This window comes from Pseudomonas tolaasii NCPPB 2192, assembly GCF_002813445.1.
In the GTDB taxonomy this organism is placed as follows: domain Bacteria; phylum Pseudomonadota; class Gammaproteobacteria; order Pseudomonadales; family Pseudomonadaceae; genus Aquipseudomonas; species Aquipseudomonas tolaasii.
This window is the reverse complement of the sequence record NZ_PHHD01000001.1, coordinates 6,122,338-6,180,008: the sequence shown is the minus strand read 5'-3', so window position 1 is coordinate 6,180,008 and position 57,671 is coordinate 6,122,338. Positions and strand designations below refer to the sequence as shown.

44 protein-coding genes and 8 pseudogenes (2 of these 52 only partly in view) are annotated in these 57,671 nt (G+C 56.0%); 35 read left to right on the top strand and 17 right to left on the bottom strand.

Annotated features, from left to right (window positions below; all coding sequences use genetic code 11):
* From ATI14_RS28125 to ATI14_RS28110, 4 genes are all read right to left on the bottom strand, one after another.
* A protein-coding gene (locus ATI14_RS28125; protein WP_016970274.1) for an efflux RND transporter permease subunit crosses the window boundary here: on the bottom strand, positions 1 to 1,317 show its 5' end (the start). 1,863 nt of this gene lie to the left of the window's left edge; the window shows 1,317 of its 3,180 coding nt (coding positions 1-1,317); it begins with the start codon at positions 1,315 to 1,317; its stop codon lies off the left edge, out of view.
* Positions 1,318 to 1,335: 18 nt separating this feature from the next.
* Entirely contained in the window at positions 1,336 to 2,490 is a 1,155-nt protein-coding gene (locus tag ATI14_RS28120; RefSeq protein WP_080519966.1) for an efflux RND transporter periplasmic adaptor subunit, read from the bottom strand.
* Positions 2,491 to 2,534: 44 nt separating this feature from the next.
* Positions 2,535 to 2,768 (bottom strand): hypothetical protein, encoded by a 234-nt coding sequence (locus ATI14_RS28115; protein WP_016970276.1) that lies wholly within the window; start codon positions 2,766 to 2,768, stop codon positions 2,535 to 2,537.
* A 134-nt stretch (positions 2,769 to 2,902) separates the two neighbouring features.
* Positions 2,903 to 3,343, bottom strand: a complete 441-nt coding sequence (locus ATI14_RS28110; protein ID WP_016970277.1) for a carboxymuconolactone decarboxylase family protein — start codon at positions 3,341 to 3,343, stop codon at positions 2,903 to 2,905.
* Positions 3,344 to 3,450: 107 nt separating this feature from the next.
* On the opposite strand from ATI14_RS28110, the gene ATI14_RS28105 reads away from it, so the two are divergent.
* Positions 3,451 to 4,371 carry a LysR substrate-binding domain-containing protein gene (locus ATI14_RS28105; RefSeq protein WP_016970278.1) on the top strand — a complete coding sequence of 307 codons (921 nt, stop codon included), beginning with the start codon at positions 3,451 to 3,453 and terminating at the stop codon, positions 4,369 to 4,371.
* Between the two features lie 8 nt (positions 4,372 to 4,379).
* On the opposite strand, the gene pdxR is transcribed toward ATI14_RS28105, so the two are convergent.
* On the bottom strand, positions 4,380 to 5,786 hold the full coding sequence (gene pdxR / locus ATI14_RS28100; protein WP_025999953.1) for a MocR-like pyridoxine biosynthesis transcription factor PdxR: 1,407 nt from the start codon (positions 5,784 to 5,786) through the stop codon (positions 4,380 to 4,382).
* 123 nt (positions 5,787 to 5,909) lie between these two features.
* Between pdxR and ATI14_RS28095 the strand changes: the two genes are divergently transcribed.
* Genes ATI14_RS28095 through ATI14_RS28085 form a run of 3 tightly spaced genes read left to right on the top strand, consistent with a single transcriptional unit; the run spans position 5,910 to position 7,724 of the window.
* The gene (locus ATI14_RS28095; protein ID WP_016970280.1) at positions 5,910 to 6,341 is read left to right on the top strand and encodes a cupin domain-containing protein; all 432 of its coding nucleotides are present in this window, start codon (positions 5,910 to 5,912) and stop codon (positions 6,339 to 6,341) included.
* 4 nt (positions 6,342 to 6,345) lie between these two features.
* Positions 6,346 to 6,804 carry a carboxymuconolactone decarboxylase family protein gene (locus tag ATI14_RS28090; protein ID WP_016970281.1) on the top strand — a complete coding sequence of 153 codons (459 nt, stop codon included), beginning with the start codon at positions 6,346 to 6,348 and terminating at the stop codon, positions 6,802 to 6,804.
* A gap of 11 nt (positions 6,805 to 6,815) precedes the next feature.
* Entirely contained in the window at positions 6,816 to 7,724 is a 909-nt protein-coding gene (locus ATI14_RS28085; RefSeq protein ID WP_016970282.1) for an NAD-dependent epimerase/dehydratase family protein, read from the top strand.
* A 207-nt stretch (positions 7,725 to 7,931) separates the two neighbouring features.
* On the opposite strand, the gene ATI14_RS28080 is transcribed toward ATI14_RS28085, so the two are convergent.
* Positions 7,932 to 9,304, bottom strand: a protein-coding gene (locus tag ATI14_RS28080) for an IS3 family transposase (protein WP_418330370.1) whose coding sequence is annotated in 2 segments (ribosomal slippage) — positions 7,932 to 8,812 and positions 8,812 to 9,304 — 1,374 coding nt in all. Because the reading frame shifts where the segments join, the coding sequence is not laid out codon by codon here.
* 49 nt (positions 9,305 to 9,353) lie between these two features.
* Between ATI14_RS28080 and tnpA the strand changes: the two genes are divergently transcribed.
* The 3 genes and pseudogenes from tnpA to tnpC all read left to right on the top strand — a co-directional run bounded on the left by tnpA (position 9,354) and on the right by tnpC (position 11,605).
* Positions 9,354 to 9,713 (top strand): IS66-like element accessory protein TnpA, encoded by a 360-nt coding sequence (tnpA, locus tag ATI14_RS28075; RefSeq protein WP_157786651.1) that lies wholly within the window; start codon positions 9,354 to 9,356, stop codon positions 9,711 to 9,713.
* Positions 9,710 to 10,045, top strand: coding sequence for an IS66 family insertion sequence element accessory protein TnpB (gene tnpB, locus ATI14_RS28070; RefSeq protein ID WP_016970285.1), 336 nt, complete (start codon positions 9,710 to 9,712; stop codon positions 10,043 to 10,045). The genes tnpA and tnpB (ATI14_RS28070) overlap by 4 nt, the downstream gene beginning before the upstream one ends.
* Positions 10,046 to 10,094: 49 nt before the next feature.
* A pseudogene (gene tnpC, locus ATI14_RS28065) lies at positions 10,095 to 11,605 on the top strand (IS66 family transposase).
* An 88-nt stretch (positions 11,606 to 11,693) separates the two neighbouring features.
* Here the strand turns inward: tnpC and ATI14_RS28060 are convergent.
* From ATI14_RS28060 to ATI14_RS28040, 5 genes are all read right to left on the bottom strand, one after another.
* The gene (locus tag ATI14_RS28060; RefSeq protein ID WP_130886735.1) at positions 11,694 to 12,005 is read right to left on the bottom strand and encodes a DUF1360 domain-containing protein; all 312 of its coding nucleotides are present in this window, start codon (positions 12,003 to 12,005) and stop codon (positions 11,694 to 11,696) included.
* Positions 12,006 to 12,757: 752 nt separating this feature from the next.
* Positions 12,758 to 14,182 carry an efflux transporter outer membrane subunit gene (locus tag ATI14_RS28055; RefSeq protein ID WP_016970291.1) on the bottom strand — a complete coding sequence of 475 codons (1,425 nt, stop codon included), beginning with the start codon at positions 14,180 to 14,182 and terminating at the stop codon, positions 12,758 to 12,760.
* Entirely contained in the window at positions 14,175 to 17,354 is a 3,180-nt protein-coding gene (locus tag ATI14_RS28050; protein WP_016978935.1) for an efflux RND transporter permease subunit, read from the bottom strand. The genes ATI14_RS28055 and ATI14_RS28050 overlap by 8 nt, the downstream gene beginning before the upstream one ends.
* A gap of 18 nt (positions 17,355 to 17,372) precedes the next feature.
* Positions 17,373 to 18,527 (bottom strand): efflux RND transporter periplasmic adaptor subunit, encoded by a 1,155-nt coding sequence (locus ATI14_RS28045; protein WP_016968923.1) that lies wholly within the window; start codon positions 18,525 to 18,527, stop codon positions 17,373 to 17,375.
* Between the two features lie 37 nt (positions 18,528 to 18,564).
* Positions 18,565 to 18,849 (bottom strand): hypothetical protein, encoded by a 285-nt coding sequence (locus tag ATI14_RS28040; protein WP_100831524.1) that lies wholly within the window; start codon positions 18,847 to 18,849, stop codon positions 18,565 to 18,567.
* Positions 18,850 to 20,779: 1,930 nt separating this feature from the next.
* On the opposite strand from ATI14_RS28040, the gene tnpB (ATI14_RS31305) reads away from it, so the two are divergent.
* The 4 genes and pseudogenes from tnpB (ATI14_RS31305) to ATI14_RS28020 form a co-directional block, all read left to right on the top strand.
* Positions 20,780 to 21,169, top strand: coding sequence for an IS66 family insertion sequence element accessory protein TnpB (tnpB, locus tag ATI14_RS31305; protein WP_231124391.1), 390 nt, complete (start codon positions 20,780 to 20,782; stop codon positions 21,167 to 21,169).
* A 159-nt stretch (positions 21,170 to 21,328) separates the two neighbouring features.
* Complete coding sequence (locus tag ATI14_RS31785; protein WP_016968919.1) at positions 21,329 to 21,571, top strand: hypothetical protein; 243 nt, start codon at positions 21,329 to 21,331, stop codon at positions 21,569 to 21,571.
* Positions 21,572 to 21,663: 92 nt separating this feature from the next.
* Positions 21,664 to 22,107: pseudogene (locus ATI14_RS31780) on the top strand (IS66 family transposase); the annotation flags it as partial.
* A gap of 421 nt (positions 22,108 to 22,528) precedes the next feature.
* Positions 22,529 to 23,633, top strand: a pseudogene (locus ATI14_RS28020) (IS3 family transposase); the annotation flags it as partial.
* A gap of 146 nt (positions 23,634 to 23,779) precedes the next feature.
* On the opposite strand, the gene ATI14_RS28015 reads toward ATI14_RS28020, so the two are convergent.
* Positions 23,780 to 24,010, bottom strand: a complete 231-nt coding sequence (locus ATI14_RS28015; RefSeq protein ID WP_016968915.1) for a hypothetical protein — start codon at positions 24,008 to 24,010, stop codon at positions 23,780 to 23,782.
* A 969-nt stretch (positions 24,011 to 24,979) separates the two neighbouring features.
* On the opposite strand from ATI14_RS28015, the gene ATI14_RS28010 reads away from it, so the two are divergent.
* On the top strand, positions 24,980 to 25,240 hold the full coding sequence (locus ATI14_RS28010) for a hypothetical protein (protein ID WP_016968914.1): 261 nt from the start codon (positions 24,980 to 24,982) through the stop codon (positions 25,238 to 25,240).
* A 242-nt stretch (positions 25,241 to 25,482) separates the two neighbouring features.
* On the opposite strand, the gene ATI14_RS28005 is transcribed toward ATI14_RS28010, so the two are convergent.
* Both ATI14_RS28005 and ATI14_RS31775 read right to left on the bottom strand, forming a co-directional pair.
* Positions 25,483 to 26,802 (bottom strand): MFS transporter, encoded by a 1,320-nt coding sequence (locus ATI14_RS28005; protein WP_080519970.1) that lies wholly within the window; start codon positions 26,800 to 26,802, stop codon positions 25,483 to 25,485.
* A gap of 154 nt (positions 26,803 to 26,956) precedes the next feature.
* A pseudogene (locus tag ATI14_RS31775) lies at positions 26,957 to 27,198 on the bottom strand (glucose-6-phosphate dehydrogenase); the annotation flags it as partial.
* 205 nt (positions 27,199 to 27,403) lie between these two features.
* Between ATI14_RS31775 and ATI14_RS31770 the strand changes: the two are divergent.
* The 8 genes and pseudogenes from ATI14_RS31770 to ATI14_RS27970 all read left to right on the top strand — a co-directional run.
* Positions 27,404 to 27,667: pseudogene (locus tag ATI14_RS31770) on the top strand (transposase); the annotation flags it as partial.
* A gap of 580 nt (positions 27,668 to 28,247) precedes the next feature.
* Entirely contained in the window at positions 28,248 to 29,153 is a 906-nt protein-coding gene (locus tag ATI14_RS27995) for an AraC family transcriptional regulator (RefSeq protein WP_016968896.1), read from the top strand.
* Positions 29,154 to 29,362: 209 nt separating this feature from the next.
* Positions 29,363 to 29,976 (top strand): annotated as a pseudogene (locus tag ATI14_RS27990) (extracellular solute-binding protein); the annotation flags it as partial.
* A gap of 73 nt (positions 29,977 to 30,049) precedes the next feature.
* A pseudogene (locus ATI14_RS31535) lies at positions 30,050 to 30,187 on the top strand (sugar ABC transporter permease); the annotation flags it as partial.
* Positions 30,182 to 30,559, top strand: a pseudogene (locus tag ATI14_RS27985) (ABC transporter permease family protein); the annotation flags it as partial. The pseudogenes ATI14_RS31535 and ATI14_RS27985, both read left to right, overlap by 6 nt.
* A gap of 148 nt (positions 30,560 to 30,707) precedes the next feature.
* The gene (locus ATI14_RS27980; protein WP_016968897.1) at positions 30,708 to 31,808 is read left to right on the top strand and encodes an ABC transporter ATP-binding protein; all 1,101 of its coding nucleotides are present in this window, start codon (positions 30,708 to 30,710) and stop codon (positions 31,806 to 31,808) included.
* 15 nt (positions 31,809 to 31,823) lie between these two features.
* Positions 31,824 to 33,326, top strand: a complete 1,503-nt coding sequence (locus ATI14_RS27975) for a mannitol dehydrogenase family protein (protein WP_016968898.1) — start codon at positions 31,824 to 31,826, stop codon at positions 33,324 to 33,326.
* A 44-nt stretch (positions 33,327 to 33,370) separates the two neighbouring features.
* Positions 33,371 to 34,279 (top strand): carbohydrate kinase family protein, encoded by a 909-nt coding sequence (locus tag ATI14_RS27970; protein WP_016968899.1) that lies wholly within the window; start codon positions 33,371 to 33,373, stop codon positions 34,277 to 34,279.
* A 272-nt stretch (positions 34,280 to 34,551) separates the two neighbouring features.
* Here ATI14_RS27970 and ATI14_RS27965 read toward each other — a convergent pair whose 3' ends face one another.
* Positions 34,552 to 34,713 carry a hypothetical protein gene (locus tag ATI14_RS27965; protein ID WP_231124392.1) on the bottom strand — a complete coding sequence of 54 codons (162 nt, stop codon included), beginning with the start codon at positions 34,711 to 34,713 and terminating at the stop codon, positions 34,552 to 34,554.
* A gap of 274 nt (positions 34,714 to 34,987) precedes the next feature.
* Here ATI14_RS27965 and ATI14_RS27955 point away from each other — a divergent pair, with 274 nt between their 5' ends.
* From ATI14_RS27955 to ATI14_RS27900, 12 genes are all read left to right on the top strand, one after another.
* Positions 34,988 to 36,472, top strand: a complete 1,485-nt coding sequence (locus ATI14_RS27955; RefSeq protein WP_031319371.1) for a sigma-54 interaction domain-containing protein — start codon at positions 34,988 to 34,990, stop codon at positions 36,470 to 36,472.
* Between the two features lie 165 nt (positions 36,473 to 36,637).
* A complete protein-coding gene (locus ATI14_RS27950; RefSeq protein WP_016968903.1) occupies positions 36,638 to 37,309 on the top strand; it encodes a vWA domain-containing protein in 672 nt (223 codons plus the stop codon).
* Positions 37,309 to 38,010 (top strand): PP2C family serine/threonine-protein phosphatase, encoded by a 702-nt coding sequence (locus ATI14_RS27945; RefSeq protein ID WP_080519971.1) that lies wholly within the window; start codon positions 37,309 to 37,311, stop codon positions 38,008 to 38,010. Before ATI14_RS27950 ends, ATI14_RS27945 begins: the two co-directional genes overlap by 1 nt.
* Positions 38,007 to 39,401: a protein kinase domain-containing protein gene (locus tag ATI14_RS27940; RefSeq protein WP_080519972.1), complete on the top strand. Its 1,395-nt coding sequence runs from the start codon at positions 38,007 to 38,009 to the stop codon at positions 39,399 to 39,401. Before ATI14_RS27945 ends, ATI14_RS27940 begins: the two co-directional genes overlap by 4 nt.
* A gap of 6 nt (positions 39,402 to 39,407) precedes the next feature.
* Positions 39,408 to 42,815, top strand: a complete 3,408-nt coding sequence (locus ATI14_RS27935; RefSeq protein ID WP_016970312.1) for a DEAD/DEAH box helicase — start codon at positions 39,408 to 39,410, stop codon at positions 42,813 to 42,815.
* Complete coding sequence (locus ATI14_RS27930; protein ID WP_080519973.1) at positions 42,799 to 44,292, top strand: hypothetical protein; 1,494 nt, start codon at positions 42,799 to 42,801, stop codon at positions 44,290 to 44,292. Before ATI14_RS27935 ends, ATI14_RS27930 begins: the two co-directional genes overlap by 17 nt.
* Positions 44,292 to 46,748, top strand: coding sequence for an AAA family ATPase (locus ATI14_RS27925; protein WP_130886736.1), 2,457 nt, complete (start codon positions 44,292 to 44,294; stop codon positions 46,746 to 46,748). The genes ATI14_RS27930 and ATI14_RS27925 overlap by 1 nt, the downstream gene beginning before the upstream one ends.
* On the top strand, positions 46,745 to 48,571 hold the full coding sequence (locus ATI14_RS27920) for a hypothetical protein (protein WP_080519974.1): 1,827 nt from the start codon (positions 46,745 to 46,747) through the stop codon (positions 48,569 to 48,571). Before ATI14_RS27925 ends, ATI14_RS27920 begins: the two co-directional genes overlap by 4 nt.
* 38 nt (positions 48,572 to 48,609) lie before the next feature.
* On the top strand, positions 48,610 to 49,638 hold the full coding sequence (locus ATI14_RS27915; RefSeq protein WP_016970317.1) for a radical SAM family protein: 1,029 nt from the start codon (positions 48,610 to 48,612) through the stop codon (positions 49,636 to 49,638).
* Positions 49,635 to 50,492, top strand: a complete 858-nt coding sequence (locus ATI14_RS27910; RefSeq protein ID WP_016970318.1) for a histidinol-phosphatase — start codon at positions 49,635 to 49,637, stop codon at positions 50,490 to 50,492. The genes ATI14_RS27915 and ATI14_RS27910 overlap by 4 nt, the downstream gene beginning before the upstream one ends.
* Positions 50,493 to 50,494: 2 nt before the next feature.
* On the top strand, positions 50,495 to 51,625 hold the full coding sequence (locus ATI14_RS27905; RefSeq protein ID WP_370590140.1) for a hypothetical protein: 1,131 nt from the start codon (positions 50,495 to 50,497) through the stop codon (positions 51,623 to 51,625).
* Between the two features lie 62 nt (positions 51,626 to 51,687).
* Positions 51,688 to 52,425 (top strand): glycosyltransferase family 32 protein, encoded by a 738-nt coding sequence (locus ATI14_RS27900; protein WP_051032790.1) that lies wholly within the window; start codon positions 51,688 to 51,690, stop codon positions 52,423 to 52,425.
* Between the two features lie 6 nt (positions 52,426 to 52,431).
* Here ATI14_RS27900 and ATI14_RS27895 read toward each other — a convergent pair whose 3' ends face one another.
* A complete protein-coding gene (locus ATI14_RS27895) occupies positions 52,432 to 53,910 on the bottom strand; it encodes a glycosyltransferase family 9 protein (RefSeq protein WP_080519975.1) in 1,479 nt (492 codons plus the stop codon).
* A gap of 595 nt (positions 53,911 to 54,505) precedes the next feature.
* Between ATI14_RS27895 and ATI14_RS27885 the strand changes: the two genes are divergently transcribed.
* Positions 54,506 to 54,922 (top strand): hypothetical protein, encoded by a 417-nt coding sequence (locus ATI14_RS27885; protein WP_231124393.1) that lies wholly within the window; start codon positions 54,506 to 54,508, stop codon positions 54,920 to 54,922.
* 50 nt (positions 54,923 to 54,972) lie between these two features.
* Positions 54,973 to 55,818 carry a GNAT family N-acetyltransferase gene (locus ATI14_RS27880; protein ID WP_231124394.1) on the top strand — a complete coding sequence of 282 codons (846 nt, stop codon included), beginning with the start codon at positions 54,973 to 54,975 and terminating at the stop codon, positions 55,816 to 55,818.
* Here the strand turns inward: ATI14_RS27880 and ATI14_RS27875 are convergent.
* Positions 55,754 to 56,904, bottom strand: a protein-coding gene (locus ATI14_RS27875) for an IS3 family transposase (RefSeq protein ID WP_095008900.1) whose coding sequence is annotated in 2 segments (ribosomal slippage) — positions 55,754 to 56,670 and positions 56,670 to 56,904 — 1,152 coding nt in all. Because the reading frame shifts where the segments join, the coding sequence is not laid out codon by codon here. The two genes, ATI14_RS27880 and ATI14_RS27875, sit on opposite strands and share 65 nt — an antisense overlap.
* A 541-nt stretch (positions 56,905 to 57,445) precedes the next feature.
* On the opposite strand from ATI14_RS27875, the gene ATI14_RS27865 reads away from it, so the two are divergent.
* Positions 57,446 to 57,671, top strand: partial view of a hypothetical protein gene (locus ATI14_RS27865; RefSeq protein WP_016970324.1) — the 5' end (the start) only. 932 nt of this gene lie beyond the right edge of the window; 226 of the gene's 1,158 nt are visible here — the first part of the coding sequence; the start codon lies at positions 57,446 to 57,448; the stop codon falls past the right edge of the window.

Here is a 57,671-nt window from a genome sequence, read left to right as displayed (position 1 = left end):
CTCCCGCATAGCTTGGTGCGCGGCTTGTAGCGGCGTCTGGCCAAGCTCGATATTTCGCTCAACGTTTTCGACTACCACGATTGCGTCGTCGACGACGATGCCAATCGCCAAAACCATGCCAAACAGTGTGAGTGTGTTAATTGAGTAGCCGAACAGGTACAAGAAGGCGAAGGTGCCAACGATCGACACAGGCACAGCGATCAATGGAATGATCGAGGCTCGCCACGTTTGCAGGAAGATTACTACTACCAAAACGATCAGGATCATGGCCTCGAACAGCGTGTGCTGTACCGCGCTAATCGAGTCGCGTACGAACAAAGTTGGGTCCCAAACACTCACGTATTTGACCCCCTCTGGGAAGTCTTTCGACAACGCGTCAAGTTTCGAGTAGACCTTGTTGGCGACGTCAATTGCGTTAGCCCCAGGTGTCAAGAATATTCCGACTGCAACCTCTTCATTTTTCCCCCGGAATACTCGCATCGTGTAATCGCCAGAATCCACTTGAATACGTGCGACATCGGAGAGCCGAGAAATCTGGCCATCACGTCCTGATTTCAGGACGATATCGGAAAACTCCTGCTCCGTTTTCAGCCTGCCCTGGACGTTGATGGAAATCAGAAAATCCGTATTTTGTGGAGAAGGTTCAGCACCGAGTTGCCCCGCTGAGACCTGGACGTTCTGCTGGCGAATGGCATTGATCGCGTCTTGAGCAGTGATGCCGCGTGTTGCGAGCTTATTTGGATCAAGCCAGATCCGCATTGCATAATCACCGGAGCCATAAAGCACAACATCGCCAATCCCCGGGATACGAGCCAGCTCATCCTTCACATGTAGGCGGAGATAATTTCGCAGATACAGAGCGTCGTATTTCTCACTGCTGGAATACATGTCCACGTACATTAGCGGTGTCGGAGATTGTTTCTGCGTAGTTATACCGTATTGGCGCACCGATTCGGGCAGACGTGAAAGAGCCTGGCTTACCCTGTTCTGGACGCGCACAGCGGCCGTGTCAGGGTCCACCTTTGAATTGAAGGTGACGACAACCTGCAGCGTGCCATCGGAACTGGCAACCGATTTCAGATACACCATGTCCTCCACACCATTGATGGCTTCCTCCAGCGGCACCGCCACCGATTCCGCGATCTCTTTGGGGTTAGCACCTGGATATGTCGCCTTGACCACCACGGTCGGCGGAACAACTTCTGGGTATTCGCCAACCGGCAACAGCGGGATTGCTATCAACCCAGCTGCGAAAATAACGATCGACAGGACAATCGCGAAGATTGGCCTGTCAATAAAGAATTTTGAGAAATCCATGGGGCTGGCCTTTGCAGTTTATTTCGAGCTTTCGTTGGCACTAGAAACTTTTATGCCGATATTTTCGGGACCAAGTAAATTGGGAGAGACAGGTGTTCCGGTTGCATAAATCTGTTGAAGGCCGGAAACCACCACTCGATCAGTCTTTTCTAGACCGGAGGTGATAACACGCTTATGCCCAACTAGCTTTCCAAGCTCGACATAGCGCTTCTCGGCTTTATTGTCGTCGCTCAATGTATAGACGTATTTCTTATCTTGATCACTCAAGATCGCTCGCTCGGGCACCAACGCCATCTCTTCAGAGCCGCCAACGGAAAGCTCGACTTTGGCGTAAAGGCCAGGTGTCAACATTCTGTCTGGATTTTTCAAAGTCGCTCGGGCTCGGATAGTACCGGTGGCGGAATCAACTTGATTATCGACAAACGTGAGGTCGCCTTCATACGGGTAGTTCTCATCGCTTGTCAGACCAATGCGCACGCTGGTTGCCTGAGACGCTTTAAGCCGCTTCTGGTAACTCAGGAAGCTCTGCTCATCTGGATCAAAATAAACATAGACAGGGTCTTGAGAAACTACAGACGTTAAAACTGACTGGTCGGCGACCGCCAAATTCCCTACTGTCAGCTGTGCTCGGCTCGTGCGCCCGTTAATAGGCGAACGGACCTCGGTGAACTCAAGATCCAAGGTTGCAGTTGTTACTGCGGCTTCAGCAGCATGCACTTCTGCGACGCCTTGCTCATAGGCTGCAAGCTTCTGCTCAGCTTCTTCCGTGGAAATGGCATTAGTTTTGACGAGCTGTTGAGCTCGATGATTCTGCTGCTTCGCAAAAGCGAGGGAGGCGCGGGACTGCTCCAATCGAGCTTGGGCACTGGCCAATGCGGCTCGATATGGTCGCTGGTCAACGATGAAAAGAAGGTCCCCTTTTTTTACTTCGCTTCCTTCTTGGTACGCGACCTTAGTGATATAACCACTGACGTGAGGGAGGATCGAAACCGTCTCCACAGCTCCAACACGGCCATTAAATTTATCCCATGGTTTTACTTGCTGGACGGTTACACTGACCACATCAACAGCCGGAGAGGCTGCTAGTAGTTTTGATTCAGCTTCTTTATTACAACCACTGATAAGCAGAAAAGTGGCAGCTAAGCTAGTAGCTGCGACTGAGGAGGCACGCACGGAGTTTTCCTTTTTACATCGATAGGGTGATCAAAAATTTAAAATTACTCAGCAGAGCTTCCTTCACGCTGGCTGCTTGCGCTGCTAGCATTCTTGGTCAATTCTTTAGAAACTTTCAGTTCACGCTTTTCGCGATCCGCCCGAACTTTCGCGTGTTGAGCGAAAGTGGCTTTTTTTTGCTCTTTGAAGCGCTCTGCGGCTTCTGCACCGTCTGATGCGTGTGCAAACACTGGCAGCGCCAAGACAATAACAGCGAATGTTTTAGCAATAATTTGCATAATAACTCAATAAAAATTTTGCTCACAGAAGTACGCAAAATCAAAAAAATTATGTTATAGAAAGTGTTTGATAGCTATTGGCAGGAAGGAAAGTTATCGTGAACTACCAAACACCCTAAATTTTGGAGAGGGTATTACTTCGGCTGCATGGCGAAGCCGACGCCGAAACGGTTCCAAGCGTTGATAGCTGCAATCACAAACGTCAACTCTGACAACTCCTGCTCGTTGAAGTGAGCGGCCACCTCATCGTAAATCTCGTCGGGCGCATGCTTTTCCGCGACAAGGGTGAGTGTTTCGGTCCACAGCAGTGCAGCGCGCTCGCGGGCATCGAAGAAAGGAGTCTCTTTCCAGGCACTCACTGCCATCAGGCGGCGTGTGGTTTCACCTGCTTTCGAAGCATCGGCAGTGTGCATATCGATGCAGTAGGCGCAGCTGTTGATCTGCGAAGCGCGAATCCGAACCAATTCTCGCAACGACGCTGGCAGTATAGATTGGGAGACCGCCTTTTCCAGACCCATCATGGCTTTCATTGCCTGAGGGGCAGCTTCATAGTAATTGATACGTTTGTTGCTCATAATATACTCCAGTTATCCGCCACATCGATGGCATAGGGAAAGTTTAGTAAAACCATGATCTCGGATAAACTAGGTAAAATCGTTTTATTTGTACGGATGGACAGACAATGGCGCTAGATCGACTGGCAGCGATGCGAGCGTTCTGCCGCATAATAGAGGTTGGAAGCTTCAGTGGAGCAGCAGACTCCTTGTCCCTTGCCAAGACGACCATTTCGGGTCAGGTGCTGGCCCTGGAAACTCTGCTTGGTGTCAAGCTCTTGCACCGCACCACCCGAAAGGTATCCTCGACACCAGAGGGTGCTGCCTACTACGTAAGAGCGCGAGCGGTGATAGACGATGTAGACGAACTGGAGGCGTCGACATCACAGAGCCGATATGTCGTGAGGGGCCGAGTGCGTGTCGAGATGGCGTCTCCCGTTGGGATCTTCTTCTTAATCCCTGCACTCTCGAATTTCGCTTCAGAGTTTCCCGAGATTCGCCTCGATATAGGCTGTAGCGAACGTGTCGTCGATTTGGTCCAAGAAGGCGTAGACTGCGCCATCCGAGCTGGAATGATTATGGACCAGGATCTCGTATCTCGCGCGATTGGGCAGATGAGATTCTGTTTTTGCGCCTCTCCAACATACTTAGCTGGCGTTGGTCCTATCCAGAGTCCGGCAGAGTTGCCACATCACAAGCACTTGGGCTTCAAGTTTCCGGCGACAGATAAGCGTTTTATCCCAACTCTTACGCGGGGAGACGAAAGCTTCACCCTAGATCACCAACCATCCATGTATTTCAACAATGGCAGCGCAACAGCCGCCGCAGCCGTCGCGGGACTGGGTATCGCATTTCTTCCCACCGCTGAGGCCGTCCCTCACTTCAATACTGGGGCCCTGGTAAGAGTGCTGGCTGACTGGCATATGACTAGCATGCCTATATCGATAGTGTACCCTTACACCCGGCATCTCTCTGCTAGAGTTCGTGCGTTTACCGATTGGGTGACCACGCTTATGGCCAACGACCCATTATGGTCGCTATCGGAATGAACGTGAGCTCAAGTGTGGCGACGAATGAGTTCACTGAGTCGATCGCAAGACACTTTTAAGTGTCGGTTCGAGCTGGTTGTAATGCCGAGCATTAAAGCTGCCTCAGCACGCTCTGGACATGAGTACCAAGGGCTAAGGGCTCCTGGAGACATCCCAAAGATTGATGCCTCCCGAGCGATTTTAAGATCTGGAGACCCTGTTGGCAGTTTCAGTAGCACAGCTAAGCCTGCGGTGGAGATCTCAGCACGTACGTCGCTGTTGGCAATTGTTTTCAGCAGCTCATCTCTTTGGGTGCAGTAAAGCCTTTTGGCCCGACGCAGATGTCGGAGGTAATGGCCTTGGTGGATGAATTTCGCCGTGGCGAGCTGGACGGCGGGTCCTGGTGCTGGGCTAAGACATGTAGCAATTTCACTCAATCTCGGAGCCAAAGTTGGAGGCGCTACCACGAATCCCAAGCGAATCGTTGGGCTCAACGTTTTGCTGAAGGAGCCGATGTGAATGACACGGCCATCGCGGTCCAGCGAAGCGAGCGCAGAAGCGGCTCGGCTCTCCAGCTGCAGCTCGCTTAGGTAGTCATCTTCAATGATCCAACCACCAGATTCTGTTGCCCACCTCAGCAGACTCAGGCGTCTAGCTAATGAAAGCGTCATACCCAAAGGAGCCTGCTGGCCAGGGGTCAATAGCGCCAATGCGACATCACTTTCGAGCTTCCTCGCCTGTTCGACATCTAGGCCTTCCGAATCTACTGGGATGGCAATGGGCTTAAGACCGGCAAGCTCTAAACCTTTTCGAGAAAATGGGAAACATGGGTCCTCAATCCAGGCGCTACGGCCTCTTAGATCCAGCGCTTGTAATGCCAAACCTAGCCCCCCGGCAAAGCCGTTGGTAATGATGATCTGAGATGGAAGACACTCGATGCCTCGAGCAATGGCAAGGTATGCCGCGATCACCCGTCGTAATTCGAACTCACCGCGTGGATCCGGGTACAGGGCCGAACCGCGACGCTCTGAGTGCATTGCATGGGACCGAATTTGACTGAACAGCTTCGCAGGTACGGTTTCATGAGCCGGAACACCTAACTGGAAGATGGCCGGACCTGCCGTAAACTCCTTGTAGAGTTCCATGAACCCTGTATCAGGCGGCTGTATAGTTTCCTTCAAAAGAATAGCCGGGCGATCAGAAACCCTCGTTCCAGCGCTTCTGGATGCAACCACCAACTGTGCATCCATTAGCATTTCATACGCAGCGCGCACTGTGCCTCGCGACACCCCAAGCTGCGCTGCTAGGTCAACCCAAGAGGGAAGCCGTGCACCTGGAGACAATACTCCTGACTCAATGGCTTTTGTGATTGATCGCTGGATTTGCTCGGTCAGTGGTGTGCGTATGGTTCGGTCGAGCTGAAAATTTAGAGTCATGCGTTCCGTTCCGTTAGACCTGGGAGGTCGGCGTGGTACAAAAAAATAATGCTTTTTTGGGGCTTTTTCATACACCAGCTAGTGTGAATACTGAGCTTCCACCCAGTCCATGAGGACGCAATAATGAAGCATTTCAATCTCACAGTTGCTCTTTTCAGTGGCGTTTTGCTCATAAGCGCGATGTCGGCTCAAGCGCATGGCCAGAGTGAAGTGGTGAAGCCAAACTTTGAGCACGCCATACCGAATATTCCAGGAAAATCGTTGGTCGCAGTTGAGGTTGAATACGCCCCAGGAGCTGCCTCGCCATCCCATGTTCATGCGAAATCCGCTTTCATCTACGCCTACGTAGTGTCGGGGTCGATCGAGTCGCAGGTGAATGACGGACCTAAACAGATCTTTAAAGCAGGCGAAAGCTGGTTTGAAAATCCAGGCTCCCGTCATCCTGTGAGCCGGAACGCAAGCAAGACCGAACCGGCCAAACTACTTGCGGTATTCGTCGTTGACTCCAATGACAAAGCGCTCACAACCCCCGTTAAAAACCAGGGTGAGGAGTAACCTCATGACTAGGCGGCTCGACTACAACCAACTCGCCCCTGCAGGAGTGAAAGCGCTGGGCAGTGTCTACGGCTACGTCATGCAAAGTGGCTTGGATGAGGTACTTGTTGATCTGGTCTATCTGCGCGTTTCGCAAATCAACAACTGCGCTTACTGCTTGGATATGCATACCCGCGACCTGATCAAAAAAAGCGTTAAGGTCGAAAAAATAGCGTTAGTCCAAGCGTGGACTGAGGCAGGTAATCTTTTCGACACCCGTGAGCAAGCAGCTCTAGCGTGGGCTGAGCAGGTCACTAAGGTCGCAGATACGGGGGTTTCTGACTCTGCATATGTTGCAGTAAGGAAAGTGTTTGAGGAGCGTGAGCTGGTGGATCTCACAATCGCTGTCAGCTTGATGAATTCCTACAACAGAATGGCTATTAGCTTCCGGAACATACCGCAAGCCTTGCTGGACCATCACTGAGGATACGAACTATGAAAATCTTGATCGCTGGAGCAACTGGCGCTGTAGGTGTCCCACTGACTCGGCTGCTTTGCGCAGCTGGTCATGAAGTTACTGGCATCACCCGAGCAGGTGCTGGGGTAGATATTCTTCGAGGGATCGGCGCAAAACCCGTCGTCGTTGATGTATTTAACACGGAATCAGTGCGTGACGCTATCCGGGACGCCAAGCCTGACGTAGTCATTGACCAATTGACTCTCCTCCCTGCAGATCCTGCCGAACTCATTAAGTACATGCCGAATGACACTCGGCTGCATCAAATAGGTGGGAAGAATTTGCTCTCTGCAGCTGAAGAGTTTGGGGTTAAGCGTTACATCATGCAATCGCGCGGGTTCTATCTCCAAGCGGCAGAAGGCGAGTTAGCTGCTGAAGACGCCAAGTTGTGCATTGATGCACCTGGCGTCGTTGGAGAAAGTGCAAGAACCTTTCAGGCATATGAAGACGAGATTTTGGCAAGCCAAGCTCTGACCGGGGTAGTGCTGCGGTACGGATTCTTCTACGGACCTGGTACTTGGTACCACCCGACAGGCGCTATTGCAGAGCAAGCGAGGAAGGGTGAGTCGGTGATCATCGGCCGAGGGAACGGAGTGTGGTCATTTGTTCACCTGGATGATGCAATCGAAGCGACCGTGGCAGCGCTACACAGTGAGTGCGGAGTATACAATATCGTCGATGATAACCCACTCCCAGTTAGTGAGTGGCTACCGGCGTTCAGTAAGTGGGTGGGAGCGCCATTACCTGGCTCCATAACAGCAGAACAAGCCTTGCGCACCGTTGGCTCAGAAGCTTTATTCTACAATGAAGCAATTCGTGGTGCCTCAAATTTGCGCGCTAAAGAGCTGCTGGATTTCAAGCCTAGACGTTTGCTGTGGCTCCAGTAACTCCCGAAATTTCATATGTCAATGCAGTTAATTAATGCAGATAAGTCATGCGATTGATTTCAATCCACACGTTTGTATAAGGTAAATGGTCTATTTAGTACGCTGCCGCGTAAGCGCCCGGCCAACTCACCTTCCTGGCCCCGACGCCAAAGGCGATGGTGTCCACCTAAAAATGAACTGACCCCACAAAGCTGGACGATTACATGCCTATACCTGAACGGCCTGAGTTCTATATGCAACAGGGCTCAGGCCGTTTAGCTTCAGCTTGATACGCGAGTGATTGTAATACTGGATGTACTCGTCGATGCCTGTCTGAAGCTCATCCAGATCGCTAAATCTATTTAGATAAAAAAACTCTGACTTCAGCGTACCGAAGAAACTCTCCATGGCCGCATTGTCGTAGCAGTTACCTTTTCTCGACATGCTTGGCGTGATTGAGCGTTCCTTAAGAGCCTTTAGATAAATTGGCATTCGATACTGCCAGCCCTGGTCTGAATGCAAAACCGGTTTTTCATGCGGCTGAAGCCGCTTGAATGCACCTTTGAGCATCTTCCCGATCATGTCGAACAGCGGCTTTCTGGCAATCTCGTAGGAAATGATTTCGCCGTTGTACAGATCCAAAACGGGAGACAGATAAAGCTTCTGACCTCCAACTTTGAACTCAGTAACGTCGGTCACCCACTTTTGATTGGGGGACGGCGCTTCAAACTCTCGCTTCAAAAGATTAGGCGCTGCCTTGCCTACCTCGCCTTTGTAAGCTCGGTATTTTTTCACACGCACTAAGCTCTTGAGCTGAAGTTGTGCCATCAGTCGCTGAACCGTCTTGTGATTGACGAGATGGCCGGCGCTTCGTACCGCAGCCGTTATCCGACGATAGCCATACCGGCCCTTGTGCTCATCGAACGTAGAACGAATCTTGTCTTTCAGCTCGGCGTACTTATCAGCCGCTTGCAGCGCCTTTTGCTGATAGTAAAAGGTGCTGCGTGCCAAACCGGCAAACGTCAGCAGACTTTCTAGAGAGTGCAGCGGCCTCAGTCCTATTACGATTTGCGCTTTTTCTGCTGCGCTACTCGTTTCTTCTCCTGGACCAAGGCATCGAGCTTTTTTAGGTAGTCGTTTTCCATCCGCAACTGCTTCACTTCAGCAAGCAATTCATCGCGTGAGCGCGACTCGTCATCAGGTGAGTTGGGTTGAACAGGAGGAATGGAGGTTGGCATTTTTTTCGGACGTCCGGCTCTATCAGGCTGCTTGGTAAGGGCATCAAAACCGCCCTCATCATAGCGGCGCTCCCAGAGACCGATGATGTCGAATTTACGGATATCGAACAAGGCCGCCGTCTGTCGATAGGACAGCTGCTCCTCACGCATACGCTTCAAAACAGACAGTTTGAAGTTGTTGCTGTAGCGCTGCAGCCTTTTCTGTTTCAGCCCAGCAGCGCCATGTACCTGATAGGCCGCAACCCATTGGCGAAGGGATGAAAAGTCCACATTGTGACGGTGTGCAACATCCCTCAAACCCGCGCCACCGGAACAATAATCCTGCACTGCTGCGAGTTTTGCTTGCTCTGTGTACTTACCCATGACGCCCCCAAAGGTTGTGTCCAGCCTTTGGGGGTCAGTTCAAAAATACGTGGACACCATCGCCCTTAATTCAAGGAACACCACGCGTCAGCGCACCCCTTATCCCAGACCCTTCAAGGCCCAATTTGTCCAGGAATGCCTGGGCCCCGATGTATCCATTGCCAGCGTGGCACTGCGGCACGGCATCAACGCTAATCTAGTTCGCAAGTGGATACCTATCTATCGTGACCAGCAGGCTTGCGCCTTGCCTGCATTTGTATCGTTGAAACTTGAGACCGCTGCGGCGACGCCTGCTCGGCAGGATGTAGCCCGCATCGATATTTCTTCCGGGCAGCGAACATTCACTGTGAACTGGCCGACCTCCGACCCGGACGGCTGCGCCCGCTTCATCAGCAGCCTCTCCCGATGATGCGCATCGACGCCATCTGGCTCGCCACCGAACCCATGAACATGCGCGCCGGCACGGACACAGCCCTTGCCCGCGTGGTCGCCGTATTCGGGGCTGCGAAGCCACACTGCGTTTATCTGTTCGCCAATCGCCGCGCCAATCGGATGAAGGTACTTGTGCACGACGGCGTGGGTATCTGGCTGGCCGCACGCCGCCTGAACCAGGGCAAGTTCCATTGGCCTGGCGCGCATCGAGGTCATGAAGTTGAACTCTACACCGAACAACTGCAAACGTTGGTGCTTGGTTTGCCGTGGCAACGGGTCGGTACAAGCGGCGTAATTACCTTGATTTAGTCCTGCCTTTCAGCGGTGGCGGATGAGTTGCTTTGGTAAAATCCACAGCATGACCTCCTCGCCCAATCTCGACCAGATGACGCCCGATCAACTGCGCGCACTCGCTATGCAGTTGCTGTCGAAGGTCGATACCATGGGCAGAAAGATCCAACGCGACGAGACGATCATCGAGCAGCTCTCTCACAAGATCGCCACCCTCAAACGCCACAAGTTCGCCAAGCGCAGTGAGTAGATCAGCCCGGCGCAAGGCAGCTTGCTGGATGACGTGCTCAACACCGACCTTGAAGCCATCGGCGCCGAGTTGAAAGCCCTTCGTCCTGCCCCGGCACCGGACGATTCACGCCAACAGCCCAAGCGCGCGCCGTTGCCACCGCAGTTCCCACGTACCGTTATCCATCACGAGCCGGAGAACACCGAGTGTACCTGCGGCTGCCAGCTTCAACGCATCGGCGAAGACGTCAGCGAGAAACTGGATTACACGCTAGGCGTGTTCACCGTCGAGCAGCACGTGCGTGGCAAGTGGGTCTCCCGTCAGTGCGAAACACTGACTCAAGCGCCGGTGCCGGCACAGGTGATCGACAAAGGCATCCCCACTGCCGGCTTGTTGGCCCACGTGATGGTGGCCAAGTTCGCCGACTACCTTCCGTTGTACCGGCTGGAAAAGATCTTCGGCCGTGCCGGCCTGGCAATCCCGCGCTCGACGCTGGCTCGGTGGGTCGGCCAAACCGCCGCACAACTGCAACCGCTGGTAGATGCATTGCGCGAAGCAGTGCTGGCCCAGCAAGTCGTCCATGCCGATGAAACACCGGTGCAGATGTTGGCACCGGGCGAAAAGAAAACGCACCGGGCGTATGTCTGGGCCTACTGCACCACCCCGTGCTCGGCACTGAAAGCGGTGGTCTACGACTTCAGCCCCAGCCGCGCTGGTGAGCATGCGCGTAACTTCCTTGGCACGTAGAACGGCAAACTGGTCTGCGATGACTTCACGGGTTACAAGGCAGCTTCGAGCTGGGCATCACCGAAATCGGCTGCATGGCCCACGCCCGCCGCAAGTTCTTCGACCTGCATGTGGCGAACAAAAGCCAACTGGCAGAGCAGGCACTGCACTCGATTGGCGGTTTGTACGAGGTTGAGCGGCAAGCCAAGGAAATGGGCGATGAAGATCGCAGGCGATTACGCTAGGAAATGGCAGCGCCCATCGCAAAGAAACTGCATGAATGGATGCTGGCTCAACGCGAGCTTGTGCCTGAAGGATCGGCTACAGCTAAGGCTTTGGATTACAGCCTGAAATGCTGGGTAGCGCTGACGCGCTACCTGAATCATGGTGCTGGGCCTATTGACAACAACGCCGTGGAGAACCAAATCAGGCCGTGGGCGCTCGGTAGGTCGAACTGGCTCTTCGCTGGATCGCTGCGCAGCGGTAAGCGAGCTGAGGCGATCATGAGCCTGATACAGTCGGCGCGCATAAACGGGCATGATCCGTATGCATATCTCAAGGATGTGCTGATGCGGTTGCCGACGCAGAAAGCCAGTGAGATTGAGCAACTATTGCCGCATTAACGGATGCCAATTCAATGAGCTAGGCATGCTCACTGCTCACTGCTCACGTGCGCAGCTCTGTCGGCAGGTGCAATGCGTGGGCCAGGAATCAGGGTTGCTGCTGGCTTTTATCTGTAGCCAACAGCGCCATAAGCTCTTTTTCTTCGATCTTCGATCCCATCGCAAGAAGGAAGACTTTGAACACAATCCCGCTAACAAAGCAGGGGACAGTAACGGTGAAGAACCACGACACCGCTAGGTCTGCGACCAGAAAGCCGCTCTTGATGAGTGCGGGTTGATAGAGCAAGGTTAGGCCTAACACGACCCAGTGTTTCATGCAGTAAAAGCACTGAAACAGATACCCGACTGATTGTCCGGTTTCAATGGTTTGACTGACTGCTTTTGTGTTGAATTCTGGCACGAGTTAGATGCAGGCCGAGCAGGCTATTGCGCATCACCTCATTCTCTCTGACCAGTGCCTTGAGCGATAGTTAACTGGCCTGAAGGCCTGGGTGTTGGGATAGCCGCAGTTGCCGCACATGACAGCGAACTGCAGGTTGGAGAGAGCCGCGCAGCGGCTTGACACTGCTGACGAATGCCTGTCCCAGTCAGGCAGCTAGGTATCCGATCCTGGGACATTGCGTGCAGATTCGGGCACCGGCTCGTCCCAGAACGCCACCAGCTTTGATTTAAACACTTTGAGTATGGCGTCGCCGTAGTGATTGATCGTCGTGGCCAGGGCGCTGAGGTCCACCGCTGGCAGGGGTGTGTCCCGCAACGTTCCCTGCACGCGTCTGATCAGCCTTGAGCAGGATGAGTTGCGAGCTTCGGGAAAACGATGCAACTGAAGATCGGACAGGTGGGTCTAGCGTTAGCCTTGCAGCGTATCCGGTTTTCTCGGCCAGAGGCTTTTAGTGGGCGTGTTCTGGCCCTTGAGCAGCAATGCGGCTGCTTGGATGTCGCGCGCCGCAGTACCAGTTCCTGTGACACCTACACGATGGGTGGGGCGCGGCGAACAGGAATCCGGCCTGTATTTGCTTAGTGCTGAAGGGGGCCCAAGGGGGCTGGCAGGGTGCTCATAAGGCCACGATCCTGGTTCGAGGAAAGTGGCCAGTGGGCTATAACGGCAACTGCTGCGTTCGGTAGTTGGGTATCGCACGCAGAGCCGGTGGGTCAGTGCTGGCTTGGCAGGTACTGCGGCCAGCCGCCGGCTAGGGCGACGAACAGGTCCACGGCGCTGGAAGTGCTGCGAGCCTGGCTATCGGCTTGCGAGAGCTGGGCGTCGTACATCGAACGCTGTACATCCAGCAACTCGAACAACTCGATGGCACCGGCTTGGTAGCGGGCGTTGGAGAGAGTCGCGGCGGTTTTCCAATCGTTCGCCGCGCTTAGGCGCCGGGCATTTTCCTCCTTGTTTCTGGCAAACCGCGCCTGGGCATTGTCGACATCCTCCAGCGCCCCCAGCACGGTCTTCTGGTAGCTGGCCAGTTGGGCGGCGGCCTCTGCATCGGCGGCGGCGATACGGCTCCTGACCCGGCCGACATCGAGGAACGACCAGTCGATGCCCAGCAACGCTAGGTTCGACTCGCTGCCAGCGGCATATAGGCCACCACCGTGGAACGCGTAAGTGCCTAGGGCCGCCCCAAGGCTGACGCGGGGGAAAAGGTCGGCGGTGGCCACGCCGACCCGCGCGGTGGCGGCGTGCAACCGGTGCTCGGCGGCGGCGACATCCGGTCGGCGCCGGATGATCTCAGCAGGGGTGCCGGGCTCGATATCCTCCGGGATCGCTGGCATGTCGCTGTCTTGCTGCAACTGCGCATCCGGCGCTGTCGGTGTCAGCCCGGCAAGTACCGCCAGGCGGTGGCGATCCACCGCAATCCGCGCCTGCAACTGCGGGATGCGCGACAGCGTGGTCTCCAGTTGTGCCTGGGTCCGGGACAGGTCGTAGGTCGAGCTGCGCCCGGCATCCAGCCGGCCCTGCACGATAGCCAGCGTCTGCCGCTGGCTGTCGGCATTGGCCCTAGAGAGTCTGAGCATTTTCTGCGCGGCCCGTAGGTCGATATAGCTGTTGGCCACGTCGCTGACCACAGTGACCTGCATGGCTTGCAGTTCGTTGGCCCGGGCCGCGACCTCGGAGCGTTGTGATTCCACCGAGCGGCGTACCCGCCCTAGCAGGTCCAGTTCCCAGGTTAGCGAACTTTTGTTGCCATAGAGATCATGGCTGCGGGCCGCGTCATTGGCCTCGTCTTTGCTGACTCGCTGATGACCGGCCTGGGCCGACATGGTGACCGTGGGAATCTCGTCGAATCGGACCTCGCGCAGCAACGCATTGGCCGCATCGTAGTGGGCCAGGGCCGTGCGCAGGTCGGGGTTGGCCGCTAGTGCGGCCTTTACCAACCCCGAGAGCTGCGGGTCGGCAAAGCGCTGCCAGAATGCATCGTCGGCTGCGGTGGTCGGTGCCTGCACTTTAGTCGAATTGTCCTCGTGGGCAAAGGCATTGGGTAGCTCCGGAAGCTTGGGCCGGTGAAAGTTGGGTCCCACCGTGCAGCTCTGCAGCAGGACCAGCAGCAGCGGCAGGACGCTATGCTTCTTAGCCATGGCTCGGTTCCTCCTCGGGATATGGCGTCAGGTTGGAAGGATGGTCGGGCAGGGTGGCGCCAAGCTTGCGCAGCACCACGTAGAATACCGGCGTCAGGAACAGGCCGAATAGTGTCACCCCGAGCATGCCGCAGAACACCGTGACACCGGTGACATGGCGTACCTCGCTGCCGGCACCGCTGCTGACCAGCAGGGGGACGGCGCCGGCGATGAAGGCCACCGAGGTCATTACGATCGGTCGCAGGCGCAGGTTACAGGCCTGCAGCGCTGCGGCAACGGTGTTCTGACCCTGCATCTCCAGTTCGCGGGCGAACTCGACGATCAGGATGGCGTTCTTGCAGGCTAAGCCCATTAGCACCAACAGACCCACCTGTACGAAGACGTTGTTGTCACCGCCCACCAGCCAGACGCCGCTGAGAGCCGCGAACATACAGACCGGTACGATCAGGATCACCGCGAGCGGTAACGTCCAGCTCTCATAGAGAGCGGCCAATACCAAGAAGGCCAGCAGCACCGCAATTGGGAAAACGATCACTGCTGTGTTGCGCTGGTTCACCTGCTGGTAGCTCAGGTCGGTCCACTCCAGTTCAATGCCTTTGGGCAGCGTAAGCGCGGCGATCTCCTGCAGCTTCTCGATGACTTCACCGGAGGATAATACGTGGGGGTCGGCGTCACCGATCAGGTCCGCTGCGGGAAAGCCGTTGTAACGCATCACTGGATCGGGGCCAAATGTTGGTACGATATCGACAACGGCGCTGATCGGTACCATCTCCCCGTGCACATTGCGCACCCGCAAGTTACCGATGTCGGCTGGGGTCTGGCGGAAGCGGCTGTCAGCCTGTGCCACTACCCGATACACGCGACCGAGTATGTTGAAGTCGTTGACGTAGACCGAGCCCAGATAGGTTTGCAGGGTCTCGAAGATTGCGGTCAACTCCACCCCCTGAGCCTGCGCCTTGGTGCGGTCCAGCTTTACTTCAAGTTGCGGAATGTTCGACTGATAGGAACTTACTGGAAAGGTCATTCCCGGCGTCCTGCTCACCTCTGCTTGGAATGCCTCCAGTGCTTTCTGTAGGGCCGCATAACCAAGTCCGCCGCGGTCTATCAGAAACAACGAATAGCCCGAGCCGTTGCCGAGGCCCTCGATCGGTGGCGGCAACAGTGCATAGGCACTGCCGTCCTTGATCTGAGCGAACTTTCGGTTGAGTTCGGCATTGATGTCCTCCGCAGTACGCTTACGCTCCGAGAACGGCTTGAGCAATATATAGGAAGACACTAGGTTGGGCGTTGTGGTGCTTTGTATCGCATTCATGCCAACGCTGGATTTGGTAAAGTCTACCCCGTCGACGGTCGAGGCTATTTCCGCCATTTCACGGGCGACCGCTTCAGAGCGGGCCAGCGAAGCCCCTGGAGGGAGCGTGGCGCCAGCGAATAGGTAAAGCTTGTCCTGGTTCGGGATGAAGCCGCTGGGGATTGCGTTGAACAGCGCACCGGTTGCGAGCAGCAATACAGCATAGATCGCGAACACCAGTCCGCGCCGTGGCAGGATTCGAGCAATGCAGCCCTCATAGCGGTGCGAACTGCGGTTGAAGAAACGGTTGAACGGGTGCAGCAGCCAGCCCAGGGCAACGTTCATCCAGCGCGTCAGGCGGTCCGGTGGTACGTCATGGCCACGTAGCAGCTTGGCTGCGAGTGCCGGCGACAAGGTCAACGAATTGATCGTAGAGATCACCGTCGAAATTGCGATGGTCACGGCGAACTGCTTGTAAAACTGACCGGTGACGCCGCTCATGAACGCCATCGGAACGAACACCGCACACAACACCAGCCCGATGGCTAGGATCGGTCCCGAAACTTCGCGCATAGCCTGGTGGGCCGCCTTTAGTGGCTTGAAGCCCAATTCAATGTTACGTTCGACGTTCTCTACTACCACGATGGCATCGTCAACTACGATGCCGACCGCCAGCACCAACCCGAACAGCGTCAGCGTGTTGATCGAATATCCCAGCAGATAAAGGAACGCGAATGTACCTACGATCGACACCGGTACCGCAATTAGTGGGATTATCGATGCCCGCCAGGTCTGCAGGAACAGTACCACCACCAGCACGATCAGCATCATTGCTTCGAGCAGGGTATGCTGCACGGAGTTGATCGACTCGCGCACAAACACCGTGGGGTCCCAGACGCTCTTGTACTGCACACCTTCGGGAAAGTCCTTGGACAGGCTATCGAGTTTGGTGTACACCGCACTGGCCACTTCGAGGGCATTGGCACCTGGGGTGAGGAAGATGCCTACCGCTACTTCCTGTTCCTTGCCGCGGAACACGCGCATCGTGTAATCGCCCGAATCCAGCTGCACTCGTGCCACATCCGAGAGCCGGGTAACCTGGCCGTCGCTGCCGGTCTTGATTATGACGTCGCCGAATTCCTTCTCGGTCTTGAGGCGTCCCTGGACGTTGATGGAAATCAGGAATTCGTTATCCTGCGGCGATGGTTCAGCGCCCAGCTGACCGGCAGAAACCTGCACATTCTGCTGGCGGACCGCGTTAATTGCGTCCTGCGCAGTGAGGTCGCGCGCGGCCAGTTTGTTCGGATCCAGCCAGATGCGCATTGCATAGTCGCCGCCACCAAAGAGCATCACATCGCCGATGCCGGGGATGCGCGACAGTTCGTCCCTGACATTTAGGCGCAGGTAGTTGCGTAGGTATAATTCATCATACTTGTCGCTGTTCGAGAACAAGTCGATGTACATCAGTGGCGTCGGCGACTGTTTTTGGGTAGTGACACCATACTGGCGCACTGACTCGGGCAGGCGCGACAGTGCCTGGCTGACGCGGTTCTGCACCCGCACCGCGGCGGTATCCGGATCGACCTTGGCATTGAAGGTGGCGACCACCTGCAGGGTGCCGTTGGAGCTGGAGACGGACTTCATGTAGATCATGTCTTCTACGCCGGTGATCGCCTCTTCGAGGGGCACGGCGACCGAGTCGGCAATTTCCTTGGGATTGGCACCAGGGTAGGTGGCCTTCACTACCACGGTGGCGGGCACCACTTCGGGGTATTCACCCACTGGCAACAGCGGAATTGCCACCAAGCCCGCGGCAAAAATGATGATCGACAGGACTATCGCGAAGATCGGCCTGTCGATGAAAAACTTGGAAAAGTCCATGGCTGGAACCCTTGACTGTTACTTAGCGCTTGGCGCGAAGCTGGGAATGTTGAGTTCGCTTTTGTCTGCTGGCATGACATGGGGTATGACGGTCGTGCCGCTGGCATGGATGTTCTGCAGGCCGGAGACGATTACGCTGTCGTCGGGTTCTAGGTCAGCTGTGATGACGCGTTGCCGGTCGATCAGATTTCCGGTTTTGACATAACGTTTTTCCGCCGTGTTGTCCTTGCCTAAGACGTAAACATAATGCTTGTCCTGGTCGGTCAGGATCGCACGGTCGGGGATTAGCATGGCCACTGCAGGCTCACCAACGGACAGTTGCACCCTGGCGTACAGGCCCGGAATTAGTAGGCGATCGGCATTGTTTACTGTCGCGCGGGCATGTACCGTACCAGTGCTCGCATTGACCTGGTTGTCGATAAAGCTCAGCTCACCTTGGTACGGGAAGTCTTCGCTGTTGGCCAGGCCAATCCTCACTGAGGCCTTTCCAGAGTTTTTCAGCGCCTGCTGATAGTTGAGGTAACTGTGTTCGTCAGGGTCGAAATCGACATGTACCGGATTTTGCGACACCAATGATGTCAGTACCGACTGATTTGCTACGGCCAAGTTGCCAAGGGTCAACTGGGCTCGGCTGGTGCGGCCATCGATGGGAGCGCGCACCTCGGTGAACTGCAGGTTCAGCGTGGCATTGGCCACCGCCGCCTCGGCGGCGTGCACCTCCGCCAGACCTAGCTCGTGGGCGGTATGCTTCTGCTCAGCTTCTTCTCGGGATACCGCATTGCTCTTGAGCAGTTGTTGGGCCCGTCCGTCTTGCTGGTCGGCGAAGGCCAGCGCGGCGCGGGCCCGTTCTAGTTGGGCTCGGGCGCTGTCCAGCGCGGAGCGGTAGGGACGCTGGTCGATCACGAATAGCAGGTCGCCCTTTTTCACCTCGCTACCCTCGCGGTAGCCCACTTGAGTTATATAACCATCCACCCGTGGCAGGATGGCCACGGTTTCCACGGCGCTAACCCGACCATTGAAGCTGTCCCAGGTCATGACCTTCTGCAGGCGGACGTGTTTGGCCTCGACGACTGGGGCACTGTTGGTGGTGGGCGGGTTGGGTTTTTGGTTGCAAGCACTGAGCAACAGCGCGGTGGTGATGATTACGGGAATGCTGGCTGAATTGACGCGCACAGGATCATCCTAACTCATAGTGTATGGAATAATAGTGTTAGTGGCTGGGAAGTCTGTCGTTGAATGGATTTATGCCGGGGGCCTGTTTCTTTTCCGTTTCCTGTTTGCTGACTTCCTGTTTGCTGACTTCCTGTTTGCTGACTTCCTGTTTACTAACATCCTGTTGTTGAGCGGGTTGTTGCTGGGTGTCTTCAAGTTGCCTGGCGAACATCGCCCGGGTTCTTTCGTGAAAGCGTTCCAAGGCTTCGGCGCCATCGGAAGCGTGGGCGAAGATAGGGAATGTGCAAATAAGCACAGCAGCCAACTTAGGAATTGTATTCATCGGTCTTCTCAAATGACGCGCACAGTGAGGCGCTAAATTGAATTCAGTTCGCAGCGAAGTTCGGTTTATTCAGGTGTACAGGTAAGGTAAGAGGGTTAGGGTCTCCTGGATAATGGCGCCTCGCCAGGCGGCGAGGTGGGCAATAGTAGGCGTCTGTTCGGTTATACCTATAGCAAATTTCTGACAAAACTCGCTGACCAATCGGCGCCACTTTGGCTTTAAAAAATCCCGCGATTAGCTATCTGCGTTTTGCCTGCCGGCACTTAAGCTAATGCCCTACAGTCCATTCGTGGCCACTCTGGTACGAGCTCCCGTGGGCGACTCTGCGTGTGCTGTGGCGCACTTTAGGAAAAAACCGCCACTGGATAAACCCCGCCGGCCCGTTTTATTCTTACGGAAATTCGTACAGTGGAATTTGACCGATTGGAGGCGATGCCGGGGTTCTATCGGATCATCGAAGTGGACTTGACCCCACATTCCGGACATCGGCACTCTATTAAATTGATGCCTCAGCCATGCCCCACTCCGGCGCTGATTGATCATGAAGGTTGTCCGGGGACAGCGTGCTTTTGGTAGTGAACTGTTGAACACTAGCGGTCGCCACCCATGGTGCGATACGTATCGTGTGGGCCCAATGCCCACTGCAGTGAATGCTTGACGTAAATGATGGTTCGAACGATCGGTAGCTTCATGACGCTGTACTCATGGCCGGATGCACTGGGTTCTGGTTGTCCCGCCGGGGTCGAAGGTTTTCTCTTCGCTCATCTACTACCTTGAGGCGTCAGGTGCTGTCACTGATCACCTCGCCTGGCCGAGTCAGGTAGATATTAATCAATCGCGTGCTTCCGGTGGGGGTAATAGACAGGAAGGGCCCTGCGCCTCGGTGTTCGAGACCGACCAGCTGAAAGGCTGAGGGTCTTGCAGGATGGGCGGGGCTTCTATCGGTGCGAGTTTCGATTTATAGGGAGGGGCTTTGAGGGCGGTTGGGATCGCTTGAGCCTGAGGTATGCTCATTTTCTGCAGTTTGCCGTCAAGCGACTCAAGGTTGGCTTCCACTACCAAGAGATCGCCAGCAGTTTCGAATGAACGAATGACGTAAGTTGCAGCTTCTTGGGCCTGCGTTGTCCTGCTTTACACAGCGTCGATGCGGCTCGATAGCGCTTGCTGGCTGCCATACGCCATGTCGAGTCCATCGTCGATCGTACTCACACTGCTCTGGAGGGCGTCGATGGACACTTTCTCTGAGGGTCCATCAGGGTGCGAGACAGAGTCGGCAACTGGTACTCGGAGCGCGATGATAGCGCGCAGAATGAGCGGCCCCGCAGCAATGGGCGGATATCACGGATCGGTCATTTTATGGGGGGCACGAGATCGAGTAAACCCTCGCGAAACTATGATTCTGTTTCAGCAGGAAATACGTAGCCGTCCGACCAAGTCCTCTACCCAGCCGCAAAAAGCAAAGACATGGTGTAGCGGACGATATGGGGCTTGCGGGATATGTTACTGGGAATGAATGGAGAAGGTTTATCCTGCATCGAGTACTGTCTTATCGGCCCGCTGTCACTGCCTGGACATGACTAGCGCAGTCAAAGCGGAGCCCCACGATCTATTGGGATGAGAACGGTAAATAGAGGTATCCGTCCGACCAAAACATCTTCCTGACACAACCGCCGAAAGCCTTGGTGTCCACTTAAGTGGACATTATATTTGATCCATCAAGCGAATTTTTTATGCGCCCTCAACGCCGTACCTACAGCAAATCTTTCAAAGCCCAGGTCATTGGAAGTGCTCCGAACCCAGGCCTCCACCGCAAACATCGTCTTGAGCTACAGCCTCAATGCCAACGTCGTCCACAAATGGATTCGGTTGTAGAATCAAAAAGCCTTGGCTCTTCAGCCTACGTTCATCCCGCTGCATCCTCAGGTGCTTGATGCTGGAACGCGTGCTCAGCCGTCCGGTATCAGTTTTCCAATCCTGCACCGCCCACTCCCATAAAGATGAATTGGCCAGTGGAAAAAGCTGCCACCTGCACGAACTTTCTTCGAGAGCTGTTGCGATGATTCGCATCGGTATCACCTGGCTCACCACCGAGCCGATGGACATGCATGCAGGCACCGGCGCCGTCAGTGCCCGAGTGATTTCAGTGTTCGGTGCGGCGCAGCTGCACTATGCTTATCTGTTCGCCAATTGCCGCGCTAACCGCATGAAAGACCTGGTGCGCAACGGATTGGGCATCGGGTTGGCGGCACGGCGGCTCCACCTGGGCAAACTCGCTTGGTCTAGTATGCCTCACGGTTCACAAATGGAGCTGAGCACCTGACAGCTGCACGCTTTGATACTGGGTCTGCCAAGGCAGAGAGTTGGCCTCGGAAACGCAATTTCCATCCTCTAAGCTGAACCATGCCCTATCCGGTTGCGTAATTGTCTGATCAGCCTATCGTTGTGTTTACGCTGATCTGGCAAGATCGGCTGCATAACTTTGGTCCCCTACCTCTACCAACTGAACCCCGAACAATTGCGTGCATTTGCGGAGCATTTGCTGCAACGCGTCTCGGGGCTCGACGAGCAGTTCGAAACGATGGGCAAGACCTCCCAGGTCATGGACAAGAAGAGCGATCACGACAAAACGGTGATCGAAAAATTCAGCCACGAGATCGCCCAGCTCAAGCACTCCAAGTTCGCCAAACGTAAGGAGCAAATGAGCCCGGAACAGGTTGGTTGACTCAGACGATCTGATCGATACCGATTTCGCTGCCATTGAGGCGGAACTGGAGTCGCTGCAAGTTGCGTTACATGCAGCCGCTGTAATAGAGCGAGGAGGAAATCAAGGGTCTGGAGTCGGACATATGCCGCCGAATACTGCAAGAAAAGGCAGTTCCGGTGATGGGTGTGTTGTGTGCCTTGATGGTTGCCCTGCGCGATACCGTGCACAACGGTTCGACCAATGGCAAAGCCTTGGATAACAGCTTGAAACGCTGGATGGCGCTATGGCGCTACCGCGATGACCGGGCCGTGCCCATTGATAATAATTGGTGTAAGAACCAGGTACTGCCTTGGGCGCCGGGGCGTAAGGCCTGGCTCTTTGCAGGGTCGCTACGCAGCGGCAAGCGCGGCGATGCGATCATAAGTTTGATTCAATCGGTCCGGAGCCGTGGGCATGATCCCGATGCCTACCTGAAGGATGTACCGACACGCCCGCCTACGCAGCGGACAGGTGAGATTGCAGCGCTGCCGCCGCAAAGGTGGCTTCCGGCTTAATCCTGCAAGACGGTTTGCTCGTGCATTTACTAATAGAGCTCAAAAAAAAGCCCGCGGGAACGGGCAAAAGGGATGCTTCCAAAGGAGATTGCATTACAGCCATCCAATGTTAAGGCATTGTTAAGTATAGCGATTATTATCTAGTGACACCCAACAAGCTAGGACCGCCAGTCTAGAGTTCGGCTTGACCATTACAAAGGGATGCCGTGCGGTGAGTATTCAGGGGAGCCTGACCTATTCATTGATGAAGCTTAGATCACCTGGCCACAAGCGCCTTTGGCGAATTTCAGACAAAGAAATGCCCGCGATGGGAGGAGCGGTCTTAAAGGGGGGGCTCGGAACTCAGATAACGATATTTGTAGCGGTCTACTAACCCCGGACACCCATTTAGGCAAGAATGCTCGCCACAGAGAGGTTTCCGATGACCAAGCAGCACCGTACCTTTACCCCTGAGTTCAAGCGCGAAGCTGCCTGCTTGGTGCTCGATCAAGGTTACAGCCATGCCGAAGCGGCCCGTTCGCTCGGTTTGGTCGAGTCGGCACTGCGCCGATGGGGTAATTAGCTTCAGCAGGAGCGCGGCGGCGTTACGCCGGCCAGCAAAGCGTTGACGCCAGAGCAGCAAAAAATTTAAGAGTTGGAAGCCCGAATCACGCGCCTTGAACGCGAGAAATCGATACTAAAAAAGGCTACCGCGCTCTTGATGTCGGAAGATCTCGAGCGTACGCGCTGATCCGCCAGCTCAACGATCATGAGCCCGTTAATTAAGGCGAACTCCGGACGTTGAGCGACTGCGGTTGCCCAGTCGAGTGAATGAGTTGTTCACGAGAAGTCGAAGTGCGTCCGGCAGCCGTACCATCATGGCAATGATGCAAGAAGAGGGTAAGCAAATCGGGCGGTTCAAGGTACGCAGCCTGATGCGTGTGCTGGCGTTGATCAGCAAGCAGCCAGGATCACATGCGTACAAAATGGCCACAGCGGAGCGGCCAGATATTCCGAATACCTTGAACCGAGCGATTGATGTCGAAGCGCCAAATCAGGTCTGGTGTGGAGACATCACTTACGTCTGGGCACAGGGCAAATGGCACTATCTGGCAGTTGTCTTGGATCTCTATGCACGCAGAGTGGTTGACTGGGCCTTATCAGAAAAGCCGGATGGAGGCCAGGTGGTCAAAGCGCTGGATGTCGCTTACGAACAACGTGGAAAGCCTCAAGGGCTAATGTCCCACTCCGATCAGGGATCGCAATATGGCAGCCGCCAGTTCCGCCAGAGACTGTGGCGCTACCGCATTCGCCAGGGCATGAGCCGCCGACGCAACTGCTGGGAAAATGCACCGATGGAGCGCGTATTTCGCAGCTTGAAATCAGTGTGGATACCGACCACGGGCTACCTGACCGGGCAGCAAGCTCAACGAGACATTGGCCAATACCTGATGAGCCACTAAAACTGGATCCGACTTCATCATTTCAACGATGGACTGGCTCCGGCGAAAGCTGAAGAAAAACTCAAAACTGTGTCCGGGATGGATTGGCCACTACAGTGGCTCAAAAAAATCCCGGTTGATAAAAAGGAGCATTCAGCTGGGCAATAGAGCGTCGCACTCTTGGCGTACAAGGTGTTGTCGCGGACTTTTCTTGCGACCGCGCTGCTTTTAGGAGAGGGCTCGGGCTTGACTCAGGGAGTGTCCAGAAGCGCCAACAGATCGGCGGGAATTTCTCCGGATTCTTGAAGGTTGCCTGGTTCGGCTTTGCTGTAAACATTCAGCGCCGCGTCATTGATGGCATGGCTCATCCATTGCAGACTGCCCAGCCAATCGCTGTACTTCCCTGTGAAAATCGCCGTTGAAACATCAATTTTGAATTGAATGACGTCTCGCCAATCGTTCGTGGTATGATCAAAAAGCATGGCTCCGCAAGCGCCATGTCGACGTTCACAAAGCCTGCCTCAGGCTTACGACGTGTGAAAGTAGGGTGATCCTTGGGCCGTGGCCCGCTCAATCCCGCTCCGGCTTTCCGAAATCATCTGCTGGTAGGCGCCATGTTGACGCGGGCGCGATCATGCGTTCAGGCGAGGTGGTGAAAACCCCTGCTTCCAGTCGCTATTGTTCTGTCCAGTCGGCATGGCAATAGATCAAAGGAGGGGGGGGCGGCCGATGGGTGGCTCTCGGACAGCGGCCTGGTCGTAGGCCGTCGACGCCCTAAAGGTTCATTCTGTGTGGCGTGCCGTCTTACTCGAAAGGCAAGCCTGCGATTGAAATACCGTGGGACCCTCAGTCCCATGAGTGCCCGGGGTTTTCATATATTGAGCTGCGTACCCATTGGATGTTTAACGCAGCTGAAGGGAAGGTTACTGTTCCGGTGGGCAGCCGGTTTATCGCGGCGAGCCACTTCTATGCGCTGGCCGGATTGGGTAGAATGCTTCAACCCGTGGAGCTTATGCGCAAATCATAGCAGCAAAGTGAACTGAGCGCGTTGCCGCCCGACTACCCGCCGCCGAGTCGGCCCTTGCATTTACTCTTCACACCCGACCGCAGATTGACACCTAAAATCAGTGGTTTTTTCGACTTCGCGACGCGACCTTTGACGTGATGCGGTGGTGACGGAGGCCTTTTGAAGTAGGCTGCTGTAAATCACCATCAGCAATGGATATTTATGAGTGCGTGATCAGTCAATAGAGTGCCCCCTTGGTTGTTTACCTCACCGTAGGAGCTACAGGTGGGCAGAAATGCTCGCTCATCCTTGACGAAGTAATGTTGAATATCCAGCTGAACACGAAACGCACCTTAGTGACTACATTTGTTGGCGATGGCGACATAAAACCGTCGGCCCGGGCGTCGCTGCGATGGCTCGTTGGATTGGGTGGAACGGACGACCAATGTTCTTGATCAACTTGTCCGAAGCTTTCTTACCTGACGAAGAATACGGCTCAGTTGAGCACACTGTACGCCCAGCAAAACCATGGATGGCTCGAAAACAGCTGATGGGGCGGGCGAGCTGCGCGCTCAAAACAGAAAAGCCAGCGAGCACGCTCGTCGAGATGCTATCAAACCTGTTTTTCGAAAATACTGATGCATTCAGACGAACTTTCGACTTTGCGACGTTTTGCGGCAAGTTGATTGAAGTCCTTCGTGAGTGAGTATCATCCATATGCTTATGGCTCACACGCCTGCCTCTCAGTTGGCGTGTGAGATCGATTAGTTGTTGCCGCACAAATGGCAACCGGTTTAATCGCGTAAGGCGTGATTGTTGGGTGCATAAGTTTTTGCCATTACGTCGCATAGATATAGTATTTACTAGTGTCTTCATAATTGCAGCTAGGTCAATATAACTCTTCTCTTCTTTTTAGCTCTGTTTATTGAAGATTATAACTGCTTGGCACTATTTCCTCGTTAAAATAACTTCGTTGGCAGTGGCGTGAGTTGAAAAATGACGGTCTGGCTCCTCGTCCGTCTGAAGCTTTGGCTGGTCGATTCGAATACAACATGTCAATACCGCGCCCACCAGATACAGCAAAGCATAGACCCACACCACCCCTTGGACTCCAAGCCAGGAAATCGTTAGCGTTGCAATGGCCGGCCCCATAAAGTTCGACATTCCAGCGGCGAGGTTGTGGGCGGACATAGCCGCCCCTTGCTGCTCCGGGGCAATGGCAAGAAATACAGGTCCAATGGGAACGAACGCTGAGACGCAAATACCCAGTGCAATTGCGGCGGTACTGGCCAGTCCGAAGTGAGCGCCATACATCAGAGGCAAGTAATAGAAAGCCAGGGTCGCCAGCGCGCAGCCAACACAGCCGAACCAACGCATCTGCCATAGCCAGCCGATTCGGTCCCCGATCCATCCCCACATCACGTTAGTGAAAATGGTGACAACGAACATCAGCCCCCACAGATACAACCATTGCTCCATGGTGAAGCCTACGGCTTCCGAAGTGAGGTAAAGCGGCATAATCACAGGGAATCCAAACAAGGTCAGGTTGCAGATGACCCGTACAATGGCTGCAATCAAAATGCTGCGTTGATCGAAGAGGATGGTCACCCCTCGGCTCAGGTCGCGCAAACGGTCGGCGAAGCTTGCCGGCGTGCCTTCCCGTGCCTTGCCTTGATCCTCAACTACGAACACAATCAATACCGCAGCCAGCGCGACCCACAATGTTGCCATCCAAAGTGTACCGATAAAGCCAATCCGCGAAATGCTCAGGCTCGGCAGATACATTCCGAGAAAACCGATACCGATGGAATACATGGTCCAATACCAACCCATCGCTGAAGCAAGGCGGGCCCCGGGCGTCACTTGAGCAATCCAGACCAGGAATGCGTAGATGAACAAGGGGTAAGCAAGCCCACGAATTCCATAAAAAAGCACCATTAATGGGTAGTTCTGTGCGCTCAGGCCGAGCGTCAGAAATAGCGCATGGAAGATCAGCCAGGCCACGACGCCGATCAACATGATTCGACGCGGACCGAAGGTTTCGGCCAGCACGCCGGAACTCCAGCTGGACAAAGCGGCGAGCAGACCATAAACAGTAAAAAGAAAGGATGCTCGGGTGGGAGAGAAGCCGAGATCGACAATGTAACGAGACAGGAAGGCGAGTTCAATGCCATCCCCAGACATAAATAGGGCAATGGCGACGTAACCCCAGATAAGACATATAGGCATGCCGAACAGCAGCCCTCGGGACGCTTGGCGAGTGGCCATAACGCTTTCCTTTATTGTATTTGTAAGTTAAACAACGCCGAAGAGGCTGTAGCGAAATCGGCAGGTAATACTGCAAGGATCTCATCGTGTAAAAGATAACTGCTACTAAGTATGAGCACGAAAACTGATACTATTTTGTAGTTGTGGAATTGGAGCCGCTCCATAATTGCATGCCCTTATACAGGCCCTGCTCCTTCGTCATCCCGTGCAAGGAAATGGTTGCGGACGCATGATCAGCTTGTTGCTGATCTGCTGGCGTTGCTCGGGGGCTAAGGTATAGTGCGATGGTTCAATGTAGTGGAGGATGATCTGCGATCTCTTCTGCGTCATGCGTTTGTCGCGAGCTATACTGGTCGAATACTGACAGCTAGCTAGCGTGCGGATTTCCGCGCCCAAGCGCGGCTTTTGCTGGAGCTAATGCGCGCAATCAGAGTTTTTTGCAAAGAAGATTAGACGCCGCGAGGAAATAGTATGTCCCGTTGATCGTCGGTTGAAAAATGCGATGACGTGCCCAAGTATTGGACGGCAGGTTCCTAGGGGAACTCTGATGAAGATTTCTTGAGCTTGGCAAAATGGCGGGGCTTCACCCGCTACCTCTCCGATGAAGCAAATTGCCTTTGCCCCTGCCGAGTACTTTGGAGTGCGCAAGCAGGCCGCAAAGTATTATTCCCGCCGAGATGGATAGGATCGTCCTGTGTAAGGATTTATTTGCCCTGATCGAGCCGCATCATCCGAAGGGGAGTGGTTAGCGTCCGACCTATCCCCTGATGATGATGCTGCGTATTCATTTGATGCAAAACTGGTCGGCTACAGCGTTCTGGCGTTGAAGGAGGCGCGTATGAAATTATTATTTTCAACTTCCGTCGGTTGCTGGAACCGGAGTAGAACGCGCTCTGAGCGTTAAGGTCGCCATGTGGTAGATTGACGCCCGGCGTGGCGTGTACGGGAAAGCTGGGCAAACGCTGATTCCGTACGAAACCAAATGCTAAATTAAAGAAGCAAAGCTAGTGCCGTCAGAGCGAAGGTTGAGCTCCGTTCTGGGCAATTAGGTGCAAATTCAGTCATGCGAGGAGCTTTTTCGTGGTATGGGCAAAGCTGCGGCACTGTTGGTGCCGCCGTTCATAAAGCGTAGATATTTACTGGCGGGTGTTGGTGAGGTGTGTCTACGAGGCGCTTGCGGTGGCTAAAAAATCCAGAAATTAACCGGTGATCTGATCGTCTTTGATCCATCGTTGTGTTCAAAGCTGACGGTATCTGAAGAAAGCTAGAAATGCTTGGCTGTTTCAGGCTATCCCTAGAGGCTCTCCTATAGTTTATCATGCTTGTTAGCCCGTTAGGCTAAGCGTTGTTACTCTGTGGCATATGCGCGATTGGACGAATGGTGTGGCTATAACTGTCGCGAAAATAGACCTTGTAAGATGCAATAAAACAAAAAGCAGTCTAATGTGAACCGCTCAGCGAAAATTACTGACCCTTCCTTCGAGCTGATGGACGACCACAACGGGTTGTCCATCATCTATCGCCAGCACGGATTTCCCTGCCCGCTGGTGCGTTGGCATTTCCACAAGGAGTACGAACTGCACCTGATAGTCGCGAGCTCCGGCAAGGTGTTCATCGGCGATTACATCGGCAATTTCTATCCGCAAACCCTGTTCCTGACTGGCCCCAACCTACCTCACAACTGGATCAGCCAGATTGTCGAAGGTGAAGTGGTGCCCAAGCGCGACATGTTGGTCAACTTTTCCGATGAACTGTTCGACAAAGGCCATCAGGTGTTTGCCGAGCTCAAGATCCTGGTGCCGCTGTTGAAGCGTGCGCAGTACGGCATCGAGTTTCGTTGCAAGCACACGATTGGCATGGCGATGGACCTGATGCAATGCATTGCCAGCACCCGAGGTATGACCCGCCTCGGACACTTTTTCATACTCCTGGAGTTGCTCGCCGCCTGCGAAGATTATCAACTTTTATCAGGTGCGACGACGCTGCAATTGGCCGACGAGCACCACATCGATCGTACCAATCGAGCGGTGGATTACATCTTTGCCCATTACGCCCGGGATCTGCCGCTGGAGGAAGTGGCTGAGCACCTGGGCATGAAACCGACCTACTTCAGCCGGGTGTTCAGGCAGGCCACCGGGCGCTGTTTCATCGAGTTTGTCAATCGCCTGCGAATCAGCAAGTCTTGCGAGCTACTGGCCGATGGCGTTAAATCGGTAACTGACGTGTGCTTCGAATCAGGCTTCAACAATATCTCCAATTTCAACCGGCGCTTTCAGCAGCAGAAGGGCATGACGCCTTCGCATTACCGGCGGTTGGTGGTGCAGCGGTTGACCGAGCAAAACCAAAGTTGAGTTCGCTCCCACGAGTGCTGTATTTCAACCCGATAACCTATACGAATTCGATCGTCTGTCATCGCTGTACAGCCCTTCCCTGTGTCGTTCGCTGTAAAATTAAGTGCAAAATAATATCAATCTAAATGCGAAGGATGATTTGTTTTGCCCGCAATTGAAGTCTGTAATTAGCGCATATTCTGCCAACCGTCGAAAGATACGAAAACAACGTCAACACCATGAAAAAATCCGGCACACAGGTGGCGTCAAGCAACGATCTCAACGAAAACCTTGCGCTGTTCAACAGCGAAAAATGCGTAATCTGGGTCGATGCCAGTGTCGCCGGCTCGTTCGTCACCGACAAGATCCAAAGCAAGGTCAGCGACCACGTCGGCTTGAGCCATGCGCCCCACGAGGTTACCGACAAAGGCTCGGCCTGGTTGTACTTCTGGGCATTGGCGATCCCTACCAGCTACAAGGCCAAGGAGGCGGCAAAAACCTTCAGTGCCTGGGCTACGTTCAAGGAGTTCGGGGCGTTGGTCGCGGAAAAGATGGCGTCGCCAACGAGCCGCCCGGTAGCCGAGCCTCGGCCTACAGCGAGGCGTGCTTGAACGCCGCGCCATTTGTCAGAGTCACGCTGGAGTTGCTCATAGCCGCGGCCCCGAGCAAGCCGAGCGCCAAACCGGTGCAGTACATCGGCATTCAGTTAGTGATCATCCCGGAGTTCCTGGGCATTGGCATCTAGGTCGGCAAATTGTTGTTCTCGGCGCTGATCGACCAGGCCCTGGCCGCTGCCCAGCAGGCCACCGAACGGGAGATGAAGCGCGCCGGGTACCCGAAATAACCACGCAGTCCCGCTCCCACATTGGAACTTCACTGGTCTACACGACTCGGTTCTTACGCCATGAATATTTCAAATGCCAAAGCTCACCCGGATATCAAGTCGCGTGGCCAAACTTGGCCGGTTTCTGGTCAGTCCCTCGGTGGCCTTGTTGCTGTTGTGGATGATCGTGCCGCTGGGCATGACCCTGTACTTTTCGCTGACCCCCTACGACCCGATCAACCTGCCGATTGTGGTGTGGATGGTTTACACCTACTTCAAGGACATCCTCGAAGCTGCCCCCTGGATTGCGCACACTCTGGCAGGAGATGGTCCGCGTTCTGCTGCCGATTGCCAAGGGCGGCCTGGCCTCCACCGTGTTGCTGTCGCTGATCCTGTGCTGGAACGAGGCATTTTAGTCCTGAGCCTGACTTCGTTGGCCGTTGCGCCGTTAACTGCGCTGATCGCCTCCAACTCCAGCCCCGAAGACTTGTTCTGGGCCAAGTTGTCCGCCGTGTCGTCCCTGGCTTGCGCGCCGATCCTGAATTTTGGCTGGATCAGCCAGAAACAGCTAATGCGCGGTTTGTCCTTCGGCGCAGTGAAATAAGCCCGCTGTTCATAAATCCCCTTGTGGGAATGGGCTTGCTCGCAATAGATGTCAATGATAACCCGTTGTCTGAAGGATAGTCGCGAGCAGGCTCGCCCCCACAAAAATCCTGCACGGCGCACCAAATAAGTTCAAATGGAGGCCCACCATGGCCAAACTGAAAATCAAGAATCTGCAAAAACGTTTCGAAGGCTTTTCCATCATCAAGGGCATCGGCCTGGAAGTGACCGACAAGGAGTTTGTGGTCTTCGTCGCCCCCGCGGGCTGCGGCAAGTCCACCCTGTTGCGGCTGATTGCCGGCCTTGAGGAAGTCTGCGGCGGCACCATCGCGCTTGGCCGCGACATCACCGAAGTCAGCCCGGCCAAGCGCGACCTAGCGATGGTGTTCCAGGCCTACGGCCTGTATCCGCACATGAGCGTGCGCAAGAACATGTCCTTTGCCCTCGACCTAGCCGGGGTGCCAAAAGCCGAAGTGTTAAAAAAAGTCAGTGAAGCGGCACGTATTCTCGAACTCGGGCCGATGCTTGAGCTTAAGCCGAAGCAACTGTCCGGTGGCGAGCGGCAACGCGTTGCGATTGGCCGGGCCATCGTGCGCAACCCGAAAATTTTCCTGTTCGATGAACCACTGTCCAGTCTCGACGCCGCGCTGCGGGTGCAGATGCACCTTGAACTGCTACGCCTGCACAAGGATTTGCAAGCGACCATGATCTACGTGACCCACGATCAGGTCGAAGCGATGACCATGGCCGATAAGGTAGTGGTGTTCAATGGTGGCAGGATCGAGCAGGTCAGCTTGCGTCTGGACCGTTACCACCAGCCGGCCAACCTGGTCGTCGCCGGTTTTCTCGGCACGCCGAAAAAGGGATTTCTCAAGAGCAGCGTCAGCCTTGTCGAGCGCCAGGGCTGTGAAGTTTTGCTGGATGCCGGCACCCGCATCACATTGCGAGTGAGCTGCGCCAGCCTGAGTGTCAGTGGCGCGGTGACTCAAGGTATTCGCCCGGAGCATTTAGAACTGGCCATGCCTGGTGACTGCACCTTGCAGGTCACTGCCGACGTCGGTGAACATCTGGGCAGCGACACGTTCTGCCACATGCGCACGGCGTCCGGCGAGGCCTTGACCATGCGCGTGCTTGGCGACCTAGCCAGCCGCTACGGCGAAACATTGAGCCTGCATTTGAATGCCGACCACTGCCATTTGTTCGATGGCAACGGCGTGGCTGTTACCCGACCACTGCGCGCTGCCGCCTGATTTCAGGGATCTTGTATGAAACTCACTAAAAAAAACCTCAACCGTTTCGCCCCAGAGGTGATTCTGCCCGCCTACAACCTGAGCGACACCCGTCAGGGCATCGCCCATATCGGCGTCGGCGGCTTCCATCGCGCCCACCAGGCGTATTATACCGATGCGCTGATGAACCTGGGCGAAGGCCTCGAATGGGCAATCTGCGGCGTCGGCCTGCGCGGCGAAGACCGTCGTGCCCACGACCACCTGCACGGCCAGGACTGTCTGTTCACCCTGTTCGAACTGGGAGACAACGACGCCACCGAAGTGCGGGTAATCGGCTCGATTCGCGACATGCTGTTGGCTGAGGACAATGCTCAGGCACTGATCGAAAAACTCGCCGACCCGCAAATCCGCATCGTGTCGCTGACCATTACCGAAGGCGGTTATTGCATCGACGACAGCAACGGCGAATTCATGGCCGATCTGCCGCAGATTCAGCACGACCTGAGCAGCCCGGCGGCCCCGAAAACGGTGTTCGGCTTTCTCTGCGCTGCTCTGGCCAAACGCCGTGCCGCCGGCACGCCAGCCTTCACCTTGATGTCCTGCGATAACCTGCCGCACAACGGCGCCGTGACCCGCAAGGCTTTGCTGGCCTTTGCCGCTTTGCTCGATGCCGATCTAACGGGCTGGATCGCGGCTAACGTCAGCTTCCCCAACGCCATGGTCGACCGCATCACGCCGATGACCAGCGTTGAACATCGCCTGCAACTGGCCGACCAGCACGGTGTTGACGACACCTGGCCGGTGGTTTGTGAACCCTTTGCGCAATGGGTGCTGGAAGACAAGTTCGTCAACGGGCGCCCGGCCTGGGAAAAGGTCGGTGTGCAATTTACCGACGATGTCACGCCTTACGAAGAGATGAAGATCAAGCTGCTCAACGGCAGCCATCTGGCCCTGACGTATCTGGGGTTCCTGAAGGGTTACCGGTTCGTCCATGAGACCATGAATGACTCGCTATTCGTACGCTACATACGCGCTTACATGGAGCTGGATGTGACCCCGCAGTTGGCGCCGGTGCCGGGAATCGACCTGACCGAATACCAGAACACCCTGGTCTCACGCTTCTCCAATCGGGCGATTGCCGATCAGCTGGAGCGGGTGTGTTCGGATGGCTCGTCGAAGCTTCCAAAGTTCACCGTGCCGACCATCAACCGCTTGATTGCCGAGGGCCGGGATACCCGGCGCGCGGCGCTGGTGGTGGCGGCCTGGGCTATGTATTTGAAAGGGGTGGAGGAGAATGGCAATATCTACTTGATTGCGGATCCGCGGGCGGCGTTTTGTCAGGTATTGGTGGCCGATGATGCATTAATCACTCAGCGATTGCTGACAGTTGAGGAGATTTTTGGTGTGCAGATTCCTAACTCTCCCGAGTTCGTGGCGGCGTTTGAATGGTGCTACAACAGCTTGCGGGATGTGGGAGTGACACAGACGTTGGAAAAAGTTCTCACCATTCCCTGCGGTTCTCCAGAACCCATTGTGTAAGGCCAGTCGGCCGAGAAATCTCTTTAATCAGAAAGGAAAGGACGATGGTATTGCCTCGGGCAATCGTATTTGGTGAAGCCCTGACTGACATTGTCCAGGGCGTACCCGGACAGTGGCAGGGTTTTGCGGGCGGTGCGCCTTGGAACGTTGCACGAGCGCTCAGTCGCCTGAGTGTCAGCAGCTCCTTTGCAGGGGCCGTCAGTACGGACTCGTTGGGCGACGAGATAGCCCTACAGTCAGAGGTGGCAGGGTTAGATATGCGATTTATACAACGAGTGGACCGAGAGCCCTTGGTCGCCATCATTCCGTCAAGCCGCCCGCCTAGGTACTTTTTTGCCGGGGATGCCGATCTGTTTTTCGATACGGGCCTGCTGCCGCAAGGTTGGCTTGACCATACCGAAGTTTGTCATTTTAGCTGCATCAGTCTGGCTCGACAGCCATTGGGAGATCGTTTGGTCAGCCTCGCCGAACAGGTGAAGCGCGCTGGCAAACGAATTAGCTTTGATCCGAACTGGCGCAATTTGATGGACAGATATTACCGGGAGAGCACTTTCCCAACGATGACCGCCCTGGCTGACATGATCAAGCTGTCCGATGAAGACCTTCGTCACCTCTATCCCGGATTGACCGAACATCAGGCCATGGATGAGTTACGTGCGCTCAACTCTAGGGCGCAGATCCTGTTCACCCGAGGTGCAGACGGAATGATTCTTCATACGTCGGACCGTCAATACGAACAGCCCGCGATTCTTGGGGACGTTGCCGATACTGTGGGGGCGGGCGATGCGAGCATGGCGGGTTGGTTGGCTGCAGATTTGCTGGGAATCACCGATCTGAAGGAGCGTCTGCGTTTTTCAACTGCTTGCGCCTCCATATCGTGTCGACATACCGGAGCCTATGCACCAACGTTGGCAGAAGTTAAAAATCTACTTACCTCGCTACCCAGTGGCTGAAGAAATGGAAAAGAGGCTGACGTATCGATGCGTATTTCAGCATCACACTAATGTCGAGCAAGCATGTTTCCGTTAGGACGCGTGAAAATAGTTACAGAGATGCCTATTTCTTGATTCAGTGCTTGCTCTTCAGTTTAATGATCTGTTGGCGCCTACGCCGAATTTCCCCAGTTGCTGAGATTTCACTGACCCAGTCTGACTCCTCGCGAATCCTTGTCTGTGCTGGACTTTTGAAGGTTTGGAGGTGGGGCAGTCTTGTCTCGGCACGTAGGTCAATTCATCGTCGGCGTGAACAGCCCAGCCCGAAGAAGTAAAAGCCTTGCCACCTTGGTGGCGAATTGCAGCTTGTAAATTTCCAGAGCGTCATACCTGTGATAGCCGAGTTTCGCATCTCGAACGAGAAGATTGATCATTTCGTTAATCGACTCTTGCACGTACCTCTGCTTCCAAGGCATTCAAGATTCAAAATCTGGCTGATTGCATAAGCACTGATTGGAGCCGCCTCCATCGTGGTGGAGAGTGCGTGTAGCCTGCCGCATCAGCCTGATGCTAAATCGAAGTAAATAGGATCATGTGGGTGCCTACTAACGGATAGATGTTAAATGGCCACGTTTTAAGTATAAAGGCATTTGATTTGATATCTGGTAGCGATAGTCCTTGATCGTGATGAGGGCCTTCGTTAGCAAAAGGATTTGTTGGAGCTCAGGGATGGTTGCGGTAAAGCATAAGGTTTTGGTCAGTTGGATCGGCGCTAACGATTTGAAAGCGGTGATCGGCGAGGGGGCGGGGCCTGTCCGTTCGGCCCTCGCTGCTGTCGATTTCGATGTCGTCGAACTCTTGTGTGCGTACCCTGCGGAGCAGGTTGAGCGTTATCTTCGCTGGCTCCGCGAGCAAGTCGATATTCCCGTCACGGCCTATGTCGAGCCGTTATCCTCCCCTGTGCATTTCGGCGAGATTTATCACGCGGCCAATCGGCATCTGCAGCGGTTGGTGGGAGAAGGGGCACATCTTTCCATCTTGCTGAGCCCCGGAACACCTGCGATGCAGGCGGTGTGGATCCTGTTGGGCAAGACCCGTTACCCCGCAGTGTTCTATCAATCTTCGTTGGAACAAGGTGTCCAGCAGGTTGATATCCCCTTCGAAATCGCTGCCGAGTATGTTCCAGCGGCCAGCGCAATCAGCGGCAACCAGTTGGCCAAACTGGCTGAGCAGCAAGTGCCGGTGGATGCCGCGTTTGACAGCATTGTCGCGGAAAGTGGTCGCATGCTGGCCATCAAGGCACAGGCCCACGTTCTTGCTGAGAAAGGCGTGCCGGTCCTTATCTATGGAGAGACGGGTACCGGCAAAGAGTTGTTTGCCCGAGCCATCCACAACGCAGGAACGCGCGCTAGCCAGCCGTTCGTAACTGTCAACTGCGGTGCTATTCCCTCTGAACTGGTTGATTCCGTGCTCTTCGGCCACAAAAAAGGTGCGTTTACCGGCGCGATTGCAGATCGGCTTGGGGTGTTCGAACAGGCTCATGGCGGGACGCTATTTCTTGATGAGTTCGGTGAACTGACCTTGGCCGTGCAGGTGCGGCTATTGCGTGTACTGCAAGAGGGCACCTTCACGCCGGTCGGTGCCAGTCGTGAAGTGCAGGTGAATGTGCGCCTGATCACCGCCACTCACCGCAATCTGATGGCAGACGTCGCACAGGGCAGTTTCCGTGAGGACCTGTTTTATCGCATCGCTGTAGGTGTCCTGCATCTGCCGGCGCTGCGCGAGCGCGAGGGTGACCTGCGGCTCTTGACCGATGCGCTGCTGGCCGGTATCGGCAGCCAAGATCCCAGCCTGAAGGAAAAAAAGGTTTCGCTGGAGGCCAGGGAACTCATCCAACGGCACCCGTGGCGCGGCAACGTTAGGGAGTTACACGCCACCTTGCTGCGCGCTGCGCTCTGGTGCCAGGACTCGCTGATTACCCGGGGCGATATTGACCAGGCGTTGTTCAAACTGCCGGCGCAGGACAACGACCTGATGACGATGGATGTGTCCCAAGGGGTGGACATCAACCACATCATTTCCAAAGTCGTGAGCCACTACGTGCGTGGCGCATTGGCCTCAACGGGCCAGAACAAAACCCGAGCCGCCTTGCTCCTGGGGCTCAAGAGCCAGCAGACCCTGAGCAAGTGGATCGAAAAGCACTGTGTCGAATAACAAGCGAGGGTAAGAAAAATTACTTTGAAGTAATGAATATTATTTTTTTCGGGCGTTATTGATCCTTGTATTTCGTAACTTATTGTTTTTAAAGAAATAAATTATTCTGGCACGAAGCTCGCTATAACCAGGACGTCACTTACTGATTACCAAGGAACCGTTGAAATGTCAGAGCTCAAGAAATTCCAGATCCAAGCTGCCCGTCCTTTGCCTGTGATTGTGCTGGCGGACACCAGTGGCAGCATGTCGGAGGGCGGCAAGATCGAGGCGTTGAACAGCGCGCTCCAGGACATGATCGCCACCTTTGCCCATGAAAGCCGCCTGCGCGCTGAAATCCAGGTGAGCGTGATCACCTTTGGCGGCAGCAGCGCAGGGTTGAACCTGCCCTTGACCCCGGCCCATAAAATCCAAAGTTTCAGCCAGCTCACGGCGGATGGCGCCACGCCGTTGGGCGGCGCATTGCGCCTAGCCAGTCAACTGATCGAAGACAAAGACATGGTGCCGTCCCGCGCCTACAAACCGGTGATTGTGTTGGTCTCCGATGGCTACCCCAATGACGAGTGGGAGACACCTTTTGCGCAATTGCAAAATGGCGAGCGCTCCTCCAAGGCTGCGCGCTTCGCCATGGGCATCGGTGCCGATGCAGATGTGAGCATGCTGGCTGATTTCGCCAATGATCCGGAAGCACCGCTGTTTCAAGCCTCCGAGGCACGGGATATTCATCGCTTCTTCCGTGCCGTGACCATGAGTGTCAGCGCCCGTAGCCAGTCGTCGACACCCAATCAAACGCTCCCGTTGGAGTTGCCGCCTGCCGACGATCAAGACTGGGAATTCTGATGCGCCTGGCAGCTTCGGGTGCCAGGGTCATCGGGCTGGGGCATCTGCAGGACGGCGTGGTCAACCAGGATGCCATGGGGGTCTATGGTATGCGTCAGGGGTGGTGCATCGCGGTCTGCGACGGCCTTGGCAGCCGGCGCCTGAGCCACATCGGCTCCAGCAAGGCGGTACGCTTAGTCAAGCAACATGCCAAGCAGGCCTTCGCCGTGTCTGCACAAACACTGGGGCAGGCCATTCGCTGGTCCTGGCTTGAGCATTTCGGCACCCGCTATCGCGATTACGAAACCACCTGTCTGTGGGCCCGGGTCGATGCCCGCGGCCGCGGGCAGGCCGGACAGATAGGGGATGGGCTGCTGCTACTCAAGAGTCGAGGTTCCTTCCGGGTGGTCAGCGCGGCGCGCCAGGGGTTTGGTAACCAGACCGACACCCTGGGCCAAACAGGCGAGGGGCTGTGGCAGACCTGCGAATTTGAACTGGTACTGCCAGGCGATGGAGTGCTTCTGATGACGGACGGCATCAGTGATGATCTGATTCCTGAACAGTTGGAACCTTTTTTCGATGTGGTTTACCGCCGCCTTGCGCGCAGCAACAGACGCCGCATGCGAACCTGGTTGGAGCGAGAAATGAACGCCTGGTCCACGCCACTTCACGGTGATGACAAGAGCATCGCCGGTATCTTTCGAACGGATCACAAACAATGACCGCTACTCAGCGCAGTACCAAGCATGTCCTGGATGAAAAGGGCACTCGCTACGACTTGTTGAGCGAGATGAGTCGCGGCGGGCAGGGTGTGGTGTATCGCACACAACTGCCTACTGTCCTGGTCAAGGGGTTTATCCATACTGACTTCGATGCCAAACAACTCTGGTATCAGCATATGGCATGGTTGATCCGCCAGGATCTCAGCGACCTGAAACTGGCGCGACCGCTGGCACTCCTCCAACCGCCGCGCTTTGGCTATGTAATGGAACTGATGGACGGGCTAGTTCCATTGCAAAGCCTGTTGGACAGTTTTGTCGCCGCCGAGGACGATGCCCCCAGTGATTACCTGGCGCAGGGCGGCCTGCGTCGGCGGGTCCGTATTCTTTGCCAGTTGGCCAGGACCTTGAACCAGCTGCATGGGCGCGGAATGCTCTACGGCGACCTGTCCCCAGCCAATATTTTTGTGTCTGATGATCCCGGGTTTGCCGAAACTTGGCTGATTGACTGCGACAACATCAGCCCGCATGCCCACAGCGGTCTGACCCTACATACTCCCGACTATGGCGCGCCGGAAGTAGTGCGTGGCGATGCCATGCTGTCGAGCCTGACGGACTGTTGGAGCTTTGCTGTCATTGCCTATCGTGTGTTGACCCATAACCATCCTTTTAAAGGCGAACTGGTCGAACTGGGTGAGCCAGAGGAGGAGGACGCGGCGCTACGGGGAGAGCATCCATGGATCAATGATTCGGATAACCCCGATAATGCCTGCTTTGCCAACCTGCCGTTGCAGTTGGTCGAACACAGCCGCTTGCCAGCGCTGTTCAGTCGCTGCTTCGAGCAGGGCAAGCACGATGCAACCGCTCGCCCGGGTGTCGCCGAATGGTTGGAAGCCCTGGTGGAGATCGACGAACGCATGGTTGAGTGCGCCGAATGCTCCGCCACCACGTTGATGCCGAGCACTGGCGTTGATTCTGCGCACATGGCCTGCTTTTTCTGCGATGCACCGGTCGACTCCAAATTAGTGGTGTTTGAAGAGTTCATCTGCTTGGCGCCAGAAGAAAGGGATGCCGAACTGCCTGACCACCGCATCGCCACCGGCCGCCGTGTGTACCTGCAACCCGGGGCAGATCAAGAGCTCAAGCGGTTGTTGCCCTCGTTCAGTTATGACCGCTGGCCCACCTACCATGTACGCCTCGAATACACCGACAAGGGACTTGGGATCCACCAATTGCCAGACGGCGAGCTGTACCTGCAAGGCGAGGGTGATCCCAAGCAACTGGGGAAATTTCAGGGGCTCAAGGCGACGCGTCGTGGCCAGTATGACCAGCCATACCAGTTGCATATCGGCCCTCCCGAGGAAACCCATGTCGTCTGGCAATTCCGGTGGTGATGAACGATGAACCTTCAAGAATTTCCATTGTTTTGTGCGGATGTGGTGAGCCTCTCGACGACTGAGGAAACCCAGTCCTTGCGCGTGAACGAAACGATCACCGTTCAGCGCTACCAGGATGAGTGGCTGCTGGTACAGGGCGACGAGCGTATCGTGGTGACCTGCAATCCGTCGCAAAGCAACCTGTTCGTCCCGTTGGCGTCACGGGACCAGGTGCGCTGGATGCTGGCAGCGTGCAAAAAAAACCAATTGCAGGTGCAGTACTGCGCACCTGCTGATGTATCGGCCATGAACCTGGAGTTCAGGGTCGACGGGCTGATTACCGACAGCCTGTACACCCATCAGGAAATCGACCAGAACGATGCTGAACAGGCCTGCCAGTGGATGCTGGAGCAGTTTGTCGTCAAGGCTGCACACGAAGGTGATTGGCTGGCCCTTTCGCGCTTCAATAACCCCGCAGCCAAGGGCGGCTTCCAGGTGTTGGGCATGGAGTGGCGCGCCGATATCGAGCGCACCGCCGACGGTGCGCTGCTGGTAAAACGCGTGGCTCGCCATGTGCGACGCAGCGATTCTTTTTCGTTGCTGGTGGGTGACTTTGCCTTTCGGGATGCGTCCGTCGCGGCGCAGCTCAACAGCCCAGCCCAGCAAGTGCTGCTCAACGCTATGCTGCGCGACAATGCGAGCTATCTGGAATTGTGGAACCTGTACAACGACAAGGAATGGCAACGAGCGCTGCAACAGGCCCAGACCCTCAAGGCGTTGCGGTTCGTACGCTATGAAAGTTTCCAAAACGGTCGAGAAAATGCCTGGCGCTTGTGGCCCAAATCTCCAGAGGCTTACCAACTGTTCTGCGAGCGTCACAAGGGCTTGGACTTGTCTCGAGATACCCAGTTCGACCTGGGAGACGAGCCGCCGGACTGGTCAGAACAATTGAGCAATGAAGCGCCGTCCGCCTCGTTTGCTCCGACTCCCCGTGGGCGGATCCGCTTTGAAGCGCAGTGTCTGGTGTTCACTCCAGTGTCGACACATAACGACGTCAAACCCAAGAGCCCCGTGGGCTGGCTATATTTGTCCGTTGCAGGTAACCGCACTGTTGGAAAGCGACGCCTTATCGCCAAGCAGTCCATTGATTCCGGCAGGCGCTTGCCGTCTCTGAGATGGTTGCTGGAAGGTTTGGCCATACCGGCGGAGCGGCGCCGCACGCTCAAGGCCCTGACACCCTACGCCAAGGAGTCGTTTAAAGGTGGCCAACCCACCGGCAAACAGATTGATGCGTTGGACAGGGCACTCAACACGCCGGAACTGGCGATCATCATCGGACCTCCGGGTACAGGCAAGACCCAGGTAATCGCAGCCTTGCAGCGCAGGCTGGCGGAAGAAACGCGCGAGCACAACATTGCCGGGCAGGTGCTGATCAGCAGCTTTCAGCATGATGCCGTTGACAACGCCTTGGAGCGCAGCGACGTATTCAAATTACCGGCCACGCGCATCGGCGGCAGACGTCGAGATGCTGAAGAAGATAATCGCATCGATCCCTGGCTTGAACGCCAAGTCGATCATGTTCGGGGCAAAATTGCCCAAGAGTACGAACGCTATCCCGAATTGGAGCCCGTCAGCCGCCTGTCACAGAACTTGCTGATGGCTCGTGTCTCAAGCCTTTCACCAACAGAGCGGGCCGATGCGTTCAAGGACATGTTGGCGACGACCCGTTCACTGGCACAACACGGCCTGCTCCTGCCGGCACGCTTGGAGCAGGCGTTGCGGGACTATATCGAGCAGATTAACCCTATGCCTCCCGGACGCGGTGCCGACACACTCGACAGCGCAACCTTGCGCCGCATTCGCGCCCTGCGTATTAAGCCTGGCGCCTTCAGTGATGACGGTGCCGACCGTGCATGGGACTTGCTCAGTTGGTTGAGGCACCACGATTTTGCGCTTGGTGAGGAAATGCTTGAGCTGCTGGAGCAAGCTGCCGATACCCGGCAGGCCTCGCAGGATTTGTTGCAGCGCCTGGCCGAGGGCAAGAACCGCTTGTTGGATCGATTCCTGCCTGATTACCGTCCTGCGCAACTCACGCACAAACTCGATGCTCTGGGCATCAGCTTGATCGACCAATTGGAACAGCATCTGCAAGACAAGATTTCCCAGCGCAAGCTGGGTGTGGCGTGGGTGTTGGAGCAACTGGCCGGCAGTTTGGAAATGGACCGTGTCGCCGCCATGGCGGCGGCCCAAGAATACTCCATGGTGGTGGGCGCCACCTGCCAGCAGGCGGCCGGCCGCCAGATGGCCAACCTCAAGGCCGTGTCAGACCTGGACAGCACGGACATCGAGTTCGACACCGTCATCGTTGATGAGGCCGCGCGTGCCAACCCGCTGGACCTGTTCGTGCCCATGGCGATGGCCAAACGGCGGATTGTTCTAGTCGGCGACGACCGGCAGTTGCCGCACATGCTGGAGCCAGAGGTCGAGAGCCAGTTGCAGGAGGAGCATGCACTCACCTCTTTGCAGCTGGAAGCCTTGCGATCGAGTCTTTTCCAGCGGATGCGCCTGATGTTGCAAGACCTGGAGAAAACTGACGGCATTCGCCGCGTGGTGATGCTCGACACACAGTTTCGCATGCACCGCGTGCTGGGGGATTTTGTCAGTGCACAGTTTTATGAAAAAGTCGGGTTAGAAGCGGTCAAGACCACGCGCAAGGATGATGAGTTTGCGTTTGCGCCGGACTTTATCCGGGCCTTGGGCAACGACGGTGGGCATTACGAAAACAAGGTCTGCCAGTGGATCGATGTGCCGGCCAGCGCGGGCCTTGCGCAACGTCTGGGAGGGACTAGCCCCATGCGCGAGACCGAAGCCGAGCGGGTCGTGGAAGAGGTTAAGCGTTTGATGATCGCGGGCGGTGAAGCCCTCTCCGTGGGGGTGATCACGTTTTATGCCGCACAGCGTGACCTGATCATGGAAAAGCTGACCCAGGTGCAGATCGATGGTGTGCCCTTGATGGAACGCAAGAGCACCGGCATCGAGCCCCATGAGCAATTCAAGTGGGCGAAAAAAGTCCGCGGTGATGGGTCTGAGTACTCAGAAGAGCGACTGCGGGTTGGTTCGGTGGATGCCTTCCAGGGCAAGGAGTTTGATGTAGTGCTGTTGTCCTGTGTGCGCACCGGCCCGCAAGGTCGGCGCGGGCCGGCCGGGCGTGCCGAAGATAGCCCGGAGAAGTCCCGGGAGACCCTGCTCAACGAGCGATACGGATTCCTGCGCTTACCTAACCGGATGAACGTGGCCATGAGTCGCCAGCGCCAGATGCTGATCTGCGTCGGTGATGCGGCGCTGGCGACCCATGTCGATGCAGCGGAGGCCGTGCCTGCCCTAGTGGCATTGCACCAACTCTGTGGAGGTGCGCATGGCAGTCTTCGGTGAGTCGGGAACCTACCTCAAGTTCGGCGAAAGGCCCCATGGAAGCTCTCGCGCCGTGTTGTGGCCGGTGTGGGTACATCGAGTCCTTTACCCCGAAGTCACGCGTGCACGGTTGAATCTGTTTCAACGTGCCGTATTGGGCCTGATCAGGGCCCAAGTGGTGCGGGCAGAGGCGATTGCCGAGCTGACCAACCTGCATGAAGACCTAATCAAGCTGATCCTCGCCCAAGCTGTCAGCAATGGCTGGCTGGTGAACCATGCGGATGCCGTTACCCCTAGGGGGTTGCGCATGTTGCTCGACGAGGAGGAGGCCAGTGCCAATCTCAAATCCGGGTACCTCTTCCAGGACGCGCTCGGCGGTGAACTTTGGCCACGTTTCGAGGCAGAGCTCAAAGACATCGTCCCGATCGAAACACGTGGACAGTTCCCGGTCTTTGCCCTGAGCAGGAAAACCGGTCAAACGACTGCTCCTTTTTTGCTTCTGCCCAACCAACGTGTACAGACGGCCTGCAACACGCCAGCTTTGATGAAGGCCTATCGGGATTATCGCGAGGACTACCGGGCAACTCTGCAGCTGTATGGCAAGGCTGATCTGCCCGAGCAGATCAAGCTGCAAGGGGTGGAGCGCCAGGACGCCCATGCCCGGCTCGCTCATGTCCTGGTGTGGATTACGCCAGACCCTGATGGTGGGCAATTGTGGGCAATCAGAGACCCGTTCGACCTGCGTGACCAGGCTTGGTGGTTGGAAAGCCGCTTGTTGCCGTTGGTGAAGACAAACCATGGGCTGCTCAAGTACCTGTCAAGTCTGGTAGAGGCACCTCGCGGCGACGAGCAAAGCGTCGAAAATTGGCTGGCAGATCTGCAAAAGCAGGCGGATCTTCGGGTGTTAACCGAGTTTCCTTGGGTCGAGCGCCAGACGGATATCAAGCGTTACCTGGCAGCACTGCTTTCCCGCCAAGAAAAACTCACCCAAGGCGATACCGCCGAGAATGAGCTTGAAGCAGCCATGACTGAGTGCCAGAAGTTGTTGGAGGTGGTTATGCAATGGCTGATAGGCACGTTCCCGGTCGACCCTGCCCTGATGCCCATGAGAGAGCAGCGTGCTGGCTATCACGCCAATCACAAAATCCTGACGTCATTTCGGTTGCCCGCGTTCAACGCCGAGGTCGTTAGGCAATTGGCCTGGCAAAAATTGGATCAGGTTATCTCGGCGTGCTCCAGCCCCAGCAGCTCCCTCAAGGCTCTGCTCTTTGCCGCCGGATGGGGCGCGAGCAGCCATGCCGGGCATCCCTTCAAGACTCTGACCGATGAGCAACTGCAACTGGAACAGCTTTTAGCGCTGGCCACACTACGTAACCAGGGCAGCCACGCTCACAGCAAATTTACCGGCAAGAAGGTCACCCCAGTGACCGTACCGATGGCGCAGCAGCACATTCAATACGCCCTGGGCTTCACCGAACGTTTCAAGGAATGGATGTAATGGCCAAAAATAATCGTAACTCCCCTTATAGCGCCCAGATTGGCGGCGCATCCGCACCTGCCAAGACTGCTAATCGCGTGCAATTGGAGAAGCAGGTGCCAATGTGGAGCGCCTCCTTCGGAAACGCCTCCAAGCTGTATACCGGTGGGGCCCTGGCACTTGATTTTTCAGTGGATGAAGCCTTCTTGAGCAAGCTGGTCGCCCACATCAGCGATGACGACAGTAAGGCGTTTTCAACTTGGATCGAGCGCTTCGCCCAGTTCTGCAAGGACTTGGGCAAGCGCGCAGATACACTGCTCGAAGAGTATGAGGAACGCTGGGAACTGACCAACCAGGCCGGTAGGAAATGTGATGCGCGGATGCAACAGCTGGATGAGCGTGAGGTGGTTCTTGGCGTACAGAGTGAGGCCCAGACTCTTCGCCAGGCCGAGTTTGAACGCGTGCAGCAGCGGCAGGCGCAAGCTGATGGCGAACTGGCGCAGCGCGAGCGTGAGGTCATGCTGCGTGAGGTCAACGCCGAGTCAGGGTTTGCCGAGCAAAACCGCCAGGCGCTGATGGCCCTCGAAGAGCGCCAGCGTGTGTTGGGCAAACAGCATGACAGCGAACTTGGGCTGCTTCAGGAAGAAAAAAAGGCCCTGAACCAGGAGTTGCGCCAGCTCGCCAGGCAGCTCGCTGATGTGAAATTCCGTTGCACAGAAGCCGAGGCTGCCCGTGCTGAAGTGTTGGATACCCGTGAAGATGCGCTTGCACAACGCGAGCAGCAGGTGGAGGACATCACGCGCCGCTTGAACCGGGAGTGGGCAGCAGTCAAGGAGGCGAAGGCGAACCAGCAGGATCAGGTTGCGCGCGAAATGGAGCAGGAGCGCGACGGCTTCGCACGAGAGCTAGAACGCGTGGGAACGCGCGAGCGTAAGGCCTGGGCAATGGTGGATAAGCACGCAATTGAGCTGTCTGAGCTGCAATTGTTGAAAGCTCAGTTGGGGGACCAGTCGGCGACGGTTCTGCTCGACGAATTGAGTGCACTGCGTGAAGGCAACCGGATGCTGCGTACCCGCCTGGACCAATCCGACGCGGCGCAATTGCAGGACGATGTTGATGAGTTACGCCGGCAGCTCGCGGATCGGGACAAGCAGATTGCCGACATCCTTCCCTTGTACGAAAAGTCCAAGCGTGAAGTCAGCATGACGCGCGTTGCGGCTACTGACCTTGAATCAAGCGAGCGGCAACGACGCGTGCTGGAGGTGCATAAAACGGTGTTGGACGCCAAGCTCAGTGAGCTGGCTACCACCGTTGAGCAACTGACCAAGGCCCAGAAAACCCAGACACCATTCCCGGCCATGTCCTTGATGGACACCCACAAGGACTACCGTGCTGGCGCTGAGTTGGAGGACGTACCGGCCCTAGGGCAGTTTGCGGTTGAATTGCAGCACCGCATCGCCACCGCTGAAACCTCGGTCCACCTGTTTTACCCCATCGAAGACATTCGGGTGTTGCTGGGTGGCCTGGCCATGAGCCAGCTGCATGTGTTCCAAGGTATCAGCGGTACAGGTAAGACCAGTTTGGCCAAGGCCTTCGCCAAGGCCATGGGCGGCTTCTGCACTGATATCGCCGTACAAGCTGGTTGGCGTGATCGGGATGACTTGCTGGGGCATTACAACGCCTTTGAGCGGCGTTTTTATGAGAAGGACTGCCTGCAAGCCTTGTACAAGGCGCAGACCCCGCGCTGGGAAGACGCCTGCAACGTGGTGCTGTTAGACGAGATGAACTTGTCCAGGCCCGAGCAGTATTTTTCCGAGTTCCTTTCAGCGCTGGAGAAGAACGATCCCAACGAGCGCCTGATCAGCTTGTCTGAAACCGAGCTGCCGGGTGCGCCGCTCAAACTCAAGAACGGTCGGGAAATCCTGGTGCCAAACAACGTTTGGTTTATCGGTACCGCCAACCATGATGAATCCACCAGCGAATTGGCCGACAAAACCTATGACCGTGCCCATGTAATGACGCTGCCCAAGCAGGATGCGCAGTTTGACATCCTGCCTTACGAGAAGAAACGGTATTCATTCTTCTCGTTGTACAAAACCTTCAATCGGGCGTGCTTGCTCCATGAGCCGCTTGTAAAGGACTTGCTCGGCAGGCTGACCCGCGATGAGTTTACCCAGCAACTGGCCAGCCATTTTGATCTTGGCTGGGGCAACCGCTTTGAGAAACAGGCACTGCGGTTTATTCCGGTCATGCTGGAGACCGGAGCGAGTGAGGGCCAGGCCCTCGACCATCTGTTGTCCACTCGAGTGATGCGCAGGGGCAAGGTCACGGGGCGTTACGATGTTGGCACCACCGATGTTACGGAGTTGATGCGGGCGCTGGAAAACTTCTGGAAGAAGGCGAACCTCAAGGGCGATCCGACCAAATCCCTGGACCTGCTGGCGGCGGACATAAAGCGCCGGGAAGGGCATCGTTGAACTGGTTTGACCGACTGTTGGGCGAACCCTTGGCCACGTTGCCCGGACTGGTCGAGCCTGGGCGCTTCTGTCGGGCAGGCAAAACCGACGCGACGTTCAACGGCCACACCCTGCTGCGGCAAGACATCCTAGTGCCTGATGGCAGCGATCGCTGTCAGCTGGACGATGAACTGCATGGCTTCGTACCGTCGAATGCCTCGCTGTCTCCTCAGGCGGAGCTGTTTGCTAGTGCGCTTGAGTCTCTAGATGCTGAGCGTTCGCGAGGGGCAACCTTGATGTCGCCGTTGATGCCGGCCGAGGTCATTAACGGGCAAAGCCACCTGTTGCGTTTTGAGGACCTGCTGTTGGAGGTGATCAAAAAGGGTCACTTGCATCAGGTATCACTGCGCCCGCGCGTGGACCTTCACTACGAAGATGAGGTCACGGATGTAGCCCGGGTCAAGCGCATGGCCAAAGGCGCGTTGGTGCACCTGGCGTCTCACTCGGAGTGCTGGCAGCGCCAGACCTTGAGCGGTGTCATCCCAAGGAAAGTATTGGCGCGTTTCAGCGAGGACGACTACAACACTTACGAAAACCGTGTGTATGCCTGCCTGCTGGACCGTATCGAGCGGCATCTGTGGCGACGCATCGCGACCTTGGAGCAGCTCCAGGGCACCCTGAGCAAGGCGCTGGAATTCTATGGGGCCGATGGCGTTGATCATCGACTGGCCAATGCCATTTGCGCGCTCTGGGGGCAAACCTTCAGTAACCAGGAAATGACCAGCGAAGCTTCGCATTTACTGGGTGAAACCCTGCGGCAATTGAAGGCTGCCTCCAAGGCGATAGCCGGGTTGAAACAGACTGGGTTGTATCCGCTGGTGCCTCGGTCGGCGCAAGCCAGCGGTGGCCTACACTTGACCAATATCCTCAGTCACGACGCGCACTATCGTCACGTGGCGGTCTTGTGGGAGGAACTGCGCAAGGTAGAGGGGCGTGCGGGAAAAACACCGCAGGAGCGCCATCAGCAAAACCGTCACTTGGCGAGTGCTTACTCGCGCTATGCCGGGTTGATGTTGCGCCACGCCCTGGCCCCTTACCTGGATGGCAAGGACGAGGCGCAATGGGCGGGGCGAACCCTGAGCCTGCGCAGTTCGGGCCTGGAGTGGGAACTGGTGAGCGCCCTGCCAGGAGAGCGCGCCAAGGTGGTGTTGACGGTGGTGCCCTGGTTCAGCTTTACCGAGCGGTCGGGCGATGCCCCTGGCCAGCCCCAGCGGATCATTGCCTGGCCCGCATTGGAGCAGGTCAGCAACGAGGCGGCGCTCGAGGCGGGTTGGATAGCGCTTTCGCCCTTTGATCTCTACGGTGTGGAGCGCTTTGGCCATCTGGTTGATGCGATTCTCTGGCAGCCGCTGCTGCAGGCCTATGGAACACCGATTACCAAGGTGCCGGGCACAGTGATGCGCGGGGCGGGAGAGCCGGTGAGTGCCATCAGCCTGGAGCCGGGATCGGCCCAGATGGTGCTTCGCGAGGTCTTGCCGGAAAAACACCTGGCCCAGTTGCAACAGGCACTGAACGCCGCAAATGCCAGCCAGCAGGCCGAGACCCTGGGGTTGCGCCATCAGGAACTTGTGGCGCTGCAGGCCTGCCCGGTCTGCGGGTCGCCCGTGCGGTTGGTACTCCAACAGCCGGCTGGCTTCAAGGCCAACTGTGACAGCTGTGCAACCGAGCGCTATCTGCGCCACCAGGCACGCCACTGGGTGTATGAGCAGAAACTCAATGCAGAGGTCGATTTCCGCAAGGTCGGGCGCCGGGCGACACACATCCAGGGGCCACGGCGCCCTTGACTCCATTTTGATCTTCATACGTATAAGGCAATTCAGGCATGGATCTGCAAGGTCATCTCCTTTACATCGACATCACCCAGATATGCGGCATCGGCTGTGCATTCTGCATGTATGCCGACAAGCACAAGACCGGCATCGGCATGGAGCTTTCGACGCTCGCCCGGGAAAACCTGGCGGCCCTGATCAATGCCCCGCAGGTCAAGCGCATCTCCATCAGCGGGGAAGGCGAGCCGCTCAATAACATCAAGGTGTTCCACGAAATCCTGCACCTTTCCAATGGTGGCAAAGCGTTCGAGTTCATCACCAGCGGGTTCTTTCCCCACGACAAAATGCTCGACTTTTATGACGCCACCGACCAGATCGTGTTGAGCAACGGCGACACCTGCAACATCCGCCTGAGCGCCGACAGCCACCACATCGAGAAAGTGAAATGGCGCGCCCATGGGCTGAGCCTGGACTACCTGCGCACACGACGTCCGGGGGGCTTGAGCTTTTCGTTTCGCTCCATCGACACGGACCGGGCATTCACCCGTGACTTCCTGGTCGCCGAGTTGGCCAGCTGGGGGATGCACGCCACCATCGAACCCTGCAACGCGCTGGAGGATGTGTTGATGGTGGAAGGCGAATCGTTCGGCATCGACTACAAGAACCTCGTCCATCCCGCGCTAGGCACACCCGAAGGCTACCTGGACCTATTTGACTACATCCAGGCCATCGAGACCAAGATCAACAAGCGCTTTACTTTTGGCAGCCTGAACAAGCCACCGCTTGCCAATGGCATGGACCTGACGGTCAAGCCCAATGGTGACCTATTCCTCTATGGCATCGAGAATCAGCGGTTGGGCAACATCCATTTTGATCACGTGCGCTGGGAACACCTGGCCACCCATATCCGCGAAACCCCCTTGGCCCGGGCGCTGTATACCCAGCCGCTGACCGACCTGCTGGCCCGGTTCGATGACCGCGAATTGGTGCAGTCGATTATGGCCAAAGCGAACAACCCTTACTGGCTGGTCAAGGAGTTGGCCAACCACGATGGCCTGCTTGAACAGATGGTGTGCCCATGATCGACTCCCACAGCCATACCTACTATTCCAAACATGCCATTGGCACGGTTGACGAGTTGGTGCGCGCTTCAATCAAGGCCGGTGTAAAGGTGCTGACCATCACCGACCACGCGCCTTTTCCGGTGGATACCGATAACCGCCTACTGGAGTCGGAACTCGACAGTTACTTTGCCGATATCGAACGGGCGCAGGCGGCGTACCGGGGTGAAATCAAGATTTTGCGTGGCATTGAGTTCGATTATATGCCGGGCTCCGATAGCTATAACCGGGCCTTGCTGGCGCGTCACGAACTGGACTTTGTGATCGGCTCCATTCACTACGTCGAAGTGCCCGGCGAACCCATGGTTAAGGTGTGGGAATTACCGCGCCTGGCTGCAGAAAAATTCCTGGATCGTTATTTCGCGGACTTGGAAGCCCTGCTGGAGAGCGGACTGTTTGATGCCGTGGGGCATGCCGACACCCTGTTGCGCGGTGTAGATGAAGCGATCATCTTGCGCCGTTTCGAGCCCTTGCTGCCGCTGTTTGCGCGCAACGGCGTGGCGTATGAGCTGAACGCCTCGGGCATGCGCAAATCGAGCCTGGACATCACTTCGGGTCGTGAGGTGCATGGGCGCTGGTCTTACCCGTCGCGCACCTTGTTGCCGCAACTGATCGAACATCATGCGGTGTTCACCGTCGGCTCTGATACTCATGACCCGCGAGATGCCGGTGCCGGGATCAGTGAATTGCTTGAAACGCTGCAGCCGCTTGGCTTGCAGAACATCTGCTACTACGAGCGTCGCCGCCGGGTTGATGTCCCTCTGGGAACTTTGGCCGCAACCGTGACCGTTACCGATGGATTGATTCAACCGTGAACATGACGATGACCGAAGCGCCGCTGCCGATCTGTTGGAGTGAAATCGCAAACGCCCCCGTAGAAACCCAGTTGGATGAGTTTGAACAAGCTCTGGCACAGATCCGCCCTGAGGATGTGAAACTGGGGTTTCGCGCATTCGCCGCTGACCTGTTGTCGCGCCAGCTGATCAGCATGCCCCGGTACGTCTCGGTATTCGGCGGCCATGCCTTGAACTGCTTGACGCCGGATGGTACGGGTTCGTTCCGCGACATGGCGACCGGTGCTGATGCCTCTACGCTGGTGGCGATCTACAGTCGCGCCAAATATGGAAGCATTCAAGATATTCGCCACCTGGCCGGGTTGGTCATCGACTACTGGTGCGCGCAATTGGACGAACCTGAATCTCATTGGGCTCGGCTGTTTCGCACAGCGAAGGCCTGTGGTGACAACGTGGTGATGATGACCACCGGTTGGCGCAACGTACCGTCCACGGCGAACGTGCTCTATGAAATCGTTGTCAGCGAGATCAATGTCAAGTTGGCACATATGAACTTGCCCACGATCATCAACGTCAAGCTGCCGCGGATCGCGCCTCCTTGCGAGAACTACGCCAGCCTGAGTACTAAAGAACGTGAACGCGTCAACCTAGTCCAGGACCATGTGATCCCTGCCGAGAACTTCTACCGCTGGAGCGGGGTGCATTTGATCTTTGGCGACGATGTATTGGTCACCGGTTCGACGGCGGACAAGGTGCTCTACGAGTCCATGCTCAGCGGCGCGAAGTCGTTCCAGTCGATTTACCCGGTGGCCATTGACCCACGGGTGGCGCTTGCCGACGCTACCGTCGAGGAGCGGCTGAACAAGGTCGTGATCACGCACCGGCTCGACGACACCCTCGCCGCGCTGCTGTCCGAGCCGGATTACCAGGCGATCCTGCGTACGCTGCGCCTGGTGTTTTCCAGCGACAACTACGCTGACTTGGCAGCGTTCCTGCCAAGGGTGCCCGCACGCAATTGGTTGCGCCTGTATAAGTCCGCGCTGGGCAATGAGTTCCTCGGTCAGCCTGAGTGTGCGCCGTCGTTGGCCATACTCAAGCGCCATCTCGCCGACGTCGGTCTACTGCGCCCCGATGGCATGGCGGTCTGGGGTTGAACGGCAGCGATGGGAGGGACATCCGTTATGTGAGCTATTGGGAAACGGCCCCAGGGCATTCAATGCCGCCTTACATCGCGTTGGCGCTGGTTTCGATCCAGAGGGCCCTGGGCGAGAAGTTCCTGCTGCTGACCCCGCGTACAACCCCGGACTTTATTGACGCGAGCATCCTTGGCAAGGAATGGGGGTTTGAACCCCTGGCCTTCAACCTAGCAGAGGGCATCGAGGCGATTATTGCCAAGAGCGATCTCATCCGCATGGCGTTCGTTCACAGGCACGGCGGTGCCTGGGTGGACGCGGACAGTATTTTCTTGCGTGATCCGACGAGCCAGCTGTTTCCCACTGGACTGAGTGACAAGCTGCACTGGTTCAGCGAATGTATCTTTGCATCCAGACCGGGTAATGCATTGCTTGCCCAGGCACTGAAAGCTGGGCTGGCGGGTGGTGTGCATGCCTGGGGCAACCCTGGGGGCATCAAGGATATTGTCGGGCATCAACCTGGCGAGCGGGTGCTGATCTCACCCAGCGTCGTAGACCCCGGCTACCGCCCGCTCTACAACTTCGACAGTTGTGACGTGATGCGCCGACAGGATGTGGCGATTGCCGACTTTCTGGTGGCCGATGTGGCGATGCTCAAACTCTATAATACGTACTTCAACCGTACAGCTCATCGTGTCGGGTCAGTTGCAGACTTTCTCGCAGAAGGTTCGTTGATGGCCAAGCTATTCCTGCACATCGAGCAGGCCCCAGAGTACTGGCTGAGTGAGACGTCTCGACTGATCGAGTGGTGTGAGCAATAACTAGCCCTACGCCAGCGCCACTGCGTTTGCACGAAGATGAATGCGGCAGCCTTGTATACCCTCCAGGTCCAGGGCCTGGGCAATCACTTCGTGAGTGCTCGGGGTTTGCCTGTGAGGGGAGCCGTGCGCGATGTACAGCCAGGCGGGCACGCGCAGTGGTGAATGGTCTAACTCCAGTTCTATGCGCACCAGGTCGAACACTTCGGTAATCCTTCCACTCGGCGTCCAGGCAATCGGCGCCGTCCGGTGATCGGGCCTGGTCACGACAAGGGGGCGTTCCAGCAGCAGGTTGATGGTCCCGGGGTAACACTCGCCGACCTCAGGGAACGCCTGGCTGATCAGGGGCAGTTGGCGGGCGAGGGTGCCGGTGGCGACGCCCAGGCCCGCGACGATGCGTGCATGGAGGGTGATCACGGGGTCTATTCCTGTATCGGTCGACAATAGCCTGTCCAGCTCTGTGACCACATCTTCGATGGAAAACGCGTTCATGTTTTTCTGCCCGGTACGGCGGTAGTGCTGTTCGTCTTGAGGGCTGTAGACCACCGTTGTCTTGGTAGATAGGGGTGGCAACCATGGATTGTGTTCGTCCCCCATGGCGGGGTAGATGGCAACCAGTCGGGTTTCTAGGCCGACAGCCATGTGCACGATCGCGGTGTCGACACTGACAACTGCGTGTGCATGGATTATATAGCCTGCGGCGTCCGTGGGCGTGTTCAGGTCTTTGAGGGCGCGGACATTGGGCCTGCCGACGCTGGTTTCCAGGCGCTGCGCGTCCGCCCGGGTAACGGGGCTGCATAGGATCCCCACTGACTTTCCGGGGTATGCATCGGCCACGGCGCGCAGCAGCATGACGGCCGTGTTGAAGGACAGGCCTTTGTCCGGTCGACTGGCATAGGAGTTGACCAGTATCTGCGGTGCATCCGCGGCACCTTGAAACAGGGGCGGGAGGGGGACGATGTACTGTCTCTCGACCGCCTTTGCACCCAGATCCAGCAGCACTTGCTCGTAGCGTTCCGGGAAACTCTTGTCTGCCGTTGCCGCGCCAAATTTGCGGTTGACGCAGCGTAAGTCGTCATCCAGTGAGTACACCCGTGACGGCTGCAACCAGTGCAGAAACATAATCTCCGCCGGTTGGATTCTGCCGACCAGATGAACCACCACATCCACCGGGCCGAGTTGACGCGCAATGTGGCGCAGCCGCGCAACGCCGGGGCTCGCACCGGTGACGATAACGCGGTCCACTCCGAAGACCTCGGTATGCAGGGGCGCAAGCTCCGACACCGTCAACACGGTTACTCGGGCATTCAACTTTCGAGCTTCGCGAAAAAAGAACGACGAGACTATTGAGTCACCCAGCTTGGCATCCCATCTAGGGACGACAATGTGCATGCGGTCGCTCAAGGACGACTCCATCGGATGCCGGTCTGCCAGTTGGCGAATTAAACAACGTGCGATGGTTTTTTGAATTTTTCGCAGGTATGACATGCAGGAACATCTAATGCCAAAAATACGGTGATGTTAGTGATGGACTCGAAGTATTAGCAATGCTTCGCTCCGAGCCGCATCCAAGAGTGCCAGATAACCCAATCACTGACTTGGAAAGCGAGTTGGCACGGCTTCGATTTGTTCTGCTCACCCCAGCGACAGCGATAAAAAAAGCTGACCGACACAGCGTCCTTACGCACTGAGATTCGACCGGCGAGATTACCATCCTCCTTGGGGATCCCACCGGCGTCGTTGGCTATCAGCGACTCGAGTTATTTGATGGTAATTTTTGGCCATGAAACGGACTCCCCCTACTTTTACCCCCAAAAAAGCGTCGGCTCTTGATGGACGTTACTGGACTCTCGTAGAGCAGAACGCCGCTGGAGCTCAAGTAAATACTAGCTTGGAAAAATCCAGAGTAAAATTCTGGAATCTTTCCAGAAACATGAAAAAGGAGATGGGGTGCTAGGGGGCGCTAGGCATGGGGAGTTTCCTCACACCTTTTCTTCATAGGCATCCTGACACCGAGGTGCGGCATCTCTGTCAAGGGCCCAAGTGCACTCGAACGGTCGATTCGCAGATCATACTGGAGTCGGTGGCTGATACTTTGCTTGATCCCTCGGCTTTGCGTCCTGCTATTTCACTCATCGCTGATGACAAAGGAGCTGGGCGTGGTCGGTACCGATTTACGCATGACCTCGACTCATGGCTTGAAGGCCTGGCGAAGACTAGCGCAACCATTCTTCTACATGTGGACATGGATTACTTCTGCAACCGGTACGATGGCGATAGCGATCACATTGACAACCCAGGCCCATTGAATGATGCGCTGCCGCAGATTCTGGACAGCATCGATGGGCTGACCGATGCGTTACACCGACATGGTCTGGTTGAGCGACTCGTAGATATCGTGGTTGCGTTTTCCCCCGGATTTTTCCCTGCGGAATTCTGGGCTGAGAGCTGCGACCGGCTTCTTATTGGACTGGGAGAGCAGCCGTGGCGCGACCAGTGAGTCCTCCAAAATCCAAGGCTGCAGCGCGGACGACTCCCAAGCCTCCCCCTGTGAAAGCAAAGTCGAAGCTCGGCCCCTTACCGCTGGATAAACTGGAGTTCACGCGTACGCCGGGAACGCGTGAGCGAGGAGGAGGGCCAGGAGGAGAAGCTTGGGTCATTTCGGTTGAAGGCAAGCGAGCGGGCATCGCCTTCATCAATCTGGTCAAGGACGAGGTTCGAGGCCGCCACGCGTCGTTCCATGTCTTCCTCAACCGACCAAGCCAAGGGCGGCAGATTGGCCGCGGGGCTTACCAATATTGCTGTCAGAACAGCAAATACGATGTCATCTACGCACATATGCGCAAGTCCAACCTGGCGTCACGCAAGGCTGCTGAGCATGCCGGATTTAAAGAGGCTTCGGCGGTCGGCGACTCTCAGCTCGTCTTGGTCTGGTATCGAGAGGCTAACCGGGCCCCCAAGCTTGCATGCCCAGAAGTGCCCCTAGGAATGCACGGGAAGAGCGCGCCGGAAAATGGTGCTCAGATTCAGCCTCCTACAACGATGAAAACTCTCGACGAGGTGCCGGTGAGCTCGATCGATTTGCAGTTTGACGAAAAAAACAGCGATGTCCTCGTCTGGAACGGTCAGGTCGTCATGTCCCGTACCGAAGAAGCGTATTTTGAAGTGCTTTTTTCCAAGCTGGCACACCTCAATTCCCGCACTGTTCTGGAGATTGGTTATGGCTTGGGGATCTCCGCTACGTTGATTCAGCGATATTTAAAACCTGAGCGTCACGACATCTTTGAGATAGAGACCAGTATCTACCTAGACCTGAATCGCCCCGGGTTCTCTAGACACCTTGCAAGCTCATTGCGTGACGCTTTTCAAACTCTACCGGTGACAGCTGATTGTTGAAACCATGTCGACGTTTTGAGTTGTAGAACATTTCGATGTAATCGAACACATCGCTACGAGCATCTTCCCGTCTGGTGTAAATTTTCCGCTTGATCCGTTCTCGTTTCAGAAGCTGGAAAAAGCTCTCGGCCACGGCGTTGTCATGACAGTTGCCTCGACGACTCATGCTGGCAACCAAATTGTTTGCCTTCAAAAAGCTGCGCCAATCGGAACTGCTGTACTGGCTGCCCTGGTCGGAATGAACCATCACCTCTTGCTTCGGTTTACGCCTCCAAACCGCCATCAACAACGCATCAATAGCCAAATCACTGGTCATCTGCGCCTTCATTGACCAGCCAACGACCTGACGAGAAAACAGATCCAGCACCACCGCCAAATACAACCAGCCTTCATACGTACGAATGTAGGTGATGTCGGTGACCCAAACCTTGTTGGGTTCTACGACATCGAACTGGCGCTTCAGCAAATTGGGTGAGGCGACCGCTGGCTTACCGCCGTACTTTCCAGGGCGGCGTCGATAACCTGTCTGAGAGCGCAGCCCTTCAAGACGCATCAGCCTTGCCACACGATGGCGCCCGCAAACTTCACCGACCTCGCGCAGATCGTCATGGATTTTGCGATAGCCATAAACGCCGCCGCTCTCCAGCCAGGAATGCTTGATCAAACCCAGCAGTCGCTGGTCGTCTTTAGCGCGCGCAGATTGCGGCTCAGACAACCAGGCGTAATAGCCGCTGGGATGGACTTTCAGCGTCAGGCAAAGCCGTCGAATGGAATAGTCGCCGGCTCGCTGCTTGATAAAGGCGTACTTCAACCGCACTCCTTGGCAAAGTACGCGGCGGCCTTTTTTAAGATGTCTCGCTCTTCAGTAACACGCTTTAGTTCGGCTCGCAGACGACGCAATTCAGCGTGCTGATCATCGTCTTGCTGCCGTTCTTCTTGAGGTTTGCTGTAGCGCTTTATCCAGGCATAGAGGCTGTGCGTCGACACGCCGAGACGGGCCGCCACATCAGCGACAGGCAGCTTCTTTTCGGTCACTTGATTGACCGCTTGTATTTTGAATTCTTCGGGGTAACGCGGGTTGCTCATGGCACCTCCTAATTGGCCTCAGTTTAAGGCAAAGAGGTGTCTAGGAAACCCGGGGCGATTCAACCTGCTGGCTTTCTCTCAGCGCCACCCCTCTGTGCAACCGTTCTGCGGTGACTGGAACCGGTGTCACATCGATGGGCATTACGACTTCATTTTCTTCGACCCCTTTGACTACCACATCGAAGAGGGCGATCAAGGTGATGGGCCGGACTGTAAGCAGGTGCAACGAGCGTCCCGAGCTGCGAAGATGCGGGCGTTGTTAAATCCTGGTGGTGTTCTCTGTCACCCGCATTTCGGCGATGGTGATGTGCCGGAGCTCCCAGGGTTTGCGACCGTGATTGTCGAGCGGCTGAGAGTTTCCCCCATCCGGATGGCGGATGAGACGTTGTGTGAGGATGTGGCAATTGTTTATCACAAACCTCTTGCTTGTTGATCGGGGAGAGCTGGTCAGAGCTGGTTTGTGACCAGGCGTGAGCTCAGCATTTTTTGGTGATACTTCGTCGTACACATTTTCAGAATGCCTCGATGGCAACGGAGCAAAATGAACCCGGCAACTTCGAAATCTAAAGAGCCATCACAAGCGCTCCTGGTGCCCGATCAGGCGAGCGAGCGGGTCATAAGCTACGAAGAAGTCGATGAGAGCGGAGTTCCAACTGGGCGTAGCGCTACCTTTGCTGATCTAAAATTCCGTGGCCTAGGGTATGCAGATCTCATAGGGCATACGTTGGGTACTCCCCTTACCATGCCACTACGCCTGGCAAATGCTC

Excerpts from the sequence above, each read along its gene's own strand:
- ATI14_RS28115 (WP_016970276.1), bottom strand. The coding sequence starts at position 2,768 with ATGCAAATTATTGCTAAAACATTCGCTGTTATTGTCTTGGCGCTGCCA.
- ATI14_RS28110 (WP_016970277.1), bottom strand. The coding sequence starts at position 3,343 with ATGAGCAACAAACGTATCAATTACTATGAAGCTGCCCCTCAGGCAATG.
- ATI14_RS28105 (WP_016970278.1), top strand. The coding sequence starts at position 3,451 with ATGGCGCTAGATCGACTGGCAGCGATGCGAGCGTTCTGCCGCATAATA.
- pdxR (WP_025999953.1), bottom strand. The coding sequence starts at position 5,786 with ATGACTCTAAATTTTCAGCTCGACCGAACCATACGCACACCACTGACC.
- ATI14_RS28095 (WP_016970280.1), top strand. The coding sequence starts at position 5,910 with ATGAAGCATTTCAATCTCACAGTTGCTCTTTTCAGTGGCGTTTTGCTC.
- ATI14_RS28090 (WP_016970281.1), top strand. The coding sequence starts at position 6,346 with ATGACTAGGCGGCTCGACTACAACCAACTCGCCCCTGCAGGAGTGAAA.
- ATI14_RS28085 (WP_016970282.1), top strand. The coding sequence starts at position 6,816 with ATGAAAATCTTGATCGCTGGAGCAACTGGCGCTGTAGGTGTCCCACTG.
- tnpB (WP_016970285.1), top strand. The coding sequence starts at position 9,710 with ATGATGCGCATCGACGCCATCTGGCTCGCCACCGAACCCATGAACATG.
- ATI14_RS28055 (WP_016970291.1), bottom strand. The coding sequence starts at position 14,182 with ATGGCTAAGAAGCATAGCGTCCTGCCGCTGCTGCTGGTCCTGCTGCAG.
- ATI14_RS28050 (WP_016978935.1), bottom strand. The coding sequence starts at position 17,354 with ATGGACTTTTCCAAGTTTTTCATCGACAGGCCGATCTTCGCGATAGTC.
- ATI14_RS28040 (WP_100831524.1), bottom strand. The coding sequence starts at position 18,849 with ATGAATACAATTCCTAAGTTGGCTGCTGTGCTTATTTGCACATTCCCT.
- tnpB (WP_231124391.1), top strand. The coding sequence starts at position 20,780 with ATGCTGGAACGCGTGCTCAGCCGTCCGGTATCAGTTTTCCAATCCTGC.
- ATI14_RS28015 (WP_016968915.1), bottom strand. The coding sequence starts at position 24,010 with ATGCTTTTTGATCATACCACGAACGATTGGCGAGACGTCATTCAATTC.
- ATI14_RS28010 (WP_016968914.1), top strand. The coding sequence starts at position 24,980 with ATGTTCTTGATCAACTTGTCCGAAGCTTTCTTACCTGACGAAGAATAC.
- ATI14_RS28005 (WP_080519970.1), bottom strand. The coding sequence starts at position 26,802 with ATGGCCACTCGCCAAGCGTCCCGAGGGCTGCTGTTCGGCATGCCTATA.
- ATI14_RS27980 (WP_016968897.1), top strand. The coding sequence starts at position 30,708 with ATGGCCAAACTGAAAATCAAGAATCTGCAAAAACGTTTCGAAGGCTTT.
- ATI14_RS27975 (WP_016968898.1), top strand. The coding sequence starts at position 31,824 with ATGAAACTCACTAAAAAAAACCTCAACCGTTTCGCCCCAGAGGTGATT.
- ATI14_RS27970 (WP_016968899.1), top strand. The coding sequence starts at position 33,371 with ATGGTATTGCCTCGGGCAATCGTATTTGGTGAAGCCCTGACTGACATT.
- ATI14_RS27955 (WP_031319371.1), top strand. The coding sequence starts at position 34,988 with ATGGTTGCGGTAAAGCATAAGGTTTTGGTCAGTTGGATCGGCGCTAAC.
- ATI14_RS27950 (WP_016968903.1), top strand. The coding sequence starts at position 36,638 with ATGTCAGAGCTCAAGAAATTCCAGATCCAAGCTGCCCGTCCTTTGCCT.
- ATI14_RS27945 (WP_080519971.1), top strand. The coding sequence starts at position 37,309 with ATGCGCCTGGCAGCTTCGGGTGCCAGGGTCATCGGGCTGGGGCATCTG.
- ATI14_RS27940 (WP_080519972.1), top strand. The coding sequence starts at position 38,007 with ATGACCGCTACTCAGCGCAGTACCAAGCATGTCCTGGATGAAAAGGGC.
- ATI14_RS27935 (WP_016970312.1), top strand. The coding sequence starts at position 39,408 with ATGAACCTTCAAGAATTTCCATTGTTTTGTGCGGATGTGGTGAGCCTC.
- ATI14_RS27930 (WP_080519973.1), top strand. The coding sequence starts at position 42,799 with ATGGCAGTCTTCGGTGAGTCGGGAACCTACCTCAAGTTCGGCGAAAGG.
- ATI14_RS27925 (WP_130886736.1), top strand. The coding sequence starts at position 44,292 with ATGGCCAAAAATAATCGTAACTCCCCTTATAGCGCCCAGATTGGCGGC.
- ATI14_RS27915 (WP_016970317.1), top strand. The coding sequence starts at position 48,610 with ATGGATCTGCAAGGTCATCTCCTTTACATCGACATCACCCAGATATGC.
- ATI14_RS27910 (WP_016970318.1), top strand. The coding sequence starts at position 49,635 with ATGATCGACTCCCACAGCCATACCTACTATTCCAAACATGCCATTGGC.
- ATI14_RS27905 (WP_370590140.1), top strand. The coding sequence starts at position 50,495 with ATGACGATGACCGAAGCGCCGCTGCCGATCTGTTGGAGTGAAATCGCA.
- ATI14_RS27900 (WP_051032790.1), top strand. The coding sequence starts at position 51,688 with ATGCCGCCTTACATCGCGTTGGCGCTGGTTTCGATCCAGAGGGCCCTG.
- ATI14_RS27895 (WP_080519975.1), bottom strand. The coding sequence starts at position 53,910 with ATGTCATACCTGCGAAAAATTCAAAAAACCATCGCACGTTGTTTAATT.